Source organism: Trinickia terrae, assembly GCF_005144415.1.
GTDB classification, from domain to species: Bacteria; Pseudomonadota; Gammaproteobacteria; order Burkholderiales; family Burkholderiaceae; genus Trinickia_A; species Trinickia_A terrae.
The window spans coordinates 1-57,671 of record NZ_SWJE01000002.1; the positions used below are offsets into that span (position 1 = coordinate 1).

Below are 57,671 nucleotides of genomic sequence, written 5' to 3' on the forward strand. Positions count from 1 at the left end.
TCCAACGGCGCGCGCGCGAGTGTACGGGTCAGCTCTATCTCGACGAACAAATCCTCCGGGAGGAAGGCGTGCGTGATTTTGGCCGCTATCGTGTTCATCCAGATGTCGAGCCCGCAATCGACTTGTTCGTCGAAGCCGCAGGATCTGTCGAATAACTTTGCCAGCGAAATGGTGTAGCCATTCTCGCCCGGATGCTTTTCGGCCGTAGAACTGGCACTCGCATGCGCAGGGCGTCCGCTCTGCGCCTCTTCAGGAGATGACTCGCATGACTGCTTTCAGCCGCCGCAAATTTCTTGGATCTGTTGCTGCAACCGTGCCGCTTGCTCTCGCAGCGGAGCGCGCATTCGGTCAAAGCATCTTGGGGCCCCAATCGGCCATCTCGGCAGAAATAACCCGGGAAACGACTTGGGCTTTTTTCCGAGCCTTCTATCAGGATTGGAACAGCGGGATTCCAAGCCGTTGGCTCGCGCGTCTGGCTCAATCGAGCGCACTGTCGTTTTCTGATGCCACCGTTAATCTTCTCTTCCAGGGAATCAACGCCCTCACCCCCGCAGTCAATCAGCTGTTTAGCGGCGAATTGCAGGTGCTTGGCACCACAAACACTGCCACCCCCTTCTATGTTACGGGCGACATTAACTTCGGCGCTATCGTTGAGCAGGTCAGCCTTCGCAACACCTTTTTTTCTACGAACGGAGGGACAGAACAGAGGGTATTTGATTTCGACAATGGCCTGGTTGTAAGGATGACAGACTACTGGGATTCCAGAGAACTAGGCGAATCCGACATTGTTGGTCCTGCAGTCACTCAGGGTGTCGTATTTCCAAATGCTCCAGTTCACCCTGGCGGAATCCCCCACTCCTCAAGTGCTCTTGCAGCACCCGGAAAACTTGCGCTAACGACCAGTGCGACGGGCCAACCCTCTGCATCTCCGGAGATGATCGACTTCGCGCAACGGTTTCACTCCGCTCTCGTGAGCGGCAACCCTACCTCGATCCAATCGTTCTTCACTGGCGATGCGATTTACGTCAATCCGTTGCTTCATCAAGGTCCCGTTCTCTATGGGAACTACGACCAGACGATACAGATCCAGGGGCTCGAACTAATTTCCAAACTATTTTTCACACTTCAGGGAGTGCTTCCAGATTGCACCGGCTCCACTCTCGTGCACATCGTCGGCGGGCAATCCGGCGGTGGCTTTGAGTGGAAGGCTGGAGGTCAATATTCCAACACTGGTTTGAATCGCAATGGCCTTAACGGATCCACATCCTTAGACCTATACAACGGCAAGATTCGCCGGATGTCAGTGAAATTCGACACCTACCAACTTCAACAATCGTCCTATGACTTCATCCGAGCGACGCTGCTTGCCGCTGGAATCGTAGATCAAAACCTGCAGAGTTCGTAGCAAGGATAGCCAACTGTTCACATCGTGAGCGTGTAGGTCGAAGGGAGTTTTGCACTCCGTCCACTTACGGTTGGATCGCCGATGAGGACCTCGCCTCCGAGCCAAAGGTCAAATTACTGATTCGCTTCATGCGAATTGGGGAATTACGGGCGCGTCATAAAACCAATGCCCTGTAACACTTTTCATCAAATGGGCGCGCCCTCCTCTTCGGCATGTTTACTCTTGCCAAGAAAACTTGCCGTTAGTTCAATCTTTGAAAAAAAAGAATATTGGGGGAGCGCAATTGGGACGATCGATTGCAAGCGAGATAAGTCCCGGCACATCGCACGGGACAGATGCGCTCTAAGGATGGCCCCGACAATGAAGACAAATCGAGTGATCTGCTATAGAAATCCTGGACAGAAATGAGTGCTAGTGTTTCGACGCGCGTTTGCCTTTGAGGGAGGTGGCGATGAAACGCAAACAGTACTCGGTGGAACAGATCGTGGCGGCGCTCAAGCAGGCCGAGTTGGGCATGCCGGTGGCCGATCTGGTGCGGCAGTTGGGGATTTCGGAACAGACGTATTACCGCTGGAAGAAGCAGTACGCGGGCCTGGGGTCGAACTAGGTCCGCGAACTGAAGCAGTTACAGGACGAGAATGCACGGCTTAAGAAGCTGGTCGCCGAGCTCAGTCTGGACAAGGCGATCCTGCAGGACATCGCCACAAAAAAGTGGCCCCGCCCGCGCTGAAGAGGCAAGCCGTGGACTACATCGTCGGTCACTACGGCCTCAACACGCAGCAGGCATGCCGATTGATCAAGCAGGCGCGCAGCACGCACTACTACCGCAGCGTCAAAGATCCCCAGACGGCGCTGCGCCAGCGTATGCACGAGATCGCCCAGACGTGTGTCCGATTTGGCTACCGGCGGGTGCATGTGCTGCTCAAACGCGAAGGCTGGCGCGTGAGCCGCAACCGAGTCTATCGGCTGTATGCAGAGGAACAGCTGCAACTGCGCTCGAAGCTGCCTAAGCGGCACAAGATGGTCGTGTCGCGCCGAGAGCGTTGCGTACCGAGTCACCCCAATGAGGTTTGGAGCCTGGACTTCGTGGCCGACCAGTTGGCCGACGGCACGCGCCTGAGAGGTGGCGCCGTTCGTTCGGACAGTTTTCTGAGATTTTTAAGTGGAATGCCCGAGGCAATCATGCTGCCGATTTGATCGCAGGCAGCGTCGCGAAGTATGCCTCATCCGGCGTCTGATCCGCCAGGCTCGAATGGGGCCGTTTCCGGTTGTACAAGCTGATGTACTCGCCGATGGAGCGCCGGGCATGGCTGACCGACTCGTACGCCTTCAGGTAGACCTCTTCGTACTTGATGCTGCGCCACACTCGCTCGACGAATACGTTGTCCCGCCAGCTTCCCTTGCCGTCCATCGACAGCCGGACGCCTCGGCCCAGCACGGCTTCCGTGAACGCATTCGCCGTGAACTGACTGCCCTGATCCGTATTCACGATGTCGGGCGGCCCGTACCGGGCGAACGCTTCTTCAAGCGCTTCAACGGCATGCACCGTTTCAAGCGTGATTGCCACTCGATGCGCAAGAACCTTCCGGCTCGCCCAGTCCACCACCGCCGTCAGGTACACGAAGCCTCGCGCCATCGGAATGTAGGTCGTGTCCAATGCCCACGCCTGATTGGCCCGGTCGATCTTCATGCCGCGCAGCAGACGCACCAGCATCCGCGCGCCGGCAAACGGAAACTCCATGTGCAGTTCGTCGATCCGCCGCATCAACAACTGATCCGCTTCGCTCACCGGCTGTGGCCGGTAATACACGCTCGATCTCGCGATGCCGACGAGCCGAGCCTGCTGCGAAACCGGCAACGCATGCGAACGGTCAATCATCGCTTTGCGCTCAACAATCCTGCTTTCGTGAGCGCGCCTTCTAAAAAATCGTTCTCCAGCGTCAACTGCCCGATTTTCGCGTGCAGCGCCTTCAGATCTACCGGCGGCTCATTCGAGAGCGTGCCGGCCACGCCGAGCACGTCTTCCGCACGCTCCTGCAACTGCCGTTTCCATTCCCTGATCTGGTTCGGGTGGACATCGAACTGCTGCGCCAATTCGGCCAGAGTCCGCTCGCCCTTGACTGCCGCCAGTGTCACTTTCGCTTTGAACGCCGCTGAGTGCGTCCGTCGGGTTCTCTTCGTCATCTTCCGGGTTCCTTTGCCGGCATTATCGCTGGCTCAGACCCCGGGCGTTCCACTTATCCGCCTGTCCGATTTCGCGCGGCCACCTCTGTACTTCGTCGCCCCGACGACTTTGTGTCAAAAATCGAAGGGCGTGCGCCTCGGTTAGGAAAGCTACATCTTCAACGAATCAATGAAGACTTTTTTCCCGGCACGATAGGTATATACGGAAATGGCGCCGTGCTTGATGTCCCCATGTTCGTCGAATTGAATTTCACCAATGACACCGCGATAATCAGTCTGCGGCAGCGCCACGACGATTTTGGCAGGATCGGTCGAGTTTGCGCGTTTCATAGCATCAACGACCACATAGACCGCATCGTACGCAAATGGCGCATATAACTGGATTGGTTCATGGAAGCGAGCTTCGTATTTCTTCTCAAACGCTGCGCCCCCAGGCATCTTCTCGATAGCAATTCCCGGTTCTGAGCAAATTACATTTTCAGCAGCGCTCGAAGCCAAGCTCGCCAATTGTTCCGTGCAGGCCCCGTCTCCAGCCAGAATTTTTGCCTTGATGGCAAGTTGGGCGGCCTGCTTGGCGAACGGCCCAACAGTGGCGTCCATCCCGCCGTACATGATGGCATCCGGCGCTTCCGCTTTTATCTTTGTCAGGATCGCACGAAAGTCAATTGTCTTATCGCTGGTCGCATCCCGCGATATCACCGTCACGCCGAGCGCCTTCGCTTTCTTGACGAATTCGTCCGCCAGCCCCTGCCCATATGCAGTCGCGTCGTCCACAACTGCTACGCGTTTAAGCTTTAACGTATTCGAGGCATAATCGGCCAACGCTGGTCCCTGTTGAGCGTCCGTTGCAACCACACGAAATGTGGTTTTGAACCCTTGCAGGGTATATTGGGGATTCGTCGCAGACGGCGAGAGCTGCGCGATTCCCGCGTCGCTATATATCTTTGCTGCAGGAATGGACGTTCCCGAATTACCGTGTCCGACAACCGCAACAACTTTATCGTCAACAAGTTTTTGTGCGACCTGCGTCGCAGTTCTTGGATCGTTTGCGTCGTCTTCAGAATCGAGCTCAAGCGTAACTTTGCTACCGGCGACTACTAGCCCCTTCGAGCCGATTTCTTCCAAAGCGAGCCTCGCACCGTTCTCCGCATCTTTCCCCGCCCGCGCGCTCGCGCCCGTCAGTGGTGCAGCGAATCCGATGCGCACGACCTGATCAGCAAATGCGCTGGTCATTTGGGTTGAAAGAATTGCCGCCATCACAATGGCCAAAAAAGCATTTTGTTTAACCGTATTCACGATCTCTCCCTCAAGAAACGTTATCCTGCAGTTCACATTTTAATATGCAATCCTATATAACAACCGCAGACTCAGAATTTCACAGCCAAATCGACCAGTCTCCGCATGCCGCGCTGCGAGACCTTGGAGGCCTCAGAAAACTCCCGTCGCCGTTGACTTTTTATAGCCGCCCTGCTGCGACGATCCGCTTGAGGAATTCTCTCGTGCGATCTTCTTGGGGATCTCCAAAGATCTGTTCGGGCGGACCTTGTTCAAGGAGATGTCCCTGCTCAAGGAACACGACGAGGTCAGACACCTCTCGAGCAAAGTGCATTTCATGTGTCGCCAGCAACATGGTCATTCCGTCGCTAGCCAGATCCCGGACGATATTGAGAACCTCGGCAACCAGTTCTGGATCGAGCGCAGAAGTTATCTCATCCAGCAGCAACGCCTGCGGTTTCATCGCAATCGAGCGAACAATTGCGACTCGCTGCTGCTGTCCGCCGGACAATTGATCCGGATAGTAATTTGCTCGATGGTCAAGATTCACCCGGCGCAGGAGCGCATGCGCATCCTCCTGGGCCTCCGCTTGACTCGTACCGAGCAGCTTGACTGGTCCCAGCGCGATATTTTGCAGCACCGTCATGTGCGGGAAGAGGTTGTACGATTGAAATACCATCCCTACCTTTCGACGCAAACGGTTCACGTCGACACCTGGCCCAGATACGACGTCGCCCCCCACTCGAACCTGCCCATCATCAATAGTTTCAAGCGAATTCAGGCAACGAAGCAAGGTGGACTTCCCGCAACCCGACGCGCCAATCAACGTTACCACCTGATGCCGCTCAACATTGAGGTTGATGCCTTTCAGAACCTCGTGCTTCCCATAACTCTTTTTTAGTCCGACGAGCTCGATAAACGACATTATTTTCTCCCCAGCCGGAGCGCAACACCTCGCGACAGCATCCAGTCAACAAAGCGGGTTTGAGGAATTGTGAAGATGACGAACAACACCGCAACAACAGTGACCGACGACAGGTTGAAGTTCGCCGAGGCATAGAACTTCGCCTGATTGAACGCATCCATGGTTCCGATGATGTTGACGAGCGAGGTGTCCTTCTGAAGCGCGATAAATGCACTGAGCAGAGGCGGAATGACGCGACGAACAGCCTGCGGAAGAATGACGTAGCGTAATGTCTGCGCGTAGGAGAAGCCGAGAGAGCGCGTTGTCGACCATTGCGACATATGAATCGACTCGATCCCCGATCGATAGATCTCGGCTACATATGCGCTGAACGTCAAGGTCAGCGCCAGAACCGCGAACCACTCCGGCGGCAGATCGCTAAGCACCGGAATCTTCGCGATAGGGAGGCCGAATCCCACCAGATACAGCACGATGATAGCGGGAACCGCGCGCATAGTATCGATGTAAGCGATCGCGAGAGCGCGTACTGGTCGGCCGGCACGGCCTGGCACCATGCGGGCCACCGCCAGCGCCAAGCCGAAGACGAGCACGAAACATTGCGAAACCACCGCAAGCCAGACGTTCATACCAAACGCTCGCAGTACGTCGAGGCTACTGTCCTGGATGAGATCCCACCGCAGGAACGTTTTCTCGATGCTTGCGTCGTTCATCGTAACGATCAGGACAAGCGCGATTCCGATCGCCAGCGCAGTCGCGAGGCTGAACGAAATTAAAGCATCTTGCCGAGCGATTTCGGCGCTCGCACGCGCTGCCAGCGTCTCACGCAGCCTGCTCTCCTGTGCACTTTTCAAGGAGGCTTTGACCGAACGAAACGCAAACCAGAGCACAGATGCGCCAGCAAGCACGCCCGCGGTACTAAGCACCAAGCCAATCGTATGTCCGATCGAATGGGCCTCAGTGTGACTCGTCGCAACACCACCGATACTGCCCACTGCAAAAAGCAGAACCAGTGACAATGCGAGAGAGGCAAATGCCAAGGCACGGCTAGGTGGCGCAGGGCTAAGTGCGTCCGGAGAAAAGACATCCGGGTTTGCAGGGCTGGCGGTAATCATTTGACGCTCCAGACCGGTACCGCGTTTGGATCGACTCCAAACATCGGTTGAAGATAAGTAGTCGACAGTTGTTGCACGGAACCATCGGTGACGAGTTCTCCGACCACCTTGTCAACGGCGTCTGTGTTAGCCGAACCGCGCGGGGTAATGACGCCGTAGCCCTGATTCAGCGCGTATTGCCCGGTAACACGCAGCGCACCATTCGACTCTTTTATCTGACTGAGGGCGAGCGTCGTGTCCGTGATCACGGCGCCGACCTGACCCGCGACCAGCGCCGTAAACATATCGGTCTGACTCTGATAGACCGAGACCGCTTTCGGCTTCAGGGTGTGCGCCACCCACTCAGCACCGACATTCCCCTGGAGCACACCGATCCGCTTGGTGCGGATGTTTCCCTCGGTTACATCCGCCGACGCCCTGATCGCAACGCCAAGGTTCGAGGAAAAGTATGGACGCGAGAAATTGAAAATCCGTTTGCGTGCGTCCGTAATAGTGGTCGAAGACAACGCGATGTCGTAGCCGGTAGCCGTGCCGGAAATATACTGGTCCCACGCCATGTTCCTGATCTTGACGTGGTGCAGGCCGGCTCGGTACGCGATATCTGCGGCCAGGCAGTATTCAAAGCCGCCTTCAATGGTGTTCGGGGAAGTACCGTTCCACCAGCCTGGATTGGGTAGAACCGTCGCAACGGTCAGCGTATCCTTATCCAGCGTCGTGAGCGAAACGCTGTTTGGCTTGCCCGTCGGCTTGCAGGAGCCGAAAGCATAGCTGTCCGCCGCGTGTGCCGGGCACGACAGGACAACGCCGGCAAGCGTGAGAGCCGAATAGAGAAACCTTCGGGTGGTGTTCGAGGGCATGCTCATCGTAATTTCCTTGAGATTAAACGGTTGGCGCGGATGTCCGGCCGCGTGCGTGGAGCGCGCACTGCGCTGCAAATGCCTTAAACAACATGTCGACATGCGTTAGGTCGGCATTCGAGTCTTCCGGATGCCACTGCAGACCTACTCCCCAGGAGTCGCTGAGCTCAATAGCCTCGACGACGCCGTCAGGCGCAACTGCCGAGACGATCAGTCCCTCCCCCAGTCGGTCGGCAGCCTGGTGATGCGCAGACTGAATGCCAATCTCTCCATCGCCTAAGATTTCTGCGAGCTTCGTCCCGGGCAAGATCCGTACGGGGTGTTCCGTCATAGCGGAGTTGTCTTCCGCGACGTTGTGAATGGTGCCGGCACCGACGTCCTGAACCAACGTGCCACCGAGCGCGACATTGAACACCTGCATACCACGGCAAATTCCCATTACCGGCATCCGGGCAGCCACGGCACCGCGTACGAGCGAAATCTCGAATTCGTCTGCGCGCGGATTTATCCCGTACACGCAACTGTTTTCGACCTCCTGCCCGTACATTTTCGGATGGACATCGGAGCCGCCGAGCACGATCAGGCCGTCGTATTCATCGATGAGTTCGGCAGGCGACGTGGTAGACGAGGTCGCGTTGACGATGACGGCGGTCACACCCGTGCCGTCGAGGTGCTTCAGTGTGTTATCCGCGAGGTTACGGATCGCCGAATTCAAGATTGCAGTGGCAAAATCCGAGTCGAAGGATCCGGAGACGAGGACCCGGGGTGCAGTTGCCGCATGGGAGGCGTTTTTCTGTGTCATGACGAAAATGTGATAAGGTTGATCACGTCACAAAACTATATCATTTAGAGTTTATGACTAACAAACTTTCTGTCTCGTCGTTTACCCCAGTAAGTGGGCAAAGTGCGCCTGAAGCGATCGTGCGTCGGCTCACCGAAGCCATTACCTCAGGCGAGCTCAAGCCCGGCGACAAGCTGCCGCGTGAAGACGAACTCGCCCGGTCGCTTGGCGTCGCGCCAATGACCCTGCGCAATGCGCTCGCGTCGCTGCGTGAATTCGGGCTCGTCGTGACGACCCGTGGGCGGTTCGGCGGATCATTTGTCGCGAGTGACATTGGCGAACGGTTGAGGAAGGCGGCGCAAACCAGTTCAATGACTGCACAGGAGTTACGCAGTCTTACCGATTGGCGTCGAGCGATTTCTGGTGAAGCTTGCTATCTGGCAGCCGAACGCGGCGCCGCGCGCGACTTCGAACTCATCCAAGAAGCTGCAGCCGAATTTCTGCGCTGCGCTGCCGACGTCGCACCGCGACGGATGGCTGATGCACGCCTGCACACCTTGATAGCCGAGGCGTCGAGATCCGCCGACCTGCTGCGTGAGGAGATCCAGATTCAGGAGAAGTTGAATATTCTGATTCTTCCTCAGCCCACACCCAGGCTTGCCAAGGACACGGCGTCGATGCAGCATGACGCCCTCATTTCCGCAATCATCAGCAGGAACCCGGAAGCCGCACGTAGAGAAATGCTTGTGCATGTGGAGTCGACGTATGACTGGAGCAGTAGCATGTCGAAAGCGTATCGGACGTAAGGTGGGCTAAACATTGCCGCAAAATCGGTCTTGCAGCGTCGGACGCCGAGCGCGTTGATTCATTCGTTCACCCTGGCCTGGGAGGGGATCATCGAGTCCGACGGCGCTTCGCCGCGTGCACGGCGTGTCAGTCGGAAGAAGACATAGCCAAGTGCAACGACGCCGACAAACAGACCCGCAAGCACCGGATAGAACCACACCATGCTTGCCAGGGCCACGAAGATGCCAATTTGTGCGAAGGCCGGCACGAACGGGTATCCGGTCAGTGCGGTACACGCCGTCGAAACGCATCCCAGCGCCTCGCCGCGAGCCCAAACCGCCAACGTGTGGTCCAGATCATCGACAATGATTTCAAGCGCAATATTTTTCATAATTGCGCTTTCCGACTCCGACAGTTCGGACGCGCGCTGCTTTCGAATCAGCGCGTCCAGGCCCACGCGTGTGGTCTTTTCCTACCTTCCCGTAGCGCTGATCGCCCTTTTGGGGTCTTCGTTGGCGATGTTCTCACTCAACGGAGGGCCGCGGAACCGGTTGCGAACCCCTGCACCCCACCAGAGCAGGAGCAGAATCACCGACATCCCGATAGCCATGTAAAGCACCTTCTCGTTTGGCGGACGCACACCCGTGAACACCAGGATGGCGCCACCAATTACGGCGAGTATCCCTACAGGTCGTGAGAGCGACTTGAGATCAAATGGTCCCTTCCTTGACCAGTGGCGGCCTTCCGCCAGGACGCCCGCCGCGGTCGGCATGATGTACGACAGGTAGAGCAACACTGCACAGCCCGTGGACAGCACGACAAATGCATCTCCGTAGAGAGTCGCAGCCATGGCGAGCAGCGCGGTCACCCAAATACCCGGCCCCGGCGTGCTGGTGCGCGGGTTGATACGTCGAAGCCAACTTGAGCCAGGCAGCCCCCCGTCACGAGCAAATGCGTACATCATGCGCGACGTCGACGTCAGCGCTGCCAACGCGCAAAGGTAGTTGATGACGAAAATTGCTACACCCAATGCGACGCGCAGCCAACCTGGCAACGGTGCGAGCAACGCAGAAAAGAAATCACCATTCTGTTTCACGCCTTGCGCGATATCCGGCATCACAAGCACAAAGGTGCAGATGAGGACGTACCCGAAGATCCCGGACCAAATCACCGAGGTGATAATGCCCTTCGGCACGGTGTGGCTGGCATTGTGAGTTTCTTCTGCCGTGTGTGCCGACGCATCAAAACCAGTGATCGTATAGACCGTCAGCAGCAACCCCGAAAGAAATACGCTCACAGTGCTACCGTCCTGCGGCCACGGACTCCCCTCTTTGCCAGTGAAGTTCGTGAATGTGAAAAGCCGGCCAAAATCCAGATGTGCGGGCGCGGACCACAGCAACGCGGCGATGAGCACAACAACCACGAGGAAAATCAGCCAACCGGACAAGTCGGTGAACCGGGTTGTCAACCGCGGGGCGTACTGGTTGAGTAGCGCCTGTGTCGCGATGCACACCGCAATGAAGGTGGTTTGCGTGCCCCACCCCAATGCGTCGACCTTCACTCCCAGCAAAGGCGCGATGAACGACCTGAAAAACGGGTCGTAAAGCCCGAAGTCGATCGAGGCCACCGCGAAAATCAGGCCAATCAGGTTGAACCACGCCGTGGCCCATCCCCACCCCTTACCGCCAAGAATGGAACTCCAGTGATACAACCCGCCGGCTGTCGGGTATGCGGACGCAATTTGCGCCATGGCGAGCGCGACGACAACAGCAAACAAAGCGCCCACCGGCCAGCCCAACCCGACTGATATCCCGCCGCCGGCGCCAAGTGCCTGTGGGAACGCAGTGACCCCACCCGCGAGCACGCAAATGATTGCAAACGAGATCGCGAAGTTCGAAAAGCCACTCATCCTTCGTGACAGTTCCTGCTTGTAACCGAGGCTCGCAAGCAACCTTGCGTCCTCGTCACCGCTCGCCACCCCTTCAACATTGTCCGAAGCCATAGTTTTGCGCTCCTGATTCGCACCTACGCACAGCAGCTGGCTCGTTGCCGAGCCTCCCGTGACTGCGGGCGTTCACTTACAACGCCAGTTTTTGCCCGAAAGCCGATCAAGATGAGCAATCAGTCAAGGCACTATAGCCCGAACAAAAAAATTTGCAACAATTTAATGCCCGAACAGTCTAATAATTTACCCGAACAGTCACTTTTGTGCAGAAATTCGCCATTTGCCAGCCTGCATCGAATCCGGTGCCTTAGCGTCCCGTGAGCATTTGCATAGCTTCAGCGTGCAACTCCGCGGTGGATGCAGCCAGGATGTCGCCTTTGAAGTCGTCGGTAATCGGCTCCCCAGACCACGTCGTTACAACGCCCCCCGCACCCTCTATCACCGGTGTTAGCGCCATAACATCGTGAAACTTAAGGTCCGCTTCCACGACGAGATCCACGTGGCCGGAGGCGAGCAACGCGTAACCGTACGAATCAGTTCCAAACCGCGTGATCCGCACCACCTGGGAAAGCAACTCAAACGCGGCAAGCCGGTTTCCGGAAAACATTCGCTGGTCAGTCGCACAAAGGCGCGCGTCAGCGAGGCGCCTGCATTGACTCACTGAACACGGTTCGCCGTTGAACGTCGTGTAGCCGCCGTGACCGATCCATCGCTCACGCAGCGCAGATATTTCAATCAATCCGAGAATCGGCCGGCGGTCGCGAAGCACCGCGACAAGCGTTCCGAATAGCGGGATTCCGCAGATAAAGCTCTTTGTCCCATCAATCGGGTCGATCACCCAGTTGATACCGGATGAAATCGTCCCCCCGTGCTCCTCGCCAACCAGGTTGTGCGACGGAAATCGCGAAGCAATCATCTGTCGCAATCTCTCTTCGATCTCCCGGTCAGCTATGGTGACGGGTGTTTCATCCGACTTCGTGATGACGTCAAGGCTCGACCGGAAGTACGTGAGCGCAATCGAACGCGCTTCGTAACCCAGTAGCTCGAGGAATTGACAAAAGTCGGCCATAGACATGCTGCCCTCCACTATGCACAAAGAGACGATGGCGCGAATCACAGAAACGCCCAGCTTTTTGTCTTACTGGGACGCTCCGCCAGGCGAGCGTCAACTCAATCAATCACGTTGATGCGGCGATTGCCTTTTGCACCGCTCGATGCGCAGCCGTGTAGATTGCAGTGAATTCCGTCGCGTCAAGCGACGCGCCCTCGATCAGCGCCCCATCGATGTTCGTCTCAGCGAAGAGGTCCACTGCATTAGCTATTGGCAATCTAAATTTGCTTGTATAAGAAGCATTCCTATACAGTTAATACGATGAGCAAGATTACTCCACCAACCTTTGCCTATCTCCAGCCTTTCGACCTAGTTACCGCTTCAGCAAAGCGGGCCTTCCATTCACCCACCGTCGCTTTGTCTTGGCACGGGTGGAAAACCGTCGATGCGTTTTTGTACTCAGGCAACGCCGATCCGAGGCCCATCGAGGCAAGCGCTGCGCAACCGAATGCGGTCAATTCGTGGAAACGCTGCGTCACAATCGTTCGTTCGAGGACATCAGCAAGGAACTGGACGAAATACACATTTCGCCCCAACCCACCGTCGACCGACAGCCGGTCAGTGACGTTCACACGATCCATCATCGCGGCGATGACCTCTGACGTGCACAGTGCAACACCTTCGAGAAGAGCCTGACAAAGGTCGCCCTTTGTCGTCGATGCGCACATGCCAACCCATAGCGCCCCAGCGCCACGATTCCAGTGCGGACACGCCAGGCCGGATAGCGCCGGCACGAATGCAAGTCCTTGCGAGATGGCCGGCGGCGTCTCGAACGTCGAAATCTCGGACAGGTCGGAATACAGACCCAGTCTCCCTGCCCACTCCACAGCCGAGCTCGCGTCATAGACGCCGCCATCGAGCGCATAGGTGATGTCGTTTCCAATCCGCCATGCGACAGTGGGGAGCAGCCCCTGCTCCGGGGCGCGAACGATCTGGTTTCCGGTCAAGGTCAGTGCGAATGCACCGGTGCCAAAGGTAATTTTCGCGTCGCCCGTTTTTCGGCACCCGTGCCCATATAACGCCGCTTGCTGGTCGACGATCGAAGCGGTCACGGGAATCGTCCCAACGCTCCCAAACTCGCCGACGGTTGGCCGAATCTCCGGAAGGCACTCGAGGGGTACGCCGAACAGGCGGCACAGGTCCTCGTCCCATTCGCCTCTTTCAAGGTTCATCAGGGACGTACGAGATGCCGTGGTGGTGTCCGTTTCGAAGCGCCCCGTCAGACGGTCGAGAAAGTATGCGTCCGTCGTGCCAAGGCGCAGCGTGCCGGCTCGCTGTGCCTGCTTTACGCGATCGTTATGTGTCAGCAGCCATGCGAGCTTCGACGCCGAAAAATACGGGTCGAGCGGCAAACCGGCCCGGGACAGTGTCAACTCTTCCGCGCCATGTTCTCGGAGGTTCTTCAACAGGTCTGCCGTCCGGTTGTCCTGCCACACGATCACCGGCGACAGTGCTTCGCCTGATTCAGCGTCCCAGGCAAGGCAGCTTTCTCCCTGATTATCGATTCCGATGGCGTCAATCGTGCCGGCTGCTTCAATGCACGCATTCAGGTTCGAGAGCAGTTCTTCCGGCGAATGTTCGACCCAACCTGCCTTCGGATGATGCTGCCGATGGCGCACGGAATGGACAATATCCGCCCCTCCGTTGCTGTCGGCTACCAGCACGCGAGTGCTGGTCGTGCCCTGATCAATTGCTGCAATTCGCATCGCACCGGCTCCTCTCTGTCAACTCGTTACGGCAACTGCCCCTGCACTGCTATGCGAAGCGTGTCCGTGTTATCCGGGATCTCAAGCTCGTTCAGCGGAATCAGCAGGCGCCTCTCCGGAAGCAATGACATGTTTTTCTCCCACAGCGGTTTGCCGCCCGCGGTCAGACTGAGTGTGCCGCGGGCCTCGTGGTCAACGCGAACCTGCAGGTACTCCAGCCCGCGCATGGACATCGGCAGCACCAGTCGCTGCGGCATCACAAGCTTGATGCCGTCTGCGCGCTCGATAAGCGTCGTGCGGCTGGTATGGGGGATGCTGCCCGCCAGGTCGTCGGCGACGATGTTGCCGATACGTTTGCCTTCCCGGAACGACCAGCCCGCAGTCTCCAGCGGCCGCAGCACGTTACCGGCCGCATAGTAAGTGGAGTCCGAGCAACGCCCGAACTGATCGACCTGCGGACCCTTCGTGCCGTGGTCCAGCACCAGATGGCTGTTGCGGACCAGCGTCGCCTCAGGCGTGAACCGGCCAGTGAAAAGAACGCCATCGCATTCGACCTCGCGAATCGAACCATCGCGCGACCGCAGGCGGACCGACTCCACCCGCTTGGTGCCACAAATCTCTTCGAGATGTGTGCCGTAGTGGACCGGGATGCCACACAAGCGCGGTAACATCGCGAGCGGTTTGTACGTTGTCGGCCTGTCGTTTTCCTCAATGATGCCAACCGGCTTGATCCCGGCGTTCCTGCAGGTCAGCACAGCAGAGATCGCAACCAGTTCGGTACCGACGATAAGCGGGCGACGGAACGGAATCAGGTGGCGCAGGTAAACGAACGCCTGGAGTGCCCCCGTATTGAAGACCCCAATCGGGCGGTCGCCCGAGACCAGACGCGCGGACCGAGGCGTTTCACGCACACCCGTCGCAAGGATGATTCGCTTGGCTGCTGCGGTCGTGCGTCCGCGTGCATCAACGATCTGCAGACGTGCATCGGGCTCCATCCGTACGACCGTCGTGCCCGTATAGATCTGCACACCATGTTCTTCAGCGTACCGGGCGAGGCGTGCCGCGTACGCCGGCCCCGTGTACACGCGACCAAATTCCCGCATCCCAAATGGCGGATGGCCGCAGTGTCTGGGCACGCCGCCGAGGACTGGCTCACGTTCAATGATCGCGACCTTTGACACCCCCCGTTTGCCCAGCGCTACCGCCGCAGCAACGCCCGACGGTCCCCCGCCGATGACGATGACATCCGCCTCGATTGCATTACTCATGACTCACTCCAACCGAAAGCGGGTTCTCAAAACGTCCTGCGGTAATTTCAGCGACACGCGCACTGCAGTAAAAGCCCTGGCAACGCCCCATGCAGGCTCGGGTACGGCGTCGCAAGCCGCCAAAATCGCGGGCAGGTACGCTGCCCTCCAGAGCAGCCTCGATCTCCCGACGGGTCACGAGCTCGCAGTGACAGACGATCTCATTGTCACCGGGACGCTCCCAGTCACGCTCTCGATGCTCCGACAGATTCGGCATCTGCGGCCAAACCGGATTTGCAGGCGGTCTTTGACGTACGCCCGCGCTGCCAAAAAGCCTGAATGCATGCTGCGCCAGCCCCAATGCCGCGGTCAGCCCGGTCGAGCGGATTCCACCAAGCGCGATGTATCCGCGCTCCCCGTCCATGTGGACGCGGTATTCCTTCTTCTCGGTGGCGGGGCGAAGCCCCGCATAGATTGCATTGACCGGAATATTTGCCAGACCGGGAACGAGCTCTGCTGCCTTGGCGACCAGCCCATTCAGCGTCGCCTCGTCGACGCCCGCGTGAACGCGGTCCTCCTGTTCCTCCGCCGTTGGACCGACCAATACGTTTCCAAAGGCAGTTCTGACGACCACAACGCCTTTTGTCCGTTCCGTCGGTACAGGCAAGAGGATCGTGCGGATGAGCGACGCAGCGGGCTTGTCGAACACGACAAATTGCCCCTTTCGGGGGCGAATTTGAAACGACGCAGTGCCCATGAACGCCCGCTCGACCTCGTCCCCAAACAGGCCAGCGCAGTTGATGACGAAGGACGCATGAAACTCGCCCTTCGTGGTGTGAATCTGCCACTCGTTTCCGATTCGGGCAGCCGCCGTGACCTCAGCACCAAACACGGCCTCAGCGCCGTTCTGCACTGCTTGCGTAAGGTATCCGAGCGGTGCTGACCAAGGGTCGATCACGTGTTCGCGTGGAACAAAAAGGCCTGCCTTGACGACCGGATTGATGTGCGGTTCTCGACGCAGAATCTCGCCACGGGTGACACGACGAACATCACTGACCCCGTTCTGGCGGGCCTGCGCCTCGATTCCGTCCAGCTTGGCAACTTCCTCGTCATTCCATGCCGCGACCACTGCACCCGTCTCGAGAATCGCGAGATTCATGTTCGGGGCGATCGTCATGTATTCCTCGTAGCCCGCCTGCATGCAGGCGACCTCGAGGCTGCCAGGAGGCGCATCAAACCCCGTGTGCAAGATCGCGCTGTTGCCTTTGCTGGCACCGGACAGAATATCCGCCCCCTTTTCCAGCAGGAGCACGCGGGCGCCTTCAAGCGTAAAGCGCCGCGCGACGGCACAACCGACGACGCCAGCGCCAATGACGACGACATCAAACAGCTCGGCCGCATGCTTTCCCACAACACACCTCGTCAATACATCACCAATGCCTGAACGGTAATTTGTAATGCCCGAACAGTCAATAAATCAAGGCTAATATTAGGGAAACCACTTATGCCTTGCCCGAACAGGCCGATCTACTTGACTCGATGTCACCGGGCGCGCAGGATTCCTATGTGACGCCTAGACGTCGTCATCATCCGTACCCAGAAAGGATTCCGCCAAGCAATGAAACCATTGGAAAGACACGCAGCCATCGTCCAGTTGGTGCGTGATTCGGGCAAAGTGACCGTAGATTTCCTCGCTGACCATCTGGGCACGTCCAAGGAAACCATCCGGCGCGATTTGACCGAGTTGTCGCTTCGAGGGCAGATCCGGAAGTATCACGGGGGAGCCGAACGCCTCGACCGGGCTACGGAAGGCGAATTTCGTGCCCGTTTGCACGAACAGCCCGAAGAGAAACGCGCAATCGGCCGCCTCGCGGCATCTCTCTTCGACCGCGATGACACGCTGTTCATCGACACCGGCACGACAACGCTTGCGTTTGCCGAAGAACTCGCCGCGCGGCCTTCCATGACGATTGTCACGAACTCGCTGGCAATCACCCAGACGATGGCCCGGAGCCCGGAGAAACATCGTGTCTTCCTGATCGGAGGCGAATTTCTCGAGGAAGCATCGGAGAATGTCGGACCGCTTGCAGTCGAGCAAATCGGTCAATTCACTGCGCGCGACGCTGTCATCACGGTCGGTGCGATTGACGCATCAGGGGCAATGGACTTCGAGTTGCGGGAAGCGGAAATTGCGCGTGCGATGATTGCGCAGGCAAGGCGCGTCACCATTGTCGCGGATGACACCAAACTCAACAGAACTGCACTCTTCCGAGTCTGCCAGCTCAATCAGATTCATCGTCTTGTGGTGAACACTTACCCCGAGCCGCATCTTGCTGAGACACTGACCACTGCCGGCGTAGAGATTCTCGTACCTGGCAAAGAACGCAAGGTGGCTTGAGTCGGGGACGCAAGACCTCAGCCAAACAGCCGACCTCATGGCCAAAAGGTGGTTGGTACGTCTCACTGCTTGCGGAACGTATCCTCTCCTGGGCGCCAAGTGCAGTGCCGGCGCAAGCCGCAGTAGTTCGAGAAACCCCGTAAGGTCAACGCCTTACGGGTTTTTTTGTTTCTCGGATCACTGTCTCGCGGCGCCGTCGCCGATATCCCTGAAGCGTCACCACTTCCACCGGGCGCCCACCGACACGCCATAGTCGTGCTCGTTCGAGCCCGCGTCGACGGCAACGCGCGCAAACACCGTGGTGAGCGGCCCCCAGCGCCAGTCCGCGCCGACGCTCGCGCGCGCCGTATCCCGGCTCGACGGCGTGCCGAACACCTGATAGGTCGCGGAAGGCGCGTTGGCGAAGGCCGCCGTCACGGATTGCGCGGTGCTGCCGAACCGGTGCTCCCACGCGACATCCGCGAGCCAGTCGATCGAGCGGCCCAGCAGCGTCCCCGCACTCTTTGAAAAGCGCACGCCGAGCACGGTCGACAGCGCGTTGTTGTTCGCGGCCGCGTAGTTGAGATCGAACGTGCTGCTGCCGGTTTCCGTGAAGCCCTCCTGGGTATAGTGAGCTGCACGCAGACCCGCGTACGGCTGCCAGTTGCCGTACGCCACCGGCAGGTTCAGCCCGGACTCGAGGTACGCGGCGAGCGCGGTCGTGTGGAAAGAGCCGTTGGCCGTCCCGCTCAGCGAGCCGAGCGAGGCCGACCGCGTGAGCGCGTTGTCCCAGTACCCGCCGCCCATCATCCCGTTCACGTAGAAGAAGCCCGCGGCCGGACGCCAGCCGCCGTACAGCAGTGCCTGCACGCCGTCGCTGCGCGCATCGGCCGCGCGGCCGCTGAACTGGATCGTGTCGTCGTTCAGCGCGAGCGCCGCTCCGGCCCGTATCGTCGGAGTCAGCGAGCGATCGAAGCCGACCGTGACGCGCGCCGAATGCTCGCTGTACGCACTGCTGCCGAGGCCCGCATCGCCCGACTGGTGTCCGTTGCTGTAATCGGCGCTCACCCACGGCGCGGCGCCGTGCAGCACGTCCCCGGTGTTCACGCCGCTCGCGCCGGCGCCCGGCATGCCGCCGTCCAATGCGAGGCGCTGCGCGACCACGTCCTGCGTCTGCGCCGCCCGGGTCGAGGCCACCTGCCGGAACACGGCCGCCGAATCCCCGGAAACCTGCGTGAGCGCGTTCGACGCCTGCGACGTCGAGGCCGACAGCAACGCCGCTGTCAGCGAGTTGCCGCCGGCGTTGTAGATCCGCGTCAGCGCATTCGCGACGTTGATCTGATTCTGCGCATGCGCGGCGGACGCGAACCCCGACGACGTGAACGCCTGGCTCGTGTTCAGCGTGACGCTGACCAATCCGGCCGTGTAGGACACGGATGGCGTGAGGAAGGCGAAGTCCGAGTTGACCGTCGTGAAGGTGCCGCTCTCGGTGCCGGTGTAGGTCAGGATCTTGTAGACCGTGCCGGTCGTATAGGTGCCCGACGCCGCCGTCAGCGTGAGTGCCGCGCCGCTCGCGATCACGACGTTGCCGACCACGGCGGTCACGCCGCTCAGGCCCGCCGCGTTCACGGCGACGTTGTAGGTCGAGCCGCTCGCGAAGGTCAGCGTGCCGCTCACCGTGAGGCCGCTGCCGAGCGTCGACGCCTGCAGGGTCGCGCCGCTGCCGACGCTCAGGTCGGATGCGACGGCGCCGGTCCCGGTCACCGTCGCCCCGTTGAGCAAGGTCAGGTTCGTAGCCGTGCCGTCCACGATCACCGTGCCGGACGACACCGTCGTGCCCGACGCAAAGCCGCCCGCCTCGATGTTCTGCTCGCCGCCGGACGTGACGAGCGTCGTGATCGCCGAGCCGCCGGACAACACGTTTTGCGTGCCGCCCGCGAGCGTCGTCGAGACGGCCGAGCCGCCCGAGTCGACCTGCTGTGTGCCGCCCGCGTTGACCGTCGTGCCGGACGCCGTGCCGCCGACCGCCACCTCCTGGGTGCCGCCGCTGTTGACGACGGTGTTGTACGCAAATCCTTCGGTCGCGCCGTCGACGAACTGCGTGCCGCCGCTGTTGACGGTCGTTCCCGACGCGACGCCGCCCGCGAACACGTTCTGCGTGCCGCCCGCGTTGACCGTCGCGCTGACGGCGGACCCGCCGGACGACACGCTTTCCGTGCCGCCCGAGTTGACCGTCGTGCCGCTTGCAATGCCGCCCGACGACACCGTTTCGGTGCCGCCCGAATTGACGGTCGTGCCGCTCGTCTGGCCGCCGGACGACACGGTCAGCTGCCCGCCGTTCAGCACGGTGTCGACCGCGATGCCGGCCGCACTGACGACCTGCGTGCCGCCGGAGGTCACGGTCGTGCCGACCGTGGTCCCCGACGTGACCGTCTGCTCGCCGCCCGACGACACGGTCGCGCTGTTCACCGAGCCGCCCGATTGGACGTTCTGGATGCCCCCCGACATGATCTGCGTGTCGGCGACGATCGCGCCGGACGACACGTTCTGCGTCCCGCCGCTCGACACCACGGTCGAAATCGCGGTGCCGCCCGATGCGATGTTCTCGGTGCCGCCGCTGCTCACCGTGGTCGACGTCGCCGATCCGCCCGCCGAGATGTTCTGCACGCCGCCGCTGTCGACGATCGTCGCCACGGCGCTGCCGCCCGACGACACGTTCTGCGTGCCGCCGCTCGAGACGACCGTCGAGTTTGCCGAGCCGCCGGACGCGATGTTTTGCGTGGCGCCGCTCAGCACCGTCGCCGATACCGCGTTGGCGCCCGCCGATACGTTCTGCGCGCCGCCGCTCGATACGACGGTCGAGGTCGCCGTACCGCCGGACGCGATGTTTTCGGTGCCGCCGGAGCTCACGGACGTGGATGTCGCCTGGCCGCCGTTGAGCACGTTCTGCGTGCCGCCGGAAGAAACGGTCGTCCCCACGGCCGAGCCGCCGTTCGACACGTTCTGCGTGCCCGCCAGGGTCGTCCCGCTCGCCACGCCGCCCGACGAGATGTTCTGCACGCCGCCCGACAGGATGTCCGCGGACGTGGTGCTGCCGCTTGCGAACACATACTGCGTGCCGCCCGAAGAAACGACCGTGCTGCCCGCCGTGCCGCCGCTCAACACGTCCTGCTGGCCGCCCGACAAGACGTCCGTGCTCGACGCGTACCCGCCGTTCGACACGACCTGCCTGCCCGCCGAGCCGGCCGACGTGTTCGACGTGACGCCGCCCGACAGCACGTACTCGCTGCCGCCGCTGCCGGCGAGCGTGTTGACCGACGAGCCGCCGGCCAGCACGGTCAGCGAGCCGCCGTTCTGGACAAACACGTTCGACGCGACGTTGCCCACGATCGTGAACGACCCGTGCGTGGTGGTGCCTGCCAGGATCGCGTCGGACGTGTCGACGATCAGCACGCCACCGTCGACAACGACGAATTGCGCGCCGGACAAGACGGTGAAGTGCACGCCGCTGCCGCCGCTGAAGAGATTGGCCGATCCGCCGCTCGATATCACCGTATAGAGCGCGGCGCCGCCGCTCGACACGTTGAGCACCGAGCCATTGGGGAAGCCGTTGTCGAGAATCGACCCGCCGTCGACGACGGTCACTACGTCGCCGCTGCTGAAGAACGTCAGGCCGATGAAGGCGTCTGGACTCACGATTTCGTAGCTGGTCGCGTGCGCCACCCCCGGCAGGCTCAGCGCGCCGAGCAGCAAGACCGTCAATTGCGGCAGGCGCGCATGGCGCGCGCCGAACCGGTGTACGCAGTACGTACGGCGGTACGTCAATGGCTTCATCGAGTAACCCCTTTTCCGCTTTTTATCGTTTCCCTTCGTTTTGCGATGCTTCGGAGGCAAGTCAGCCCGTGACGCTACGGAGCCGCGCCGAACCCCGGTATGCGCCGGATCGTCTGCCTGACCTGCTCGGTCGTGACGAGCCGCGTGCACTCGAACTGGCGCGGCGTGCCCGCATGGCGCGGGCACCACAGGAAATCCTTGTGGTCGAAGCGCACGCGCACGTCGTTCCAGCAGCTGTTGCAGGTGTGGAAGTTGATGACGCGATACGGCGTCGCGAACTCGTTCACCGGATGCGTGAAGCCGCTGATCATCACGACCGGCGTGCCGACCGCCCACGCGAGCCACGACAGCCCGCTCGACAAGCCGATGAAGAAATCCGCATGCTTGAGCCAGCGCGCGCGCTCGGCGAGCGGCCGGTCGCCGGTTTCGTCCTCGGCGCCGTGGGGGATGTGATTCCACACCATGCCCGTGCCGTGGGTCGCCTTCTGATCGATGCACACCACGCGGTAGCCGTGCTGCTTCAGGAATTGCACGATCTCCCGCCAGCCGCTCGGATGGTTCCAGTACTTGCACTGCGTCGAGCTCTGCACGGCGATGCAGACATAGCGCTCAGCGATCGGCCGTGCGCTGTCGGGTACATCGATCCGCGGCGGCTCCTCCACCGGATCCACGCCGAGGATATAGCCCGCGGTGCGGTGCAGGCCGACCAGTTGAAAATCGGCCGGCTGATTCACGTGGGCTTCGTCGCCAAAGAAGAGGCCAATCCGGTAAGTCGCGTAAAACTGCTCTGGTTTGAGTTCTTCCGGCGTAACGAACGTAATGTCCGGATAGCACGCGCGAAAAAGCGGAATCAGCAACGCCCCCATCGAGCACGTCAACCGGCAGCCGTGCAGGCGCTGGAATTTCACCGCATACGGAAACCAGCCGATAATGTCGCCGAGCGTGCCGACCGGAAATTCAATCAGCACGTCCCGATCGCGCGCGTTGAAACGGTGTTCGAATATCCGTTCGCCGTCGGCGTCGATTTCGATCGAGAACGGCACATAGTATTTCTTGCTGCTCGCGACCGTGCCGGCGGTGAGCGTCGTTTCGAACAGGCCATTGCCGGTTTCGGTATCGGCCAGCCGGACTTTCCACTCGCCTTTGGCGCACTTCGGCAACACGACCCGGCAGCCGTCGTTGAAATCGAAGCGGATGCCGTGCGGCCCCGCCTGGGTCGGAGCCGCAGCCGGCGGCCGGAACGCCGCCTTTTCCGGGCTGGACGTGGCGTTGCCGGAAGACCCGCTCCCCGAAGCACCTGCGCCAGCCGTCGAACCACCGCTGTTTTCAACGTCGGTGTCTGTTTCCGCCATATCGATTGGTCCATCGCCTTAGCTGCGCGTGACGCGACCGTTTAATCGCCCGCGCTATTGCTTTTTCTTGTTACCCGGCTATGAGTGTGGAGACACGAAGATCGCCCGATCCGCGATGTCGTGGTCAGATAAACCTGACCAGAAACGGACTCCGCAACTCCGATAGCATTTCGTAATTTTCAAATGAAACGTCCGGGGCGTCATGCCGCGGATTTATTTCAGACAGCGATGCGAAGTATGCCTCATTCGGCATATTATTCACCAGCCTGGTTATCGCCTCGATTCAAGCGCACGACACTTTCCGCACCACCCGCCGGTTAGGCAAACCCTACACACTGATCCTGCCAACCGGGCTGAGCCGCAATCAGCCCCGCCTGCATTTGTTTTGAACGCCGGTTTCATCGCTCCCTCGTCCTGACACAGTTCTCCATTACAAATCCTTAACTGCGCCGCACTCATCAGGTGCAGAAGATTCGGAATTCCCTTCAATTTCCTGTAGGGATACACGGAATCTTTTTTGACATACCGAATCCGGCTTAAGCGCCCGTCATCGAGGCCGTATACACGAGAAACCAAGCGCGGGGGGAGGACATTCGCCGAACCGTCCAGGCCGCCTGCCGCTGATTTCCCTGCCCTCGAAGGAGTTCCAGTGAACAGGCTGACACGCACGATCCGCTTCAAAATCATCCTCGCCTTCACTCTCTGCGTGCTGCTGACGGCGGCTGTCGGCATATTTGGCGTGTTCGGCGTATGCACGGTGAACTCGTACATTACGGAAACCTACACAGAAAGCACGCAACCCATCATCGATCTCAACGAGGTGCGCTTCGCGCTTGCGGACATCCGCCTGAACCAGCGGCGCATCCAGGCGTTGCACACTCCCGAGCAGACGGCGGCGTCGATCGACGAGATCCATAAGGATTTCGCCCGCCTCGACAGCGCATGGGCCCGCTATTCCGGATCGGGCATCACCGATCCCGAGGAGCGCGCCGCCGCGGACAAGATCAAGAGCGGCCTGCCGCAGTTCAAGGACATGTCCGACCGCGCGCTCGCGGCGTTCACGAGCAACAACTACGACGCCGGAGGCGAGATCATCAGCGCCGACAAAGCCGCGTCGACCGCTCTGGCCGCCGCGATCGCCCAGGATATCGTCATCAACCAGAACCAGGCCAAGGAGCTCGTCGCCCAGGGCGAATCGACGTTCCACACCGTGTTCGGCATCGCCGTGGCGCTCGTGGTGCTGGCCGTGGCGCTGGCCGCCGGCATGTCGGCATACCTGCTGCGGGCTATCTCGCGGCCGCTCAACAAGGCAATCGGCGTGGCTCACGACATCGCCGGCGGCAAGCTCGAAAACCGCATCGATACCGATGCGGGCGGCGAGTTCGGCGAGCTGCTCGACGCGCTCTCGGCGATGGACCGGCAGTTGAGCACGACGGTGCGCGGCATCAAGGCGTCGGCGGAATCGGTCACCGTGGCCTCGCGCGAGATCGCGAGCGGCAACATGGACCTGTCCTCGCGCACCGAACAGCAGGCCGCCTCGCTCGAGGAAACGGCGGCCAGCATGACCGAGCTGACCGAGACCGTGAAGCAGAACGCCGACAACGCGCGGCAGGCCAACGGCCTCGCGGCCGGCGCGACCGGGCTCGCCGACACCGGCAACGACGCCGTGCAGGCGATGGTCGGCACCATCGAGAAGATCAGCGGCAGCTCGAGCAAGATCTCCGAGATCACGGGCGTGATCGAGGGGATCGCGTTCCAGACCAACATCCTCGCGCTCAACGCGGCGGTGGAAGCCGCGCGCGCCGGCGAGCAAGGGCGCGGCTTCGCCGTGGTGGCGAGCGAAGTGCGCAGCCTCGCGCAGCGCTCGGCCGCGGCGGCCAAGGAGATCAAGGAGCTGATCGGCTCGTCGGTCGCGATGATCGAGGACGGCTCGCGGCAGGCGGTCGAAGTCGGCGCGACGATGGGTCAGGTCAAGGAGGCGATCAAGCGCGTCTCGGACATCGTCGGCGAGATCGCCTCGGCCTCCGAGGAGCAGAGCCGCGGCATCGAGCAGGTCAGCCTGGCTGTCACGCAGATGGACGACGTGACGCAGCAGAATGCGTCGCTCGTCGAACAGGCCACGGCCGCCGCGCACTCGCTCGAAGAGCAGGCGCAGAACCTCAAGCAGGCCGTGTCGCTCTTCAAGCTGTCCGAAAGCGGCGGCGTTCCGGCCGCGCCGGCGTTGCGCGCCAGCGCGCCGCCGAAGGCGCTCCCCGCGCCGCCCGCCGGCGCGAAGAAGGCAAGCGCGCCGAGCCGAGCCGTGGCGAAGCCTGCGGCCGTCGCGAGCGCCCTGCGCAGCCCGGCGCCTGCCAGCCCCGCCCCGGCCCGCGCGACCGCGGCCGCCGGCACCGACGAGGACTGGGAAACGTTCTGAGGCATGAGCCGCCCGGCGCTCCGCCGGGCGGCGATCGATTTCGCTCACGTCAGCCGATTTTCGCTGCGGGATACCGCAGCGAAATACTTCTTCGCGTAGCGCAACCCGAATTCGCATTTGTCGACGAGGTCGTGTGCGGTCGTGCGTAGGCTACGGGTCAATCAACGCGAGCAGCTGTGCTCCGCGCTTCCCTTCCTCTATGCCTGTGCACAGGAGAACCTCGTGACGACGTCCATTTCGAACCTGAGCCCGGCGCTGCATATCGGCACCGTCGAAAGCGGCGGCGCGTCCGGCTCGACGGAACAGCAGGCCGACGTCATCACCGAACTCCTGAATACCATCGAGCAACTGATCGGCAACCACGTTTCGCAGAACGGCATCGGCAGCCCTTCCGGCACCATGCCCGGCACCGTGCCCGGCATAACGCTGCCGGGACAGCAGGCATTCCCGCAGAGCGGCGTCACCGCGACGCCGAATCCGGCACTCACGACAACCACGTCGCAGTTACCCGCCGCGTCACCGCAGCTCGCGATGCCAAACGGCACCGCCACCGGGACGACACCGCCTGCGGCGAACAACCCGCCCGCGGCGCCGGCCAATCCGGCGGCGACGCAACAGCCGTGCGCGGCATCGCCCGATCCCACGATGGCGCAGTTCGCGACGCAGATGCCGAACGACCAGACCAAACGGCCACCGGGCGACACGCGTACCGCCCAGCAGATCATCGACGACAACCCGCTGCTGAAAAACCTCGGCAACCAGAGCGGCATCAAGGATCAGTTGAACAAGTTCGTCGGCGGCAACATGGCGAACGACCCCGACCAGGCGTACAAGGCGGCCGCGCTGCTCACGTACATCAAGAGCTCGGCCAACAGCAAAGGCGACACGATCGACAAGAGCGAAGTCGGCAACGGCAAGATCGACGGCTTCACGAAGGACGGCGATGCGCGCCACGGTACCGAGGCAGGGTTGCTCCAGGACGTGGTCGGCGGCGGCGGACATCCGGGCGGCGGATGGGCGCATCTGCAGCAGACGGACCACAAGCTCGACGTCACGAGCGATACCCACGTGAATGCCGACGGCACCAACAAGGACAATCTGCAGTGGGGCTTCGAGCAGGCAGGCAAATACATCGGCGCCTTCTTCAAGGGCGTCGGCAAGAGCGTCCTCGATATCATCACGAAGGGCAAGTTCAATCCGGTATCGGCGGTCCTGACCGTCGTCAAGGACGTGGGCACGTCCGAGGCGAAGACCGCGATCGAGAACAGCAGCCTGGGGCAGAGCGCGAAAGACACCGCCAATAAAGTATTCGGGATCCTCGACGATTTTTGAGGTTCTGTCGCGACAGGGCGAATTTCGCTCACGGCAGCCGATTTTCGCCGCGGGATACCGCGGCGAAATGTGCGACTCCTACCATCTCTTCAAGTATGAAGATTTGATGACACTCGCACCCTGCTGCCGGAGCCACGATGAGAAAACTATTCGGACACCTGCCTATGGCGGGCTCGACCTCCGCCGGCCGCGCTCCGGCGGAACCCGCCGCGACGCCCGAGCCGGCGCGCGGCGGCAGCCGCAAGACCTCCGCCCTGCCCGGCTCGATCCGGGGCCTGATGGACAAGGTCACGGCAAGAAAGCAGATCCAGTCCGCGAAACAGCTCGACGACGAGCAAGTCGCCTTGCTCCTCGATCGTGACGATCTGAGCGGCCGCGCGACCCGCGCGCTGCAAAAGGAGGCGCGCAAGCGGCGCTTGCCGCCGCAGCAGAACGCAGCGAGGCAAGCTGCGCCGCAACCCGCCCCGCAGGCCGGAGCCGCCCCACAGCCTGCGCCTGCCTCGACTCATCAAGCCTCTCTCGCTCCCGCGTCGCCTGCCCGCACGCAGCCAACGGCAAGCATCGACCCCCGCCCGCACGCCGCCCCTCCCGACGGTCCCGTCGTCGACCCGGACACGGGCGCGCTCGACAAGGCGCGCCTGCGGCAAACGGTCGATGGCTTGCTCGCCGCGCTGCCGGGCATTTCCGACGAGGCCGCCTTCTCGCGCCCGAGCACGCTTGCGCTGCATAACCAACTGAAAAAGGAGTTGCGCGAAGCCGCCACGGCCGCCGACGACGATACGCCCCACCGCCCCGACGAACTCGGCCTCGCGGTGCGCGACGCGTTCGCCAAGGCGGCGCGCACGTCGACGGCGCTGGCGCGATCCATCGAGCGCGGCCTGAACCCGGGCGGCGAAGCCAAACGGACAGCCGCCGCCTACGCGCTCGTCGCCGGCCTCATGACGGAACTCAAGCGCACGCATCTGAGCGCCGCGGCCCTCGACATCGCCGATCACTACGCGAAGCGCGAAGTCGCGAACCTCGAGCGGGTCGCGCCCGGCATCAGCCAGGGCGTCTCGGGTCCGAACGTCGGCACGAGCACGGGCGCGGGCGTCGCCTGGTCGGCCGGCGCGGCAAGCGCCAGCGCCGGCGTGACGGCCGGCCGCAACTGGTTCTCGGATGACGACCGCGACATCGACTTCTGGACCTCGTACGGCCTCGCGCTCAAGGGCGGCATCGGCAACAAGGTCGCCGGCTGGGCGGCGAAACTGACGGGGTCGGCGCAATTCACCGGCGGCGGCGTCTATTTCGAGCACGACAACCTGCACGAGCTCGTCAAGCTGATCGCCAACCTCGACGCCAACCGATCCTGGATCGGCTCGGCGGGCCCGAACGCACGCAAGCTCATGCACGGCTGGCAGACGATGCGCCACGACATCTCGCGCGCGCTCGGCCGCAACTTCACGGAATCGGCCGACCAGCCCTACTACCTGAGCGACAAGAAAATCGCCAAGGGCTTCAACGGCGCCAAGCTGGCGCTGCTCTCGATGGCGCTCGACGAGCAGCAAGGCGGCGAGCGCTTCACGAAGCTGATCGGCGCGGCCTATCCGTCGGCGGGCGACCTCCTGCGGCAGCGGCATGCGGCGGGCGAGGCGCTGCCCGCGGCGACCCGCCGCGACGTGCCCGATTCGGTCGCCTACGCGGACCGCCGCGTCGCCTATCGCCAATACACGGCGAGCGCGGACGCCGCCCTCACCAAGGCGACGCCGGGCGGCAGCGATCTCGAGGCATCGGGCACGTTCGATCTCAACCTCAAGGGCGACCTGATGCAGTTCTTCACCGAGACCGCCAATGCGCCGCACCAGCTGCTCGATCCCGCCTATCGCAAGGATCTCGAGGCAACGCTGGAACTGCATCGCCAGCTCGACGAAGCCTGCATGAAAGCGCCGCAGCCGCAATTCCATCTCTACGACGCGATGCGCCGCGCGCTCGGCGGCGCGCCGGCCGAGGCCGCGCGCGAGGCCGCGCCGTTATCCGAGCACGAGCGCACGCTCTTCGGCGACGAAGCCACCGTGCCCGCGCAGTTCCGTCACGTCATGGAAAAGCCCAGCGCGGAACATCTGGCGCTCGCGGGCGCGCACGCCGACCGTCTCGGCGGGCTCTACCGCAACTTCGTCGACGATGCGCAGCAACTGCTCGCCCGCAACGACAAGTTCATGCCGCGAGCGCTGCGCGCGCAGCTGCACGACGCGCGCGCGGAAGCCTTCGCGCGCATCAACGACGAGGTCTGGAACGGCCGCTATCCGGAGAAGAAAGCGCTCGCCGATCCCGAGACGTTCGTCGCGCGCAGCCACGCCGCCATCAGCCTCGCGCTCGGCTGCGCGGGCACGCATATCGGCGTCGTCAAGCAGCGGATGGCCGCGCGCCCCGAGGCGCAAGACGAGCACAACGCCCATGCGATTCGCGCCGCCGATGCGAGCTACGACGCGACGCGCCGCCTCCTCGACAAGATCTACCTGCCGCTCAAGAAATACGACGTGCAAAAGAACGGGCCGCTCAAGGACCGCGCGCTCTGGCAACGCTGGGACGGCGCGCTCAAGCTCTCGGCATCGGGCGGCGCCGACGCGAACCTCGTCGGCGCGATCCTCGGGCGCTGGAAGAAGTCGCTCGGCCCGGTGTCGATCACGAACGACGACGGCGAGCTCATGTTCAGCGCCGAGGCCAAGTTCCTCAATGCGACGCATCAGGTCAATCCGAGCCGCCAGGGCAAGTTCTGGCAGATCACGCTCAACGCGCAAGGCGGCGCGCCGCTCGCCGGCAGCGCGCTGCACGAGCTCGTCGTGGCCGCCGTCAAGCGGCTGAACGCGGGCCTCGCGACCGACGCCGAGCGCATCGACGTGAACGAAGCGCTACGGCAGGTGCAAGGGCTCGCGCTCGACGTCGCCAACGGCAGCAGCGTCGTGATCAAGTTCCGCCAGGCGCCCGGCCTCGGCTTCAAGGCGACGGACCTGCAATATGCGCGCGTGCTGTCCGCCGCGACGAGCGGCATCGTGGCGTCGGCGACGCTGCCAAGCCATGCCGGCACGTTCACGCCGAGCGTTTCCCACACCGACAGCGGCGAAGGCTTCGTCGGCGAAGTCATGGGGCCCGACCTCAGCTACCTGATGATGCAGCACCCGAAACTGCAAAGCGTCCTCGACCAGGCCGGCGAAGTGCCGGACGGACTCAGAGCGTTGTTCGACGCGAACCCGCGCGTGCGCGACGGCTACTTCGCGAGCCCGGACACGATCGTCGAAGTCGTGTCGCGCTACGCCGCCTATCTGGACGCCAAGCGCGCGGCGGCCGCGCAGAACCGGCCGCTCGCCGGCGAGCCGCTCGTCAACGAGTTTCACCGCTACTACGCGACCGGACCGTTCGCGCGGGCCGCCGAGGTGGCAAGCCAGACCGAGCTCCACGCGCCCGGCACGACGGCGCACGGCGCCGAGCCGTTCGAGACGCCCGCCCCGCTCGCCGACGATATCGACCTGAGCGGCGTCGATCTCGGCGCAGCGCGCCGCCGCCTGCAAGCGACGCAGACCATCGGCGAGCGCGCCGCCTACTTCTGCGGCGAAGGACGCTCGCTGCTCGACGCGTTCGCGAAGATCGTCGGCAACACGCGCGCGGTCAACTCGGCGGCGATGTTCCATGTCGGGGAACGCAGCACCGGCATCGAGACGAAGCTGCGCGACGCGACGGCGCTCACGCCGGCGCCGCCATCGGCACCCGCACGTTGATCGAGGTGCCGAGATTCGGCGCGCTGACGATGGCGATCTCGCCCCCGAGCATCAGCACGCGCTCCTTCATCCCGGCGAGCCCGAACGACTTCCTGCGGATCGCCACGGGATCGAAGCCGCGGCCGTCGTCGCGCACTTCGAGAAAGCAATCGCCGCCGGTGCACGTGAGCGTGATCCAGACCTCGCGCGCATCGGCGTGGCGCGCCACGTTGGTCAGCGCCTCCTGCACGATCCGGAAGACCGCCGTGGCGCGCTCGTCGGAGAGCGGAAGGCTCTCCTCGGGCATGCGCAGGCGGCACGGAATGCGCCCGTTGCGCGAAAACTCGACGGCGAGCCATTCGAGCGCCGCCGCGATCCCAGCATCGAGCACCGCGGGACGCAGCGACGCGACCACGTCGCGCACGACCTGCATGGTCTCGTCGGTCAGCGCCAGCATCTTCCTGACGTGCTCGGCAAGCGCCGGATTCTCGTGGCCGAACTGCATGCGCACCGCCGACGCCCCCATGCGCAGCGCGGTCAGATGCTGGCCGAGCCCGTCGTGCAGCTCGCGCGCGATGCGCTTGCGCTCCTCCTCGCGCGCCGTCTCGCGGCGCGACGTGAGCCCGCGCAGCAGCTCGTACGATTCGCGCAGACGCTGCTCGGCCTCCTTGCGCTCGCTGATGTCGCGCCACACGGTCAGCACGCTCTGGATGCCGCCCTCGGCGTCGTACTCGGGCACGGCATGCACGTACCAGCATTGCGGCTTGCCGTTGCTGTCCCAGGCGAGCTCGAACTTGGCCGCCTCGCCGCTCGCCAAGATGGCCTTCACCTTCATGCGGAACAGCGTCACGATCAAGTCCGGCGCGCCACGCACCCCGTGCCCGCCCGGCTCGCCGAGCAGCTCCTCGGACGGTGTGCCGATGATGCGCTCGAACTCCGGATTGACGTAGATGCGCCGGCACTCGCGGTCATAGCGGATGATCGGGTCCGGCGCGTTTTCGGCGAGCGTGCGGAAGGCGCGCTCGCTGTCCCGCGCCGTCTGCTCGGTCGCCCGCAGGCGCGTGATGTCGCGCGCCACGCCGAGCACGCTCACGACCCGGCCCTCCGCGTCCTTTTCCGGAATGTGGCGGATGTCGAACACGCGCGTGCCCTGCGAGGTCTGCCAGCGCACTTCGTCCTCGTTCAGCTCGCCTTCGGCGAACGCGCGCCGGATCCCCGCTTCGAGACGCTCGTTCTGCCCCGCCACGGTCGCGGGCGCGAGCTCGGTCGGCCGCTTGCCGATGAACGCCTCCTGGGCGACGCCGAACGCCGTCGCCACGGCCGGATTGGCGTACAGGTGCCGGCACTCGCCGTCGAAGCGGGCGATGATGTCCGGGAAGTTCTCCGCCAGCGTGCGAAACAGCTGCTCGCTGCGCTTCAACTCATCGATGTCGCGCATGATCGCGAGCACGCTTGCGACCGCGCCGCCGGGGGCGAGCTCCGGCACGATCCGCATGTGTCCCCAGCGGATCCGGCCCGACGCGTCGCGAAAGCGCACCTCGCCGGTGATTTCCTCGCCGGTCTGAGCCACGTGCCGCAGCCACGCCATGTATTGGTCAGCATCGACGAACGACGACCGCTCCGATGGCCGCGTGCCGATCACATCGCTCGCGGGCAGGCCCATCAGCGCGAGGATCGAGGGGCTGATGTAGATGCGGCGAAAGCTCAGGTCGTAGCGCGCGATGTAGTCGGGAGAATGCTCGACCACGGCGCGAAACGCCTCCTCGCTCGCATGGAGGCGGTCCTGCTCCTCCTTGCGCTCGGTAATGTCGCGGCCGAGCACCAGCGCGCCCGCGATCTCGCCGTGCGCCCCGCGCTGCGCGACGATGCGAACGTGGTGATACCGCAGGCGGCCGCCGGCGTCGGGCACCGTGATCTCCACGTCGTGCTCCGCGCCGCTCTCGATGACCTCGGCGATCGCGGCCTCGTAGCGGACGTACTGCAGGCCGGACGCGCGCTCCGTCGGGGTCTTGCCGAGCAGCTCCTGCAACGGCCGCCCCAGGGCCGCAACCAGCGCCGAGTTTGCGTAGACGAGACGGCGCGCGCGGTCGTAGCGGCAGATGATGTCGGAGGTGGTTTCCGCGAGCCCGCTCAACTGCGCCTCGAGCTCGCGCTGGATGGAGAGCAGCGCCTCGGTGCGCTTTTGCTCGGTGATGTCGCGCACGAGCGCCAGGTTGTACTCCTTGCCGCCATACTCGAAGTAGCTGGCCCGCACTTCGACGGGAAACTCGCTGCCGTCGTTGCGCCGGTGGATGGTCTCGAAGACGAGCGAGCCGGCATCGCGCAGCTTGTTCCACGACTCATCCCACCTCGGCCTGTCCCAGACGGGATCGACGTCCAGGACGCCCATGCGCAGCAGCTCGGCCGCGCTATAGCCGGTCGCGCGGCACGCTTCATCGTTCACGTAGAGAAAACGGGCATCCTCGGCGATCAGGTAGGCCGCCTCGCGCACCTGGCTCAAGGCGTAGCTCGTCAGGCTGAGCATCTCCGTGCGCGCTTCGACGAGCCGCCGCAGTTGCTCGCGATCTTCCCGCAGTGCAGCATTCTGGCGTTCCAGGTCGCCTTGTCCGGTCTCGGTCGTCGTTCCGCCTTTGCTCATCCGCCGCTCGCTAGCCTTCGGCGCCGCCCGCACGATGCGCGCGGGCCGCGATTCAGGAAGCATACGCGCATCGCCGCCGCCGTGGACCCGCGCGGCGGGATGTTTTGCGGCCGGCCGCTTGCCGGCGCGCGATCGTCGGTACGGCGTCATGCTCAAGCGCCCGCAACGACGTTCCAGACCCGCTCGAGGGCGGCGTTCTCATTGCTCAAGTCGCGGTAGAGGCGGATCTCGAGCGGCAGCGACCAGGCGGCGCCGCCGGCCTCCACGAGCGAGCCGTCGGCGAGCTCGCGCGTGACCGCGCTCTTGGGCAGCCAAGCGGCGCCATGGCCTTGCAGCGCCATTTTTTTCAGGAGCTCGGCCATGTCGGCTTCGTAGACCGGATGCAGCCACGCATGCGCCGGCCCGCGCTTCTTCACGAGACCGAGGCAGCGCCCGAAGAACGAGTCTTCGCTGTAGGCGAGCAGCGGCACGGGACGCGCCTTGGTGCCCGGCAGCGCGTGCGCCGCCTCCCCGCGCGAGCGCGGCGCGGCGAGCGGCGCCAGCACGTCGCGCCCGATCGTCACGTGGGCGAAGCGGTGCGGATCGAGCCGCAAGGGGAGCTCGGGATGGTGGTAGGCCAGCAGCAGGTCGCAGTTGCCGGAGACGATCATCTGGATCGCCTCGTGGACGTCCAGCGCCACGACGCGCGCGCTGATCTCGCCGCAGCGCTCGTTGAGCGACGAGAGCCAGGGCGGCAGGAAGTTCAGCGAGATGGTGTGCCCGGCCGCGATCTGCAGGGCGATGCCGGGCGTGCGCTGCTGGTTGCGGATCATCGAGCGGGTGTCATAGACGAGCCGCAGAATCTCCTCGGCGTTCTCGCGCAGCAGCTTGCCGGCCGAGGTCAAGGGCGGCGGATAGGCGCTGCGGTCGATCAGCTCGGCGCCGATCCACTCTTCGAGCGACTTGATGCGCCGGCTGAAGCCGGACTGCGTGACGCTGCGCGCTTCAGCCGCGCGCGAGAAGCTCATGTGCTGCGCGAGCGCGAGAAAGTCTTCGATCCACTTGATTTCCACGATCCGATCGGCTCCGAGGGTGTCCATGACCGAGGTCGAAAACCGGCCATTGCGCCGTGGGTGCCCAATACGCCGAAAAAAGTTGCGGCCGATTGCGAAAATAAGAACTCAGGGATGAGCCGCGCCTTCCAGCGCCCGCGCCACGCAGCGCTTCGCAAGGATAGCAGTCGGATCGACGAGCGCCGCGCGCGCGCCGTCCAAGCTCTCGAACTCCGGCTCGGGCAGGAGCAGGGGCAGCTCCGTGCAGCCGAGGATGATGGCTTGCACGCCTCGTTCGGCGAGCTCGGCGGCGGCGGCGCGGATGTCCGCGACGCACTGGCCCGAAGTGAACCCGGCCTTCACGCCCTTCTCCCCATAGATCGCGTTCATCACCCGCGCTTGCAGCTCCGCGCCCGGCACGACTTCGTACAAGCCCTGCGCCGCGAGCGCCCGGCGGTAGACGCCGCTCGCCACGGTGCCCGTCGTCGCGAGCACGCCGACCTCGCGCAAGCGCGGAAACCGCTCGCGCAGGTAGGCGACGGTCTCCGTCAGCATGTTGACGATCGGCACCGACAGGCGCGGCTGGATGCGATCCACGTACGCGTGCGCCGTGTTGCACGGAATCGCGATGATGTCGGCGTGGCCCGCCTCGAGCTTCTTGCAGGTCGCGTAGAGCGAGAGCGTCGGGTCGGGACCGTCGCCGACCAGGTAGCCGGTGCGGTCCGGGATCTGCGGATTCTGCTCGACGATCAGCTTGATGTGGTCCTGGTCGCGCGCGGCCGGTGTGCTGGCGACGATCTTCTGCATGAAGTCGACGGTCGCGGCCGGCCCCACGCCGCCCACCACGCCGACCTTGAAGGGCCGCCGGCTCGGGCCGCCCTCCCAGTGGAGCGCGTGGCGCGCGTAGATCGAGTTGGTGTCGAGGATCGGCGCGGCAAGCGGCGCGAGGCGATTGGCGATCAGCGCGATTTCGGTCGCGCCCGGCACGATCACCTCGGCGCCTTGCGCGACGAGGTCGGCGCACGCCTCGTCCAGAAGCGCGATGGGCAGGCCGAACAGCTGGCCGCTGCGGATGCCGTGCTCGCCGTAGACGGCCTCCGTCACCCGGTCGCCATCGTCACGGCGCGGATGCAGAACTTCGAACCCTGGGCTCGCGAAGTAGCGCTCGAAGAGCCGCGCCTCGCGCGTGGCGGCCGTTGCCAGCACGCCGATGCGGCGCGCGCGGCCCGACGCGGCCCGGCCTGACGCGGCCCGGCCTAATGTGCGCAGCACATGGCTGCGCACCGCGTCGATCATGTCGACGATGACGAGCGGCGAGTTCGCCTGAAGCTCGTCGATGAAGGTATGGGAAAAGAAGCAAGGCAGGATGACGGTGTCGATGCCGCGCCGGGCGAAGTCGAGGATCGCGTCGATGAGGTAGAGCTTGCGCTCCGTCATGCATTCGCCATCCGGGGCGAGCAGCGCGGCCCCGCCGAACGGCCGCGGATCGTAGGCGATCTCGACCGGCTCCCGTTCCCCGCCGCCCGAGCTTGCCAGCGCGAGCTTCGAGGCAACATCCGCGCTCCCGAGCGGACCGAACCCGCCGATCACACCGAACGAGCGGCGGCCCTTGCTGGTCATCCAATGATTCATCACGTCTCGTTTTTGTGCCAGCCTGGTCTATGCCAGGCCGTGATTCAAGGCTGGGACGAATAGTAAGGAAGAACAAACTCATTCTCCATGCTGGATGCGCATGTGGCGATGCGGATTCAGCATAGGATTGCAAATTGGGTCGAGGACAATCGACGTCCCGCATTTGCTGGACGACCCTCCAATCCTCCCCGACATGATTCACATCCTGATTGCCGACGACCACGCTCTCATTCGCGCCGGACTAAAACAATGCATCGCGTCGACCGCCGACCTCGTCGTGGCCGGCGAAGCGGCCAGCGGCAGCGAAGTGGTCGACAAGCTGCGCGGCATGCAGGCCGACCTGCTGCTGCTCGACATGTCGATGCCCGGCATCAACGGCATCGGCCTCATCAGGCGCGTGCGCGCCGAGCATCCCGCCCTGCCGGTCCTCGTGCTCAGCATCCATAGCGAAGCGCTGATCGTGTCGCGCGCGCTGCGCGCCGGCGCGAGCGGCTACGCCAGCAAGGACAGCGACCCCGACACGATCCTCGCCGCGATCCGCAAGGTCGCGGGCGGCGGGCGCTTCATCGACCCGAAGCTCGTCGACGCGATCGTGTTCGAGCAAGGCGAGAGCGACGCGCCGCTGCACGCCGCGCTGACCGACCGCGAATTCCAAGTGCTCCAGCTGATCGCCGCGGGCAAGAGCATCAACGAGATCGCCGATTCGTTCGCCTTGAGCGCCAAGACCATCAGCACGCACAAGATGCGCCTCATGCAGAAGCTCAACCTCGCGAGCAATGCCGAGCTGATCCGCTATGCGATCAAGCATGGCCTCGTGCAGGAGTGACGGCCGCGCTTGTTGCGCCGGCGCCAAGCCTCGAGGTCGGAATTGGCGGATTGTTCTATCAGGATTGCCTTACTTTTCACATCGAACCCGGGACTATCCCGCCCGGCCCCAAAGCGCGCAAACCCAGTCGGCACAAGCCACTCAGGGCATCGCGGCGGATGGCTTCGCATTTCTGTACGGCGCTTCGCAACTTCGGGGTCGTTGCGAAGCCGCGCATGGCAGCGCATCCCGATGCGCATCTCGCGGCACTAACGGACAGAGAGACAGAAAGCAATCGAGCCAGTCAGCCGTGACCGGCCGGCACTCAGCCCCAAATTGGAGAACACCGTGCGATTTGCCCTGGTAACCGACGACCCCGTGTTGAGCGCCAACCTGGCCGACTGCTTCGCTGACGACGCGATCGTCCTCGAATCGTTCAGCGGCGAGCTGCCGCTGATGCGCGCGATGCGCGCAACCGTCTACGACCTCGTGCTGATCGACGCCAAGAACAGCTCGATGCTCGTCAACTCGCTGCTGTCCTGGCGCAATTGCAACGCCGACCTCTCCACGCCGATCATCGTCCTCACACCCTTCTCCAACTGGAGCGCGATGCTGCGCTGGGTCAACGCGGGCGCCACCGACGTCGCGAATCGCTTCGATCTCGAGCAAGTGCGCCTGCGCGCGCACGTCGTGATCCAGCGCGAGACGCACGAGACCAGCAACGACGAGATCGCGCTCGGCGGCTATGCCCTGCGCCGCGACATCGGCGTGCTGACGCTCGACGGCGCAGAGATCGCGCTCACGCCGCGCGAGTTCGCGATGGCGTGGCTGTTCTTCTCGAACGCGGGCAAGTTCGTGAGCCGCGCGCAGATCGCGGGCGGCGTATGGGGCGCTTGCGAGGACGTCGCGACGCGCTCGATCGAGCAGCACGTCTACAAGCTGCGCAAGAAGCTGCGGCTAGCGGGCGAATCGCGCGTGAGCCTGAAGACGGTGTATGCGCTGGGCTACAAGCTGGATGTGGCGGTGCAGGCCGGGGCGCAGGACGATGGGGTGCGAGAGGAAGCGGTCGCGGTGAAGACGGTGACACCTGAGCCGGCCGCGCCTCAGCCGGCCGCGCCCAATGTCGTGCGCTTTGCGCGGCCCGTGCGGTTCGCTGCCGAATCCGTCGCTTGACCCCGCCTGCTCACGACGCGACGCTCGCCGCTGCACCGGCGGCTTCGACCGCCTCGCGCAGCGGGCCGCCGCGCTCGTCGCGAGCCAGCATGGCGAGAATCGCGGCGCTGCGTTGCGCGAACACGCACAGCATCTGCGACGAAGCGGCGAGCCGCGTGATCTGCGCGAGCGTGAGCGCGGCGACCACGTCGGCCGCTTCGCCGGACAGGCCCAGGCACTCGATGCCCGCCGCCCGGTCTTCGAGCAGGAGCCGCTGCGCCATCGACAGGTACAGGAAGTTGATCTCGCGAATCGAATCGAGCGTATCGCTGAAGTTCATTTCGAGCGCCTCGCAGCCAGCGTGAATTCGAGGGAGATACACGCAACAGCACACCAAAAGCACGGAAAAAGCGATGTCTCGCGAGCGTGCCCGCTTGACGATTTCATCTTAGACGCGCAGCCGGCGCCGAAAAGTCAGGGATCCCGGAAAATGGGAGGCCTCCAGGCTGAAGCTCGTATCAGGAAACCCTGACATTCGATTCGGATCTCGGGCGCGCCGCGACTCTCTATCATTGCAGCAGCCCCGCTGTCCGAGCCGACGGCATCGGCCCGGCGCCTCGCCGACCGGCCCGGACGCCACCGCCTCATCATGGTCGGCAAGACCGCCCACGCTCCCGGCGTCAAGATTGCGGGCCCTTTGCCGTTAAGCAGAGACCATGATTCGTACCTTCGTCTCGCAGATGTCGATGGACAGGCGCTTTTGCATCCATGTCGGCATCGCGCTCGCTCCGATCGTCGTGCTGTCCTGCTGGCTGCTCGCGCACGAGTGGACCGCCTTCAGTGGAGCGAACCTGGCGCTGCGCAGCTTCGACAGCGTCCGCAGCGCGCTCTTCGCGATGGAGAAAGTGTCGGCCGAACGCGGCCCGTCCAACGGCGCGCTCGGCGAGGACCTGCCGCTGCCGGCCGCGCGCGCCGCCGCGCTCGATGCGGCCCGCCGCGAAAGCGACCGGCGCCTGGCCGCGCTCGTCGACGCCTTGCGGCGCAACGGCTGCCCGCGGTGCGACGACGACGCCGGCGCAATCGAGGCGCTTGAAGCCGATCTCGCCGCGGCCCGCGCGAACATCGACCGCCTGCTGCGTCTGCCGCTCGCCAGGCGCGGCGACCGCGCGCTCTCCGAGGCAGTCGACCAGATGATCGCGATCGTCCCCGAGTTCCTGCCCATCGTCGCCGCGCGGACCTCGGACATCGTCGCCGCGGACCCGTACACGCTCAACAGCCTAATCCTCGCGAAACTCGCGGCCGACTTGCGCGAGCAGGCCGGCCAGCTCGGCTCGCACTTCACCAGCGCGCTCGCGATGAACCGCGCGCTCGCCGAAGACGAGCGCTTCGCGCTCGAGCGCGGCGAGGGCCGCATCGAGCAACTGCGCTCGATGATCAACTCGCGGCTCGTCGCGCACGCCGACGTGAACCCGCAGGCCGCGGCCGCGCTCAACGACGAGTACTACGGCGATGGCCTTCGCTACGTCGACGCGGTGCGCCTGCTCGCTGACCGCCCCGGCGGCGCCGGCCTCACGACGGCCCGGTTCGCCGCGCAATACGTGCCGACGATGCGCTCGATCACCGGCCTTCGCGACAGCGCGCTCGGCCACGCCGAAGACGCCCTGCGCGCACACCGGCGCCACGCGCTAGGTATCCTGGCCGGCACGGCGGCGGGCGTGGCGCTCCTGCTCGTCGCGCTGATCTGGGCAATCGCCCGCTTCCGGCAACAGGTGGTGAGCCCGTTCGTGAAGGCGACCGCCCTCATCGAAGCCATCGCCGACGGCGACCTGACGACGGAAGTGCCCACCTCGTTTCGCCGCCACGAGATCCGCGGCATGTTCGACGCGATCGCCGTGCTCAAGCACCACAGCGCCGAGCGCGCCCGGCTCGAGCGCGAACGCGCCTCGCTCATGGAGGAGCTCGCGACCATGGCCCAGACCGATCCGCTCACGCACCTCCTCAACCGCCGCGCCTTCGAGACCCGCGCCCGCGCGCTCTGCGCCGAGGCGCAGGCCGCGGGCGACCCGGTCGCGATGATCATGTTCGACATCGATCACTTCAAGCACATCAACGACACCCACGGCCACGCGGCCGGCGACGACGCCCTGCGCACCGTCGCCGAGCTGTGCCGCAAGCACTGGCGCCAATCCGACGTGGTCGCGCGGATCGGCGGCGAGGAGTTCGCAGTGGCCGCGCGCGTTTCCGCCGGCGGCGACGCCTTCGCGCTGGCCGAGCGGCTGCGGCGCGGCATCGCCGAGGCGGCGGTCCCGGCCGACGGCGCGCCGGTCTGCAAGGTGACGGCAAGCTTCGGCGTGGCGCTCGCGAGCGCGCGCGACGAGGCCGACGTCGCGCAGCTTCTCAAGCGCGCGGACCACGTGCTCTATCAGGCGAAGCTGGCGGGACGCAATTGTGTGGTCGTGGATCCGGGCTCGCCGGCGCTCGATGGTTCGGCTAGGTCGCCGAGCGTTGTCAGTTGAAGGTCGAAGGGTCGCGAGGTTTAGGTTGTCGTGCAACTTAGGCTGTCGTGCAACTTAGGCTGTCGTGCAACTTAGGCTGTCGTGCAACTTAGGTTGTCGCGCAACTTTGATATCGCGGCGGTGCGTATAGTCCGTCCCTCCCCGGGACCGGGGTCACTTTGGTCTTGCCCAAAGTAACCAAAGGCGTGTCCTGGGCGGACGGCCTGGCCCGTTAGCACTCAGTCCTGCCAGCGATAGCGGTCTAGGGCAAGCGTCACCGCTCGCCGCGCGGCCCGTTCGCACGTGGCACCGAATGGCCTTGCAACGAAACAAATTGAAGAGTTCGATTTGCCTGCGCCGCATCCAAGGCACGCCTCTTCAGGTCTTCCCTGACCGCCAGCATTGATTTGATTCGAATCTGAGTAATCCCGTGCCGCGTGCTAACGGGACGCACGGCGAGCGATAGCGGTAGCCCCTCGACCGCTATCGCCAACAGCACTGAGTGCCTCCGGGACAGGCCGTCCGCCCAGGACACGCCTTTGGTTACTTTGGGCAAGACCAAAGTGACCCCGGTCCCGGGCAGGGACGGACTATACGCACCGCCGCGATATCAAAGTTGCACGAAAACCCAAGCAGCAAGCCTCAATGCATCGCCAACTCAAGACTCTCGCTAAAACTCGCACCCGGCATCGGCCTGCCGAACAGATAGCCCTGCGCCTTGCCGCAGCCAAGCTCCACGAGCGTGTCGGCCTGCGCCTGCGTCTCGATGCCCTCGGCGACCACCTCGAGCGACAGCGCCCCCGCGACCGAGACGATCGCCTTCACGAGCGCGCGCATCTTCGCGTCGCCGTCGACGTCGCGCACGAACGAGCGGTCGATCTTCAGCATGTCGATCGGAAACTTGCCGAGGTAGCTCATCGACGAGTAGCCGGTGCCGAAGTCGTCGATCGCGATGGCAACGCCCATGCGGCTCAGATCCTCGAGCGAGCGGCGCACCGGGAAGCTGTCTTCGAGCAGCAGGCTCTCGGTGATCTCGACCGTGAGCCAGCCCGCCGCGCAACCGGTCGCCGCGAGCGCTTCGCGCACGGTCTGGGCGACGTCGTTCATGACGAACTGGCGCGCCGAGACGTTGACCGAGACGCGCAGCGGCATGCTCGCGAGCGCATTCCAGCGCACCGCGCAGCGGCACGCCTCGGCGATCACCCAGGCGCCGATGTCGACGATCGTGCCGTTGGCCTCGGCCACGCCGATGAACTGGTCGGGCGCGAGCCGGCCGCGCGACGGATGATCCCAGCGCAACAGCGCCTCCGCGCCGAGCAGCTGCCCGCCGGGGAGCGCGACGATCGGCTGGAACAGCAGCGCGAGCTCCCCCTGCTCGCGCGCGGCGCGTAGCGCGTGGCCCAGTTCGAGCCGCTCGGACGCGGCGCGCGCGGCGGCCGCGTCGTGAAAGCAGAAGCGATTGCCGCCGTTCCTCTTGGCGAGGTACATCGCGGCATCGGCATAGCGGAGCAATTCGGCGGCGTCGGTGCCGTCCTTCGGATAGCGGGCCACACCGATGCTGGCCGTGACGAACACCTCCCGCCCCTCGATGTCGACAGGCCCCGATAGCGCCACGAGCACGCGGCTCGCGAGAAACGCGAGGTCGAAGTCCTCGTCGGAGAACGACACGACGATCGCGAACTCGTCGCCCCCCAAGCGCGCGACCATATCGGCCGGCGACAGCGAGCGCGCGAGACGCTTGGCGACCTCCGCGAGCAGCCGGTCGCCGCACGCATGGCCCAGCACGTCGTTGACGTCCTTGAAGTCGTCGAGGTCGAGCAGCATCAGCCCGACCTGGGGACTCGGGCCCGCGCCGCTGCCCGCCTTGTGCAACATCTTCTCCAGCCGCTCCAGCAGCAGCGAGCGATTCGGCAAGCCCGTGAGCGCATCGTAGAGCGCGAGCTGGCGCAACTGCTCCTCGACCCGCACGTGGCGCGTCACGTCGCGCGCGATCGTCAGCACGCCGGAAATGCTGCCGTCGAGGTCATATTCGGGCGTCGCGCGCACCGAGAAGTGCGTGGCCTCGCCGGACTCCGAGACCCTGCTGATTTCGATCTCATCGTCGTTGCCCGTTTCGAGGATGCGCTGCAGGCGCGCCTGGTAGCGCGCGGCGAGCTCCGGGTCGAACGTGCTGGTCTCGGCCGGCGTCTTGCCGAGGAACTCCTCCGGCGCGATCTCGCAGATGCGCGCGAAGGTCAGGTTGCCGTAGACGCGGCGGCACTGCCTGTCGTAGCGCACGATCGAGTCCGGCGAGCTTTCGACGAGCGTGTGGTAGTCGTGCGCGCGCTGATGCTCGGCGCGCTTCTGCTCGGTGATGTCGTAGCTGTAGCCGTGCCAGATCGTGCAGCCGTCGGCGAGACGGCGGCCCCGGCAATGCGTCACGATCCAGCGCGCGCCCTTGACCGGGTGGTCGATCCGGTATTCGGCGCAGCCGGCGGCCGGATCGTCGATCGCATCGTCGAAGGCGCGCAACAGCTTGGGCAGGTCCCGCGCCTCGATCAAGCGATCGAGCGGCTTCAGGCTCTTGGCGACCTCAGCCGGCGTGCAGCCGAACAGATCGACGATGCCGCGGCTCGCATGAGGCATGCTGTCATGCCCCGCGCGGTCGCGCCGGATCGTGAACAGCATGCCGGGGATGGCGTCGGAGAAGGTCGCGAGCTGCTGCGCGACATCGGCCTGGGCGCGCCAGGGCGCGAGCCATTTTCTGAACAGCCGGGCATGCCCGGCTGCGTACGCGCCGAGGCACAGCGCGCCGCCCGCGCCGAGCGCGAGCATCGCTGCCGGCGTAAGGCTCACGATGACTGTCATGGAGAGTGCTCGTAGCGGGCTTGTTCGATTGGAAGCACTTCGAGTCGAGCGCGTTCAACGTCCATAAGGAGGTATTACGGCAGGTCGCGCCCGCTTCCACAGGGATCGCACGCTTCGAGGACCCTGAAAATACGGTAGGGATATCCCTACCGGAAAAATAAAGCCGTCGCAAGACGGCTTGGAAAGGCTCCGGCGTGGAGCGTCCCGAGGGACGCTCCCGAGCGGCGCCGGAATGCGCTGCGCTCGCGGCCGGAAAATCAGGAATCCAGACGCACCGGCTTACTGCGTGTCGCGGCTCGCGCCCACGGGCTCCACGAAGCGCACGCCCGAGGCCGCGCGCAATTCGCCGATTTGCCGCTCGACGTCGCCGCGCTTGGCCGCCGGGCCGAGCGAGTACACCCCGTTCTCAGTCGGGCCCGCGACGATCTGCAGGTGCAGCGGCACGAGGAGCGCCTGCAGGCCTCCCGCCGTCATGGCCGGATCGACGACGAGCCGGATCGTCGCGCGCGACGCGGTGCTGTCCGGCAACGACAGCGTGCGGTACACCGCCGACGCATGGCTGCCGGCGTCCGACTGCGAGCTCAGCACCGCGACGCCGCCGGTCTCGAGCACCAGCAGCGCCGCCAGGCCATAGGCGATGGCGGCCCAGCGGTTGCGCGGCGCGCGTGCGCCCGACGCCGCCGGCGCGGCCTGCCGGGGCCGCTCGTCGATCTGCAGCAGGAGCCGGGCGACGCCCTGGTCCGCCGACGGCCCCTCGATTTCTTTCGCGTTCATCTGCGAGAAGAGGCCGCGCTGGCGCGCGAGCTCCTCGCGGCACGACTCGCAGCCGGCGAGGTGCGCTTCGACTTGTGCGCGCTCCGCCTCGGGCAACGTGCCGTTGACGAGCCACGGCAGCATTTCCCACGCGTGCAGATGCGTGCGTTCGACATCGACTGGAATTTTGTTCATTGGTCTACCTCAACTGATCCGCCGGCAAGCACCGGCATCACGTTGCGCAGCTTGACGCGGGCATGAAACATCCTGGCTTTCACCGTCGTGAGCGGCGCGCTCGTGATCTCCGCGATCTCCTCGAGCGAATGCCCCATCACATAGGCGAGCTCCATCACCAGGCGCTGCTCCGCTGACAGGCGCGCAAGCCCCTTCGTCACCCAGTCGGCGAGCTCATGGTCGGCAAACGGCTCGCTCGCGCGGTCGTCGGCGTCGCCCAGGAGCGGCTCGTGCTGCATGCCGCCCTGGCGCAGCGTCTTCAGCGTGACGCGATAGGCGATGCCCATCAGCCACGTCGAGACGCGCGCCTGTCCGCGAAAATCCGCGGCCTTCTGCCAGACGACCATGAACGTGTCGTTGATCACCTCTTCGATGAGGTCGTCGCGCCGCGTGAAGCGGCCGAGGAAGCGCACGAGCCGCCGGTGATACTCGCGGTAGAGCGCCGCCAGCGCGGCCTTGTCGCGGCGCATGATGCGTTCGAGCAACGCGATGTCGTCGGCATCGGCGCTGCGCGCGGCCCCTCTCCCAGGTGTCACTTCGTTTATCAACATGATGCAGTTAGCGATCCGCCAAACGGGATGGTCCACTGTAGGTACCCACAGGCCAGGGAAAAGTTGCGGCCCGCCGCGAAAATCCCTGCGGCGGGTAGTGGCATTCACTTTGCGCCCTGCGCCCCGCAAGGTTCGATAGGCGCGCGCGGATTTTCTCGTAGGGATTTCCTGATGCCGCCAGCCCCCCCCGGGCGCCGGCCCAGGCGGCGCGCCGGGAAATTTCGCGGGCGTCCCTACCCGTTCGCTCTCGCCAGGGATGAAGACATCGCCCGATCGCTATCGTTGGGGCTGAACGATGCGTCCTATGCCCGGTCCACCAACGGCCCATGACGTGTCGTCGCGCGGCGAAGATCGGCCTGCCTGCCGGCGGGGCCCGGTTCATCCTCACACGACGAGGTCATTCATGAATCTTTCTATCGATAACTCTCTCGGCTCCTCCTCGGCGCTTTCGTTCCATTCATCGGGCAGCGCGCAATCGGGCGGCGGCCAGATCCAGCAGCTCGAGCAGATCCTGGCGGAAGTCCTGCAAATGCTCGAACAGATGCTGAAGCAATCCATTCAGACGCAAAACCAGCAAACCGGCATGGATTCGAACGGCGGTGGCGGCGGCTCGCCCGCCGGTGCAGGTACCGGCGCCGGCGGCGCAGGCGGTGCGACCGGCGCGAGCGGTCCGGAAGCCGCGGGCGGCGCAACGGGCGCAGGCGGCGGCCAGGATCCGATGTCGCAGTTGAGCTCGATGCTCGGCCAGATCCAAAACATGCTCGACCAGCTCAAGGGCTCGCAAGGCCAGTCCGGTGCGGATCAAGCCGGCTCGGGCGCGAACAGCGGCGATCAGAGCCAGTTGATGCAGATGATCGGAGAGATCCTCCAGATGATCGAGGAGCTGCTGCAGCAGATGCAAGGCGGCGGCTCGAGCGGCACAGGTAACGCGAGCGGCGGCGGCGGCACGCAGGGCGCGGGCGGCGGTGGCGCTCCGAGCGGCGCCGGCGGCGCGTCAGGCGCAGGCGGTGCGACCGGCTCGGACGCGGCCAACGGCGGCGGCCAAAGCCAGGCCTCGCAGCTCGACTCGATGCAGCAGCAAGTCAACCAGCTCCAGCAGCAATTGGATCAGATGCAGAACGGTCAGGGTCAGCAAGGCCAGCAGACGGGACAGAGCGAACTGCAGCAGCTCGAAGCGATCACCAAGAAGCTCGAGCAGGCCGTGAAGATGATGGAGAACCAAGGCACGCCGGGCGCCTCGGGCGTCTGACATCGATGCGGCGAAGGCCGGCGCGCAACGCCGGCCTTCGCCGTTTCACGCGAACGAACAGACTCAAAGGAACCAACATGGGTGCAATCAAACATGCGGTTGACAGCATCGGTCACGATATCGCGCATGTGGCCAAGGACGTCGTCCACGGCGTCGAGACGGCTGCCAAGGACGTCGGGAAGGTCGCCGAAGGTGTCGCCAAAGGCGTCGAGCAGGTCGGCAAGGAACTCGCCAAGGACGTGGCGCACGTTGCCACGGACGCGGCCGAAGCGGCCGGCGCGCTGATGGAAGGCCACCTCCACCAGGCCTTGAACAAGGCCATGGATGCGGGCAAGGATCTCGCCAAGACGGCCTACGACGCCGGAACCGCCGGAGAGCAGGCGACGGTCGACTCGCTCGCCCACTCGCATCTGAGCAAGAAGCTCGACCGCGCGATGAACAAGGCCGAGAACGGCATTCAGAAGGTCGGCAAGGGCATCGCCACCGGTGTCGGCATGGTCGAGAAGAACCTCGCGCAGGACGTGGGCAAGGTCGGCAAGGACGCGCTCAAGGTCGGCGGCGACGTGGTTCACGGCCGCTGGCAGCAGGCGCTCGACGACACCGTCAAGACCGCCGAAGACGGCTTCAAGACCTACGCCGATGTCGCCACGTCGGCGAGCCAGGCCACCGTCGACTCGCTTGCCAGCATGCATCTCGGCAAGGGCTTCGACAAGGCGATGGGCAAGGTCGAGAAAGGCTACGACGCAGTCAAGAACGATGTGGTCAAGAGCGTCGATCAGGTCGGCGAACAGGTCGTCCAGGGCACCGAAGGCGCGATCAAGGGCACGGTGGCGGCTGTCAACGACGCCGCCCACGGCAAGTGGGGCGCGGCGATGGGCGCGCTCGGCAGCGCCGGCATGGACGCGCTGAACGTCGCCGCGGACCTCACGCCGGAAGGCGCGATGGCATCGGTCGGCGCGAACGTGCTCGCCAACGCCCACATCGGCAACGCGCAGCTCGACGGCGCGATCGCAGGCGCCCTGCACGGCAACGTCGCGCAGATGGCCAAGGGCATCGCGAAGAACGTCGGCGAGATGGAAGTCAGCAACCAGGTGCAGAGCAAGATCATCGATCCGGTCATGTCGAAGCTCATGCCGCAAGGCGGGGGCGAAGGCAGCGCGATGGGCTGGACGGCCGCGGGCATCGCGGCCGGCGCGGCGGCTGACGGACTGAGCTCGCGGCACGGCGGCAGCGGGAAGTTCTCGCTGGGCAGCGGCTTCGGCAAACTGGGCGGCGGTTCGGGCAAGCTCTCGCTCGGCAGCAGCCTTGCCAAGCTAGGCGGCAGCTCGGGCGGCAAGTTCTCGCTCGGCGGCTCCGGCAAGGTCTCGGTTGCCGAGCGCCTCGGTCTGCGCAAGGGCAGCAGCAAGGTTCATCCGGCCGAAACCGAAGATGCGCAAGCGCAGAAAGAAGCCAAGCCTCGGAAGAAGGAAGACGCCAACGAGAATGCGCAGAACGCGGCCAACAATACGCTGGCCAGCAACCCGGCGACGAGCGGAGCCAGCTCCGCCGACCAGGAGCAGTTGATGCTCGAGATGTTCATGCTGCAGGCCGGGATGGGCTCGCACACGAGCGGCGCCGACAAGCGCCGCGCCGAGTTGACGGGCGACAGTTGATGCAAGCGAGGGGGCTTGTCCCCTCGCTTGCTGTCTTTTCCTCCCGTCTTCTCGCCGTGTGAAGGCTCAGCAGTTCGAAGCAAAAAAAACCGGCGCATCGTAGATACGCCGGTTTTTTTGCTTTTACACGAGAAACGAGGAAGGCCTCACCTCGCTATCACGTATGCGACTTCCGCAACATCCGCCTGAAGCACAACACAACCGCGGCAGTCGCAACAACGATGCAGGCCGACGAAACCAAGAACGCCAGATCCGTCTCCTGCGATGCGTTCCTTGCGTCGTAGATTCCAACGAGCCAGCTCCATAGCGGATTCGAGAAATTGAGAGCTGTGTCCGGGTGCCTGATCCACCAGATCGCGTTCGAGAAGATCGAGACCACCAACCAAATTGCGATCGCAAAGTATCCGAGCAGCTTTTTCATGACACGATCAGTTCGGCGTACGCCTTGAGCGCAGAACCCGGAACCGAGACTTTCGGCGCATCAGAAAATATGGCACGGATGCGAGTCCAATCATTCATATTTTCGATGGTGATACATCCCTCGCTGATACCCAAGTGGCCTTTGGGGTGCAATCTGAACTGACTTTTGCAAACCTTCCTTAACAGAAACGACCAAAAGTAAGCAGCCCCCATGCAACATTTAGTTAAAGCTTCTTAGTGGTCGAGACCAGTTGTGGCGAAAACCATCCCCAAGCAAATCATCGCACCAGCTGACGACGGTACGCAGACAACGAAGTGACGCCCCCAGACAAAATGAACAGTACGTTTGATCCTCGAGCTAGCTCGCCAGTGCGGATGTCCTCTATCAATCCCGCGAAAGCCTTTCCGCTATAGACAGGGTCGAGAAGAATCGCTTCTTTGCTCGCCACTAGTGCGATTGCCTCGATTGCCTGCTCGGTTGGAAGACCGTAGCCAGAACCCAGTTGATCTGCGCGGATCTGCACTGCGCTTTCGGGGAAATCGGAATCAGCGGCGAGCAACAAGGCCGTCTCACGCAGCTTCGCGAGTGTATTTGCTCGTGCCTCGCTCTCATCCGAGAGAACAGTAAAGCCGCGGATCCGTGTGAAGTCGCCGTCCGAGATTGCCGCACCTGCGAGGAGGCCTGCTTGCATTCCCCCACTGCCATTTGCCATGAGTATCTGCTTGAATCGGAATCCAGCCTCCTTTTCTTGCTGCGCGATCTCGTAGTATCCGTTGACGTAACCCAGACACCCAATAGGACTCGATCCACCAAGCGGACAGAAAAAAACGCGCGAGCCGTTGGTTTCAAGTTCATTGATTCGGTCTTGTGCGAATGCGACTGGATCAACTCCTTCAGCAAGATCGTGGATGGTGGCGCCAAATAGGCGGTCAATGAGGACGTTGCCGTTGCGCGTGTAATCTTCGTCGTCGCGGTCGACCATCCTCGAGAGAACGAGTTCGCACTTCAGGCCTGCGCGAGCTGCTGCTGCCGCGGTTAGCCGAGCGTGGTTCGATTGCTTTCCTCCTACCGTGATCACAACATCGGCCCGCTCCTTACATGCTTGGCCGATAAGAAATTCCAGTTTGCGCAGCTTGTTTCCTCCACCACCAATCCAGTGGACATCGTCTCGCTTGACAAAAATGTTTGCGCCGCCGAGGTAACGGCTGAGCTTCTCCAGAGGCTGAATAGGGGTTGACGTTGCGTCGAGCGAAAAGCGAGGAAACCCCGCGAGTTGAGGCATATTCAAGTTCAACGAAAATCTCCAGACAGATTAGGTGTTTGAGATGCAGATTGTGACGAGCGATTTCTGACCGAAAAAAACGATCGTGCTTTTGGCTTGAGCATCATTCCGGCTCGCAAGCACTTCCACGGCAGGTCGGACGGGTCGGCGGCCACAGGTCCAAGTGCTTTCGCGACAAGCTCGTATCCAGTATTTTCGCTCATTGCTCGCGCTCCGCAGGAACCAGAGGTCGTGCGGCTCGTTTTTCCTCGGCGCGTACGAGCAGAAAGTCTGCCCCCTTCTTCTCCTAATTTTCTTTCTTACTACCTAGGCCATTGCACGAAACGGGAAATAAAATTAACCTTCCAGAAGAATATTATCGATATGGCATGATGAGCATATTTCGGCCCTTGCCGAGGAGGTTTTCCAGATGTCGAAGCGAAACACAGACCTTGATGAAATTGATTTAAAGATTTTGCGTCTGTTGCAAGCAAATGGACGCCTCACGAATGCCGAAATTGCCGCTGAGATATCGCTTTCTGCGCCGGCCTGTTGGAAGCGGCTTAAGCGTCTTGAGGAAGATGTTGTGCAAGGGTATCACGCGACGCTTAATCAGAAGGCTCTAGGATTAAAATTATTTGCCTTTGTCAATATTATGCTCGACAATCATTCGGAGAAGTCAATGCGCGCTTTTGAGGCCGGCGTAATGGCATTTCCAAATGTGGTCGCCTGCCATAATATCTCGGGCCGTTATGATTATCTCTTGCAAATCGTGGTGCACGATATGGAAGAATTTCACGAAGTGGCGATGCACAAAATCAGAGTTTTGGGGAACGTGAAAGAGATATGCACCAGTTTTGCGATCAAGGAAATTAAGCGTTCGCCTAGATTGCCGGTATAAGAGGCGTTAACAAAATGAGTTTTCCAGTTGTCGCCAGCATATGTGCGACAGGCCAGTGTCAGAAAGGCTTGGTGGATGAAAGCCAGGTGCTCGAAGCGGATGCGCAGTCGCCGGAAGTTGTGAAGCCAGGAGATGATGCGTTCGCGGAAGACAAGAAGCTGCACGTTCCGCTGGAGGCGTTGGGCGCTTACACCGCATGACGTGGCTTGAGTTCACCGGAGGAATGCTGCCCCCAACGGCGAGCTACACCAATTTCGGCTCGCGCCCCCTACGCGCCGCCCTGCACGCCCGCCCTTCCCGCGTAATCCGAAAGGTCACCGTCCCATCGACGTCGCTCACCGGCGACCATCCATTGCGCCTCATCAACTCCAGACAAGCGCGATTTCCGGCATCCACCGCCGCCAGCGCTTCCGTCCGGAAGCCGAACAGCCAGTCGAGCGCCGACTCCCAGAGCCACGCCCAGCGTCCGTGATAGTCGGGCAGCACCGCGATGTGCACATATCCGCCGTCGTAGATGACGCCGCCGATCGGCGTGTCGTCGTACACGAAGCCGATCGAGCGGCACCCCTTGTAGCGCTCGATGAACCTCTCCTTGCTGAAGACCTGCCGCACGTCGATCCCGGACGCCGCGTAGTGGCTCGCATCGGCCTCGTAGTAGACCCCGAGGTCGAGGTGATCCGTCATTCGGAGCCGCCGCATGATCAGTCGGACTCCCGGGACGCCACGGGAAGCACGGGACAATTCACGCACGACCCGGCGGGCAGCGGCGCCTGCTCCGGCGTCTGCATCGACACCTGCGGCAAGGCCTGCCCCGGCCCCGCCGAGATGATGCGCGGCGTGAGCAGGAAAAGCCGCTGAAACTTGCTGCCCGTATGGCTCTTGTACTGGAAGAGCTTGCCGATCAGCGGAATCTTCGAGAGGCCCGGAATGCCCGACTTGCTGTCGTCGGTGTTGTCGACCTGATAGCCCGCGATCAAGAGGCTCTGCCCCTGCTCGATCAGCGACTGCGTATCGATCGTGCTGTTGCTGACCACAGGCAGGTTCTGCACCGTTTGGCCCGTGAGCTGGCCGTCCTCGATATGGATGTCGAGCCGGATCTGCGGATTGCCCTGGTCGAGAACGATGCTCGGCAGCACGCGCAGCGTCACCCCCGCCGATACGCTGTACAGGTCGCCCGATTGGTAGCCCTGCACCGGCACGTAGAAGGTCTGCTTGTTGTCCATCACGGCCTCGACGTTGTCGAGCGTCGCGACCTTCGGGCTCGCCGTGATGCGCGCATTGTCGCTCTGCTCGAGCGCGCTGATGCGCGAGAGCAGATAGCGGCTCGCCCCGCCGATCACCGCGGTCAGCACCGCGCCCTGCGGCGTCGCGAGAATGCCGGCCGCCGACGTGTTGTTGGGATTGTTGAAGCCCTGCGGATTGAGCGAGTCCGGGTTGGCCGCCTGCGCGTTCTGCGCGTTGCCGGTCTCGAGATCGAAGTGGCTGTTGTGGAGCCGCCAGTCGACGCCGAGCTGCTTCAGCCCCGTCTCGGTGATCTCGATGATGCTCGCGTCGATCTCGAGCACGCCGGGGCGCTTGTCGAGCGAGGCGATCAGCTTCTCGAACGCCGGCATCGCCTCGGCGCGCGCGCGGATCAGGATCGCGTTGTTGCGCTGGTCGGGCTGGATCACGGGGTTGTCGGCGTGCGGGGCGGGCGTGTCGCCCGCGCCTGCCGCGCCGTCGGCGGGCAGGCCCGGCGGCTGCCCCGCTGCGCTCACCTGCGCATAGTTCGCGGGCAGCGGCGGCGGGTTGTTGCGGTCATACGCGTTGGAGCCGCCCGAGCCGCCCGAGCCGCCAAAGAGGCCCGGCAGCGTCGGTATCCCGCCGCCCGTCATGGTGCGTCCGTAGCCCGGCGCGGGGCTCGCGGTATCGAGGCTGTGCATCTTGTAGGCATCGGCGCGCGGCGCGGCATCGGTGCGCGCGCCATTGCCGCCCGCGCTGTCCGGATAGAGGCTCCTCAGCACCGACGCGACGCCCGGCACCAGCATCGACTGGCCGTTGATCGTGATCGTGCGATCGGTCGCCCACGCATAGTGCAGCGGGAAGCTGCGGATCTGCGGCGCGTCCGCGCGCTCGACGTCGCGGTCGATCAGGTGCGCGACGTCGGTGGCGAGCTCCACCATGCGCGGCGGACCGGAGACGAGGGCCGTGCCGGTGGCGTCGTCGTAGAGCACCGGAAAGCGCGGATCGGTGACGTTCAGGCGCGCGAGCGCGCGGCGCAGGTCTTCGGTCGATGCGTGGGTCAGGCCGATCGTCGCGCTCTTCGCCTCGTTCGGGCCCGACACGCGCAGCACCGCGCCGTCGTAGTACCAGATGAAGCCGAACGAATCGGCCATTCGATCGAGGAAGCGCTGCGGCGTCTCGTCGAAGCGGCCCGTCACGGCGCCGTCGACTTGCGGCGAAATCCACGTGATCACGTTCTCGCTCGCGCCGAGATCGCGCAGCACTTCCTTCAAGTCCTTGTGGTCGGCGACGTACTGGAAGTGATTCGACTTCCACGGAATCGGCTTGGCCCATGCATCAGGCACGTTGACGCCGAACCCCATCACCATCGCCAGGACGAGCGCGCGCGCGCGCCGCCGCTTGCCTGCACAGCCATTCATCTCATGCGCTCCACGCGAAATCGAAGGGGGATCAGCGCGCATGCGCGACGATCGTTTCCGACGGCGATTCGTCGAAGTACTTGCGATAGCCCTTCGCGAGCGTCGAGCGGCTCTTCAGGCCCCAGCGGGCAGCGGTATCGAACACCGCGGGCGCCGGGCCGTTTTCCGCGAGCAGGTCCTCGCGGATGCCTTCGAGACGCAGCGAGCGGATCAGCCCGCACGGCGTCACGCCGAGCGCGCGCTTGAACACGAGCTGGATCGTGCGCATCGTCACGTCGAGCTCGGCGGCGACCTCGCGCGTCGTCAGGTCTTCGCGGTCGATGTTTTCGACAATGTAGCGATAGGCGCGCCGGTACTTGGCGGGCAGGCGCGCGGCGACGTCGTCGCTCGCGGCGTTCGCGCGCTGGCGCGTGCTGTGGGCGGCGCGCAGCGGCGGCGCTTCGGTGCGCAGGCAGCGCAGCGCCTCGGCCGTGTAGTGCGAGTAGAACTTGAGGGCCTCGGCCGCGTTGCCGCGGCGCGCGGCCGCCTTCGAAAGGCCGTACAGGTAGTCGACATTGCGGCGCTGCTCCTCGGCGTTGCCGGGCGGCATGCGGTCCATGATGTCGGCGGCGATGTCGTCGAGGCCGCCGGCGAGCGCGGCCAGCATCATGTCGAGGTTGGCATGGAACACTTGCCGCGTGCTCACCGCTCCGTGACGCGCACGCGCCGCGAGCAGTTGCGCCGACGCATGGCGCTCGCCGTTCGCGAGGCGCGCCATGCCGAGCAGCTCTTCGCTGCGCCGCGCGTGGATCGCGGGACGCGAGGCGATCGCCGAAGCGGGCTCGGGACGCGTGCGGCCGCCAGGCCCCATCGACGAGCACGCCAGCGCCGACTGCCAGAACGCGTGATCGTTCAGGGCGCGCGCGGCGCGCACTTGCAGACGCACGTCGAACTCTTCGGCGAGCAGGTCGATCATCAGGCGATAGCGCGGCTCGCTGCAGGCATCGGCGAGATCGGCGGCTTCGATGAGCGCGTCGTCGGCGGCCTGCTGCTGCGCGAGCTGATGATGCGCGAGCGACATGCCGACATAAGCCTCGATGCGCTCCTCCACTTGCGCGTCGGCTTGAGCCGCGATGCGCGCGAAGCTGCGCTGCGCGACGCTCAAGCGGCCGAGCATCAGCGAGGTCCAGCCCGTGTTGCGGCACGATTGCACGCGCAGCTGCACGTCATCCTTCCAGATCATCTTCTGTGCGCGGCGGTAGTACTCCTCCGCTTTCTCGGCGTCGTCGATGAGCATCGACACGTCGGCGAGCGCCGTCAGTTCCTCGTTGCTGCGCTCACGCTGCTTTGCGCCATTGCCTGCGCCGTTGCGCGCCGCGTCGGCCGCATCGTCGACCGTGCAGTAGGCGCGCGAGAAATCGCCATCGAGAATGGCCGCCGTGTAGCGCGGCAAGGTGTTGCGGAACTTGAGAGCGGACAGCAACGCCATATAGACCGTTGGATACATAGCTTGATTCTCTTGCGAAGAGACCCCGTCTGGATTCGGCCGACCGGGCATGGACCGTACATCGGCGCATTTGCGTACATATTTGCGAAGCGCCTTTGTTGGAATCCATATTAATCATGCTAGGGAGAGGCAATTTCAACGATCTCCCCTACATCCACAACAATCTTCACAACGCGCTACAACAACGCTCAACTCAACAATCCTCAATCCTCAACGCAATCTCAACGCCGTCTCGCCTCAACCATTCTCAACGCCTGGAAGCCCCGCCGGACGGGGCCGCCAGCGCGGCGGCCTCGTGCAGGAAGGTATCGAGCCTCAACGAACCGGCGACCTGCTGCGCAAACACCGCGACCAGAAAAATCAGCATCAAGAGACCGACCGCGCCGCGAATCGGCTGGCTCAGCGACGAAGGCTCGAGCTTGTCGGCGGCGCGCGTGAGAATCCCGATCGCGAGATCGATGAGGACGAGCGCGAGCATGATTGGCATGCCGAGCTTCACGGTCGCCGTCATGATCGAATCGGTGCGCGCGACGATGAACGATTCGGCGATGCCGCTCATCGACGGCGTGATCGACGCAAGCGGCCACCACTTGAACGATTCGAACAGCGCGCCGACGAGGAAGGTCATGCCGCCGCTCACGTAGAAGAGCGTCACCGCGAGCTGCATGAGCGTGTTGGAGATCGGCGTGCTCTGGTCGCCGCGCAGCGGGTTGGTCATCTGCACGCTGTTGTAGCCGGCGACGTCGTCGATCAGCGTGCCGACGCATTGCGCGATCCAGAACACCGTCGAGGCCGCGAAACCGAGCACGGCGCCAAGGAACATCTCCTTGAGCGACAGCACCATCAGCTGCGCGGAGCCGAGGTCGTCGTAATGGTGAGCAGGCTGCGCCGCCGCGACGAAAATCGCGAGCACGTAGATGATGCCGTTGCGCGCGAGCCCCGGCAGCATCTCGCCGCTCGTCGCGGGCAGCATCTGGAACACCACGGCGATGCGCACCGCGCTCAACGCGAGCGTCAGAAAGAAACCCTCGTAGTCCCTGAACAGATCTGCGAGCGCCTGCCCGAGCGCCAGTCCCTCATGCATTCGATTCTCCGCGTCTCATGCGCGCGGCCGCGGTTTCGGCCGCTTCTTCGTCGGTGCGTTCCTGCTCGCGGCGCTGCGCGTCCGCGATGGTTTTCTTCAGTTGCTCGCGCGCGGCGTCGACCGACGCCTCGGCGCGCCGCACGCTCGCCTTCAGGCGCTCGACGGCGCGCTGTTGCTCGTCGGCCGCCTCGCTCGCGCGGCGCACGCCGTGCTTCGCCTCCTCGACCGTCTGCGCAAGCGGCGCGCGATAGACGTCGTAGTCGAGATAGGCCGACGGCGACAGTCCACGCGGATCGGCAAGCATGTTCGCGATCTTCTCTTCGTGGGCGAGCTGCTGGCGCTTAGCGTGGCTGGCCTGCGCGTTCGCTTCGGCGAGTTCGGTAAGCAAGCCCTCGTGATGCTGCCGCGCTTGGGTGAGCTCGTCTTCCAGCCGCTCCTTCGCTCGCTCCTTCGCCTTGACGACGACCTTCCATATCTGCTTCAGCGCGCGGCTCATCGTGGGTTCCTTCGCTTGTTTCTCTGCTTTTTCTGGCGGTTTGTTGGTTTGCTGCTTGGGTTTTTGTGAAAACTTTGAATTCGCGGCGGTACGTATAGTCCGTCCCTCCCCGGGACCGGGGTCACTTTTGTCCTTGCCAAAAGTAACCAAAAGCGCGTCCTAGGCGGACGGCCTTGGCCCGTTAGCACTCAGTTCTGTTGGCGGTAGCGGTCGATGGGGCTACCGTCATCGCTCGCCGTACGACCCGTTAGCACGCGGCACTGAATTGCTCAGATTCGAATCAAACCAATACTGATGGTCAGGCAAGGTCCGAAGGCGCTTGTCTTGCGATGCATGCTTCATGCGCTCCTGCTAACTTTCAATCGTGGGTGACATAGGGCGCAGAAAAACCGATGTCTTCCATTTGTTTCGCCGCAAGGCCATTCCGTGCCACGTGCTAACGGGACGCACGGCGAGCAAAAACGGTAGCCCTCAGACCGCTATCGCCTACAGCACTCAGTGCCTCCGGGCCAGGCCGTCCGCCTAGGACACGCCTTTGGTTACTTTGGGCAAGACCAAAGTGACCCCGGTCCCGGGGAGGGACGGACTATACGCACCGCCGCGATATCAAAGTTTTCACGAAAACCTAAACCTAACGCCGCTCCGAATCGCCCCCCCACCACAGTTACCAACCCTCATTCGACAAACCCAACAAGCGCACCGCGCGTCTCTTCGATATCGGCCAGCTCATCAGTACGCTGGCGCACGAACGCTTCGATCTCTTCGTGCAGCTCGATCGCCTCATCGGCGGCGGGATCGCTACCGGGCTTGTACTCGCCGATCTGCAAGAGCATCTCGATCTCGTCGTACTTCGCCATCAGCTTGCGCATCCGGCCCGCCCCCGAGCAATGCTCGGGCGAGGCGATCTGCGTCATCACGCGCGAGAGGCTGTTGAGGACATCGATGGCCGGATAGCGGTTGCGCGCGGCGATCTTGCGCGACAGGATCATGTGCCCGTCGAGAATCCCGCGCACTTCCTCGGAGATCGGGTCGCCACCCTCCTCGTCTTCGTTGAGCACCGTGTAGAGCGCCGTGATCGAGCCGTCGCGGCCCATGCCCGCGCGCTCCAGGAGGCGCGGCAGCTCGGCGAACACCGAGGGCGGGAAGCCGCGGCGCGTCGGCGGCTCGCCGGCCGAGAGGCCGATCTCGCGCTGCGCGCGCGCAAAGCGCGTGAGCGAATCCATCATCAGGAGCACGCGCAGGCCGCGGTCGCGGAAATACTCGGCGATCGCCGTGCCCACGTAAGCGGCCTTGGCGCGTTCGATCGACGAGCGGTCGGAGGTCGCGCAGACCACCACGCTCTTCGCCATCCCTTCCTCGCCGAGGATCAGCTCGATGAACTCACGCACTTCGCGGCCGCGCTCGCCGATCAGCACGATCACGTTGACGTCGCATTCGGTGCCGCGCGCGAGCATGCCGAGCAGCGTGGACTTGCCGACGCCCGCCGCCGCGAAGATGCCCATGCGCTGACCTTCACCGAGCGCCATCAGGCCGTCGATCACGCGCACGCCGGTCGGCAATTGCGTTTCGATCATGCGGCGTTCGAGCGGATCGGGCGCGTTGGCCGACACCGGCACGTAGGTTTCGGCCTCGATCGGGCCGCCGCCGTCGATCGGCTCGCCAAGGCCGTCGAGGATGCGGCCGAGGATCCCCTCGCCGACGGGCACCGAAAGCGGCCGGCCGCTGCCCGTCACGCGCGTGCTGCGCGAGAGGCCGGTCATGCTGCCGAACGGCGCGAGCAGCGCATGCTGACGCGCGATGCCGACGACTTCCGCTCGCTGCATCAGCGTGCCGTCCGCGTGGCGCAGCTCGCAGAGCTCGCCCATCTGCACGTCGAGCCCCCCCACCTTCACGAGCGTGCCGACGGCCTCGAGCACCTTGCCGTAGCGCTCGCAAGACGCGCCCGGCGCGAGCGCCGCTTCGAGGCGG

At 63.8% G+C, this 57,671-nt stretch carries 43 protein-coding genes and 3 pseudogenes (1 of these 46 running past the window's edge); 13 read left to right on the forward strand and 33 right to left on the reverse strand.

What is annotated here, in order from left to right; genetic code table 11:
• Positions 1-265 precede the first annotated feature (265 nt).
• Both FAZ69_RS03165 and FAZ69_RS03170 read left to right on the forward strand, forming a co-directional pair.
• Entirely contained in the window at positions 266-1,405 is a 1,140-nt protein-coding gene (locus FAZ69_RS03165) for a nuclear transport factor 2 family protein (protein ID WP_136892518.1), read from the forward strand.
• 451 nt (positions 1,406-1,856) lie between these two features.
• Positions 1,857-2,524: pseudogene (locus tag FAZ69_RS03170) on the forward strand (transposase); the annotation flags it as partial.
• Between the two features lie 61 nt (positions 2,525-2,585).
• Here the strand turns inward: FAZ69_RS03170 and FAZ69_RS03175 are convergent.
• From FAZ69_RS03175 to FAZ69_RS03200, 6 genes and pseudogenes are all read right to left on the reverse strand, one after another.
• Positions 2,586-3,589 (reverse strand): annotated as a pseudogene (locus FAZ69_RS03175) (IS3 family transposase).
• Positions 3,590-3,739: 150 nt separating this feature from the next.
• Positions 3,740-4,846 (reverse strand): branched-chain amino acid ABC transporter substrate-binding protein, encoded by a 1,107-nt coding sequence (locus tag FAZ69_RS03180; protein WP_136892863.1) that lies wholly within the window; start codon positions 4,844-4,846, stop codon positions 3,740-3,742.
• A gap of 199 nt (positions 4,847-5,045) precedes the next feature.
• Positions 5,046-5,789 (reverse strand): amino acid ABC transporter ATP-binding protein, encoded by a 744-nt coding sequence (locus tag FAZ69_RS03185; RefSeq protein ID WP_136892519.1) that lies wholly within the window; start codon positions 5,787-5,789, stop codon positions 5,046-5,048.
• Positions 5,789-6,901, reverse strand: a complete 1,113-nt coding sequence (locus FAZ69_RS03190) for an amino acid ABC transporter permease (RefSeq protein ID WP_136892520.1) — start codon at positions 6,899-6,901, stop codon at positions 5,789-5,791. Before FAZ69_RS03190 ends, FAZ69_RS03185 begins: the two co-directional genes overlap by 1 nt.
• Positions 6,898-7,764, reverse strand: coding sequence for an ABC transporter substrate-binding protein (locus FAZ69_RS03195; RefSeq protein ID WP_206171168.1), 867 nt, complete (start codon positions 7,762-7,764; stop codon positions 6,898-6,900). The genes FAZ69_RS03190 and FAZ69_RS03195 overlap by 4 nt, the downstream gene beginning before the upstream one ends.
• Positions 7,765-7,780: 16 nt before the next feature.
• Positions 7,781-8,560, reverse strand: a complete 780-nt coding sequence (locus FAZ69_RS03200; protein WP_136892521.1) for a gamma-glutamyl-gamma-aminobutyrate hydrolase family protein — start codon at positions 8,558-8,560, stop codon at positions 7,781-7,783.
• Positions 8,561-8,613: 53 nt separating this feature from the next.
• Between FAZ69_RS03200 and FAZ69_RS03205 the strand changes: the two genes are divergently transcribed.
• On the forward strand, positions 8,614-9,345 hold the full coding sequence (locus FAZ69_RS03205) for a FadR/GntR family transcriptional regulator (protein ID WP_136892522.1): 732 nt from the start codon (positions 8,614-8,616) through the stop codon (positions 9,343-9,345).
• Positions 9,346-9,404: 59 nt separating this feature from the next.
• On the opposite strand, the gene FAZ69_RS33745 is transcribed toward FAZ69_RS03205, so the two are convergent.
• From FAZ69_RS33745 to FAZ69_RS03240, 7 genes are all read right to left on the reverse strand, one after another.
• Positions 9,405-9,782, reverse strand: coding sequence for a hypothetical protein (locus FAZ69_RS33745; RefSeq protein WP_240702095.1), 378 nt, complete (start codon positions 9,780-9,782; stop codon positions 9,405-9,407).
• A 15-nt stretch (positions 9,783-9,797) separates the two neighbouring features.
• Positions 9,798-11,327 carry an amino acid permease gene (locus tag FAZ69_RS03215; RefSeq protein ID WP_136892523.1) on the reverse strand — a complete coding sequence of 510 codons (1,530 nt, stop codon included), beginning with the start codon at positions 11,325-11,327 and terminating at the stop codon, positions 9,798-9,800.
• 250 nt (positions 11,328-11,577) lie between these two features.
• The gene (locus tag FAZ69_RS03220) at positions 11,578-12,345 is read right to left on the reverse strand and encodes an inositol monophosphatase family protein (RefSeq protein ID WP_240702096.1); all 768 of its coding nucleotides are present in this window, start codon (positions 12,343-12,345) and stop codon (positions 11,578-11,580) included.
• Positions 12,346-12,448: 103 nt separating this feature from the next.
• The gene (locus FAZ69_RS34395; protein ID WP_206171169.1) at positions 12,449-12,580 is read right to left on the reverse strand and encodes a triose-phosphate isomerase; all 132 of its coding nucleotides are present in this window, start codon (positions 12,578-12,580) and stop codon (positions 12,449-12,451) included.
• 91 nt (positions 12,581-12,671) lie between these two features.
• A complete protein-coding gene (locus FAZ69_RS03230) occupies positions 12,672-14,087 on the reverse strand; it encodes an FGGY family carbohydrate kinase (RefSeq protein ID WP_136892524.1) in 1,416 nt (471 codons plus the stop codon).
• A 26-nt stretch (positions 14,088-14,113) separates the two neighbouring features.
• A complete protein-coding gene (locus FAZ69_RS03235) occupies positions 14,114-15,355 on the reverse strand; it encodes an NAD(P)/FAD-dependent oxidoreductase (RefSeq protein ID WP_136892525.1) in 1,242 nt (413 codons plus the stop codon).
• Positions 15,348-16,745 carry an NAD(P)/FAD-dependent oxidoreductase gene (locus FAZ69_RS03240; protein ID WP_136892526.1) on the reverse strand — a complete coding sequence of 466 codons (1,398 nt, stop codon included), beginning with the start codon at positions 16,743-16,745 and terminating at the stop codon, positions 15,348-15,350. The genes FAZ69_RS03235 and FAZ69_RS03240 overlap by 8 nt, the downstream gene beginning before the upstream one ends.
• Positions 16,746-16,952: 207 nt before the next feature.
• Here FAZ69_RS03240 and FAZ69_RS03245 point away from each other — a divergent pair, with 207 nt between their 5' ends.
• Positions 16,953-17,732, forward strand: a complete 780-nt coding sequence (locus tag FAZ69_RS03245; RefSeq protein ID WP_136892527.1) for a DeoR/GlpR family DNA-binding transcription regulator — start codon at positions 16,953-16,955, stop codon at positions 17,730-17,732.
• 216 nt (positions 17,733-17,948) lie between these two features.
• On the opposite strand, the gene FAZ69_RS03250 is transcribed toward FAZ69_RS03245, so the two are convergent.
• Complete coding sequence (locus FAZ69_RS03250) at positions 17,949-21,545, reverse strand: AIDA repeat-containing protein (protein WP_136892528.1); 3,597 nt, start codon at positions 21,543-21,545, stop codon at positions 17,949-17,951.
• Between the two features lie 74 nt (positions 21,546-21,619).
• Positions 21,620-22,897 carry an autotransporter strand-loop-strand O-heptosyltransferase gene (locus tag FAZ69_RS03255; RefSeq protein ID WP_136892529.1) on the reverse strand — a complete coding sequence of 426 codons (1,278 nt, stop codon included), beginning with the start codon at positions 22,895-22,897 and terminating at the stop codon, positions 21,620-21,622.
• Between the two features lie 649 nt (positions 22,898-23,546).
• Between FAZ69_RS03255 and FAZ69_RS03260 the strand changes: the two genes are divergently transcribed.
• The 3 genes from FAZ69_RS03260 (at position 23,547) to FAZ69_RS03270 (ending at position 30,394) form a co-directional block, all read left to right on the forward strand.
• Positions 23,547-25,310 (forward strand): methyl-accepting chemotaxis protein, encoded by a 1,764-nt coding sequence (locus FAZ69_RS03260; protein ID WP_136892530.1) that lies wholly within the window; start codon positions 23,547-23,549, stop codon positions 25,308-25,310.
• Between the two features lie 222 nt (positions 25,311-25,532).
• On the forward strand, positions 25,533-26,642 hold the full coding sequence (locus tag FAZ69_RS33750; RefSeq protein ID WP_240702097.1) for a hypothetical protein: 1,110 nt from the start codon (positions 25,533-25,535) through the stop codon (positions 26,640-26,642).
• 137 nt (positions 26,643-26,779) lie between these two features.
• On the forward strand, positions 26,780-30,394 hold the full coding sequence (locus FAZ69_RS03270; protein ID WP_136892531.1) for a type III effector protein: 3,615 nt from the start codon (positions 26,780-26,782) through the stop codon (positions 30,392-30,394).
• On the opposite strand, the gene FAZ69_RS03275 is transcribed toward FAZ69_RS03270, so the two are convergent.
• From FAZ69_RS03275 to cuyB, 3 genes are all read right to left on the reverse strand, one after another.
• The gene (locus FAZ69_RS03275; RefSeq protein ID WP_240702098.1) at positions 30,360-33,011 is read right to left on the reverse strand and encodes a sensor histidine kinase; all 2,652 of its coding nucleotides are present in this window, start codon (positions 33,009-33,011) and stop codon (positions 30,360-30,362) included. The genes FAZ69_RS03270 and FAZ69_RS03275 overlap by 35 nt on opposite strands.
• 152 nt (positions 33,012-33,163) lie before the next feature.
• Positions 33,164-34,063 (reverse strand): LysR substrate-binding domain-containing protein, encoded by a 900-nt coding sequence (locus FAZ69_RS03280; RefSeq protein ID WP_136892867.1) that lies wholly within the window; start codon positions 34,061-34,063, stop codon positions 33,164-33,166.
• Between the two features lie 108 nt (positions 34,064-34,171).
• Entirely contained in the window at positions 34,172-35,674 is a 1,503-nt protein-coding gene (cuyB, locus tag FAZ69_RS03285) for a cysteate racemase (protein ID WP_240702099.1), read from the reverse strand.
• Positions 35,675-35,867: 193 nt separating this feature from the next.
• On the opposite strand from cuyB, the gene FAZ69_RS03290 reads away from it, so the two are divergent.
• Together FAZ69_RS03290 and FAZ69_RS03295 are read left to right on the forward strand one after the other, a co-directional pair.
• A complete protein-coding gene (locus tag FAZ69_RS03290) occupies positions 35,868-36,500 on the forward strand; it encodes a response regulator (protein WP_136892533.1) in 633 nt (210 codons plus the stop codon).
• Positions 36,501-36,827: 327 nt separating this feature from the next.
• Positions 36,828-37,652, forward strand: a complete 825-nt coding sequence (locus FAZ69_RS03295) for a response regulator transcription factor (protein ID WP_136892534.1) — start codon at positions 36,828-36,830, stop codon at positions 37,650-37,652.
• A gap of 10 nt (positions 37,653-37,662) precedes the next feature.
• Here FAZ69_RS03295 and FAZ69_RS03300 read toward each other — a convergent pair whose 3' ends face one another.
• Entirely contained in the window at positions 37,663-37,971 is a 309-nt protein-coding gene (locus tag FAZ69_RS03300; RefSeq protein ID WP_136892535.1) for a flagellar transcriptional regulator FlhD, read from the reverse strand.
• Positions 37,972-38,347: 376 nt separating this feature from the next.
• Here FAZ69_RS03300 and FAZ69_RS03305 point away from each other — a divergent pair, with 376 nt between their 5' ends.
• A complete protein-coding gene (locus FAZ69_RS03305; protein ID WP_240702100.1) occupies positions 38,348-40,147 on the forward strand; it encodes a GGDEF domain-containing protein in 1,800 nt (599 codons plus the stop codon).
• Between the two features lie 621 nt (positions 40,148-40,768).
• On the opposite strand, the gene FAZ69_RS03310 is transcribed toward FAZ69_RS03305, so the two are convergent.
• From FAZ69_RS03310 to FAZ69_RS03320, 3 genes are all read right to left on the reverse strand, one after another.
• A complete protein-coding gene (locus FAZ69_RS03310; protein ID WP_136892536.1) occupies positions 40,769-42,973 on the reverse strand; it encodes a putative bifunctional diguanylate cyclase/phosphodiesterase in 2,205 nt (734 codons plus the stop codon).
• Positions 42,974-43,252: 279 nt separating this feature from the next.
• Positions 43,253-43,921, reverse strand: coding sequence for an anti-sigma factor family protein (locus tag FAZ69_RS03315; protein WP_136892537.1), 669 nt, complete (start codon positions 43,919-43,921; stop codon positions 43,253-43,255).
• Positions 43,918-44,511 (reverse strand): RNA polymerase sigma factor, encoded by a 594-nt coding sequence (locus FAZ69_RS03320; protein WP_136892538.1) that lies wholly within the window; start codon positions 44,509-44,511, stop codon positions 43,918-43,920. The genes FAZ69_RS03315 and FAZ69_RS03320 overlap by 4 nt, the downstream gene beginning before the upstream one ends.
• Positions 44,512-44,914: 403 nt before the next feature.
• On the opposite strand from FAZ69_RS03320, the gene FAZ69_RS33155 reads away from it, so the two are divergent.
• Both FAZ69_RS33155 and FAZ69_RS03335 read left to right on the forward strand, forming a co-directional pair.
• Complete coding sequence (locus FAZ69_RS33155; RefSeq protein WP_169708539.1) at positions 44,915-45,760, forward strand: hypothetical protein; 846 nt, start codon at positions 44,915-44,917, stop codon at positions 45,758-45,760.
• 77 nt (positions 45,761-45,837) lie between these two features.
• Positions 45,838-47,412: a hypothetical protein gene (locus tag FAZ69_RS03335; protein ID WP_136892540.1), complete on the forward strand. Its 1,575-nt coding sequence runs from the start codon at positions 45,838-45,840 to the stop codon at positions 47,410-47,412.
• Positions 47,413-47,569: 157 nt separating this feature from the next.
• On the opposite strand, the gene FAZ69_RS03340 is transcribed toward FAZ69_RS03335, so the two are convergent.
• From FAZ69_RS03340 to FAZ69_RS03355, 4 genes are all read right to left on the reverse strand, one after another.
• The gene (locus FAZ69_RS03340) at positions 47,570-47,833 is read right to left on the reverse strand and encodes a hypothetical protein (protein WP_136892541.1); all 264 of its coding nucleotides are present in this window, start codon (positions 47,831-47,833) and stop codon (positions 47,570-47,572) included.
• The gene (locus FAZ69_RS03345; protein ID WP_136892542.1) at positions 47,830-48,045 is read right to left on the reverse strand and encodes a tlde1 domain-containing protein; all 216 of its coding nucleotides are present in this window, start codon (positions 48,043-48,045) and stop codon (positions 47,830-47,832) included. Before FAZ69_RS03345 ends, FAZ69_RS03340 begins: the two co-directional genes overlap by 4 nt.
• A 65-nt stretch (positions 48,046-48,110) precedes the next feature.
• Positions 48,111-49,127: a D-cysteine desulfhydrase family protein gene (locus FAZ69_RS03350; RefSeq protein ID WP_240702101.1), complete on the reverse strand. Its 1,017-nt coding sequence runs from the start codon at positions 49,125-49,127 to the stop codon at positions 48,111-48,113.
• Positions 49,124-49,318, reverse strand: a complete 195-nt coding sequence (locus FAZ69_RS03355) for a hypothetical protein (protein ID WP_136892543.1) — start codon at positions 49,316-49,318, stop codon at positions 49,124-49,126. The genes FAZ69_RS03350 and FAZ69_RS03355 overlap by 4 nt, the downstream gene beginning before the upstream one ends.
• Positions 49,319-49,524: 206 nt before the next feature.
• On the opposite strand from FAZ69_RS03355, the gene FAZ69_RS03360 reads away from it, so the two are divergent.
• A complete protein-coding gene (locus tag FAZ69_RS03360) occupies positions 49,525-49,995 on the forward strand; it encodes an Lrp/AsnC family transcriptional regulator (protein ID WP_136892544.1) in 471 nt (156 codons plus the stop codon).
• Between the two features lie 6 nt (positions 49,996-50,001).
• Here the strand turns inward: FAZ69_RS03360 and FAZ69_RS03365 are convergent.
• From FAZ69_RS03365 to sctN, 7 genes and pseudogenes are all read right to left on the reverse strand, one after another.
• A pseudogene (locus tag FAZ69_RS03365) lies at positions 50,002-50,138 on the reverse strand (IS5/IS1182 family transposase); the annotation flags it as partial.
• A 100-nt stretch (positions 50,139-50,238) separates the two neighbouring features.
• Positions 50,239-50,679 (reverse strand): GNAT family N-acetyltransferase, encoded by a 441-nt coding sequence (locus FAZ69_RS03370; RefSeq protein WP_136892545.1) that lies wholly within the window; start codon positions 50,677-50,679, stop codon positions 50,239-50,241.
• Positions 50,680-50,696: 17 nt separating this feature from the next.
• A complete protein-coding gene (sctC, locus tag FAZ69_RS03375) occupies positions 50,697-52,637 on the reverse strand; it encodes a type III secretion system outer membrane ring subunit SctC (RefSeq protein WP_169708540.1) in 1,941 nt (646 codons plus the stop codon).
• 31 nt (positions 52,638-52,668) lie between these two features.
• Positions 52,669-54,123 (reverse strand): helix-turn-helix transcriptional regulator, encoded by a 1,455-nt coding sequence (locus FAZ69_RS03380; protein ID WP_169708541.1) that lies wholly within the window; start codon positions 54,121-54,123, stop codon positions 52,669-52,671.
• A 247-nt stretch (positions 54,124-54,370) separates the two neighbouring features.
• A complete protein-coding gene (sctT, locus tag FAZ69_RS03385) occupies positions 54,371-55,207 on the reverse strand; it encodes a type III secretion system export apparatus subunit SctT (RefSeq protein WP_136892547.1) in 837 nt (278 codons plus the stop codon).
• Entirely contained in the window at positions 55,200-55,703 is a 504-nt protein-coding gene (locus FAZ69_RS03390) for a hypothetical protein (protein ID WP_136892548.1), read from the reverse strand. The genes sctT and FAZ69_RS03390 overlap by 8 nt, the downstream gene beginning before the upstream one ends.
• Positions 55,704-56,377: 674 nt before the next feature.
• Positions 56,378-57,671, reverse strand: the 3' portion of a protein-coding gene (sctN, locus tag FAZ69_RS03395; protein ID WP_136892549.1) for a type III secretion system ATPase SctN. It continues 26 nt past the right edge of the window; the window shows 1,294 of its 1,320 coding nt (coding positions 27-1,320); its start codon lies beyond the right edge, outside the window — the gene reads right to left on this strand; the stop codon is at positions 56,378-56,380.

What these genes read in the sequence shown, in the direction of transcription:
- FAZ69_RS03185 (WP_136892519.1), bottom strand. Translation starts at nt 5,789, where the DNA reads ATGTCGTTTATCGAGCTCGTCGGACTAAAAAAGAGTTATGGGAAGCAC.
- FAZ69_RS03220 (WP_240702096.1), bottom strand. Translation starts at nt 12,345, where the DNA reads ATGTCTATGGCCGACTTTTGTCAATTCCTCGAGCTACTGGGTTACGAA.
- FAZ69_RS03290 (WP_136892533.1), top strand. Translation starts at nt 35,868, where the DNA reads ATGATTCACATCCTGATTGCCGACGACCACGCTCTCATTCGCGCCGGA.
- FAZ69_RS03270 (WP_136892531.1), top strand. Translation starts at nt 26,780, where the DNA reads ATGAGAAAACTATTCGGACACCTGCCTATGGCGGGCTCGACCTCCGCC.
- FAZ69_RS03255 (WP_136892529.1), bottom strand. Translation starts at nt 22,897, where the DNA reads ATGGCGGAAACAGACACCGACGTTGAAAACAGCGGTGGTTCGACGGCT.
- FAZ69_RS03335 (WP_136892540.1), top strand. Translation starts at nt 45,838, where the DNA reads ATGGGTGCAATCAAACATGCGGTTGACAGCATCGGTCACGATATCGCG.
- FAZ69_RS03180 (WP_136892863.1), bottom strand. Translation starts at nt 4,846, where the DNA reads ATGGCGGCAATTCTTTCAACCCAAATGACCAGCGCATTTGCTGATCAG.
- FAZ69_RS03310 (WP_136892536.1), bottom strand. Translation starts at nt 42,973, where the DNA reads ATGACAGTCATCGTGAGCCTTACGCCGGCAGCGATGCTCGCGCTCGGC.
- FAZ69_RS03300 (WP_136892535.1), bottom strand. Translation starts at nt 37,971, where the DNA reads ATGAACTTCAGCGATACGCTCGATTCGATTCGCGAGATCAACTTCCTG.
- FAZ69_RS03305 (WP_240702100.1), top strand. Translation starts at nt 38,348, where the DNA reads ATGATTCGTACCTTCGTCTCGCAGATGTCGATGGACAGGCGCTTTTGC.
- FAZ69_RS03195 (WP_206171168.1), bottom strand. Translation starts at nt 7,764, where the DNA reads ATGAGCATGCCCTCGAACACCACCCGAAGGTTTCTCTATTCGGCTCTC.
- FAZ69_RS03235 (WP_136892525.1), bottom strand. Translation starts at nt 15,355, where the DNA reads ATGAGTAATGCAATCGAGGCGGATGTCATCGTCATCGGCGGGGGACCG.
- FAZ69_RS03360 (WP_136892544.1), top strand. Translation starts at nt 49,525, where the DNA reads ATGTCGAAGCGAAACACAGACCTTGATGAAATTGATTTAAAGATTTTG.
- FAZ69_RS03380 (WP_169708541.1), bottom strand. Translation starts at nt 54,123, where the DNA reads ATGTATCCAACGGTCTATATGGCGTTGCTGTCCGCTCTCAAGTTCCGC.
- cuyB (WP_240702099.1), bottom strand. Translation starts at nt 35,674, where the DNA reads ATGAATCATTGGATGACCAGCAAGGGCCGCCGCTCGTTCGGTGTGATC.
- sctC (WP_169708540.1), bottom strand. Translation starts at nt 52,637, where the DNA reads ATGAATGGCTGTGCAGGCAAGCGGCGGCGCGCGCGCGCGCTCGTCCTG.
- FAZ69_RS03320 (WP_136892538.1), bottom strand. Translation starts at nt 44,511, where the DNA reads ATGTTGATAAACGAAGTGACACCTGGGAGAGGGGCCGCGCGCAGCGCC.
- FAZ69_RS03230 (WP_136892524.1), bottom strand. Translation starts at nt 14,087, where the DNA reads ATGCGAATTGCAGCAATTGATCAGGGCACGACCAGCACTCGCGTGCTG.
- FAZ69_RS03345 (WP_136892542.1), bottom strand. Translation starts at nt 48,045, where the DNA reads ATGGGGGCTGCTTACTTTTGGTCGTTTCTGTTAAGGAAGGTTTGCAAA.
- FAZ69_RS03390 (WP_136892548.1), bottom strand. Translation starts at nt 55,703, where the DNA reads ATGAGCCGCGCGCTGAAGCAGATATGGAAGGTCGTCGTCAAGGCGAAG.
- FAZ69_RS03340 (WP_136892541.1), bottom strand. Translation starts at nt 47,833, where the DNA reads ATGAAAAAGCTGCTCGGATACTTTGCGATCGCAATTTGGTTGGTGGTC.
- FAZ69_RS03245 (WP_136892527.1), top strand. Translation starts at nt 16,953, where the DNA reads ATGAAACCATTGGAAAGACACGCAGCCATCGTCCAGTTGGTGCGTGAT.
- sctT (WP_136892547.1), bottom strand. Translation starts at nt 55,207, where the DNA reads ATGCATGAGGGACTGGCGCTCGGGCAGGCGCTCGCAGATCTGTTCAGG.
- FAZ69_RS03215 (WP_136892523.1), bottom strand. Translation starts at nt 11,327, where the DNA reads ATGGCTTCGGACAATGTTGAAGGGGTGGCGAGCGGTGACGAGGACGCA.
- FAZ69_RS03200 (WP_136892521.1), bottom strand. Translation starts at nt 8,560, where the DNA reads ATGACACAGAAAAACGCCTCCCATGCGGCAACTGCACCCCGGGTCCTC.
- FAZ69_RS33155 (WP_169708539.1), top strand. Translation starts at nt 44,915, where the DNA reads ATGAATCTTTCTATCGATAACTCTCTCGGCTCCTCCTCGGCGCTTTCG.
- FAZ69_RS03190 (WP_136892520.1), bottom strand. Translation starts at nt 6,901, where the DNA reads ATGATTACCGCCAGCCCTGCAAACCCGGATGTCTTTTCTCCGGACGCA.
- FAZ69_RS03355 (WP_136892543.1), bottom strand. Translation starts at nt 49,318, where the DNA reads ATGAGCGAAAATACTGGATACGAGCTTGTCGCGAAAGCACTTGGACCT.
- FAZ69_RS03370 (WP_136892545.1), bottom strand. Translation starts at nt 50,679, where the DNA reads ATGACGGATCACCTCGACCTCGGGGTCTACTACGAGGCCGATGCGAGC.
- FAZ69_RS03315 (WP_136892537.1), bottom strand. Translation starts at nt 43,921, where the DNA reads ATGAACAAAATTCCAGTCGATGTCGAACGCACGCATCTGCACGCGTGG.
- FAZ69_RS03205 (WP_136892522.1), top strand. Translation starts at nt 8,614, where the DNA reads ATGACTAACAAACTTTCTGTCTCGTCGTTTACCCCAGTAAGTGGGCAA.
- FAZ69_RS03165 (WP_136892518.1), top strand. Translation starts at nt 266, where the DNA reads ATGACTGCTTTCAGCCGCCGCAAATTTCTTGGATCTGTTGCTGCAACC.
- FAZ69_RS03275 (WP_240702098.1), bottom strand. Translation starts at nt 33,011, where the DNA reads ATGAGCAAAGGCGGAACGACGACCGAGACCGGACAAGGCGACCTGGAA.
- FAZ69_RS03250 (WP_136892528.1), bottom strand. Translation starts at nt 21,545, where the DNA reads ATGAAGCCATTGACGTACCGCCGTACGTACTGCGTACACCGGTTCGGC.